Source organism: Planctomycetaceae bacterium (assembly GCA_041398785.1).
Classification (GTDB): domain Bacteria; phylum Planctomycetota; class Planctomycetia; order Planctomycetales; family Planctomycetaceae; genus JAWKUA01.
On record JAWKUA010000019.1, the window covers coordinates 115,344 to 160,658 of the forward strand.

Here is a 45,315-nt window from a genome sequence, read left to right on the forward strand (position 1 = left end):
GCTGGAGGACGAACTCATGCAGGCGCAGAAGCTGAGTTCCGTCGGTGCGCTGGCCAGCAGCATCACTCACGAATTCAACAACATTCTGACAACGGTCATCAACTACGCGAAAATGGGTGTCCGGCATAAGGACGCGAAGACACGAGACAAGTCCTTTGACCGAATCCTTTCCGCCAGCCAGCGAGCCAGCAAGATCACGACCGGCATGCTGGCGTACGCTCGCAACACCGGCGACCGAGTCGAGCCCGTGGAATTGAGCCGTCTGCTGGAAGGCGTGCTGGTCCTGGTGCAGAAGGATCTGCAGATGCATCGCATCGGAGTCGATCAGGATCTGCAGCCGGCGGTCTGGGCGTCGGCTAACGCCAGCCAGATTCAGCAGATCCTGATGAATCTGATCGTCAACGGACGTCAGGCGATGAAGGAAGGTGGTCGCCTGAAGCTGGCGACTCGCGACAACGTCGAAGACGGCTGGGCGGAAATTTCGGTCGGCGACACGGGCTGCGGGATTTCCAATGAAAAGCTGCAAAAGATCTTCGACCCGTTCTACACAACGAAAACCGCGGACGCTCGCGGACAGGGCGGCACCGGTCTGGGGCTGGCACTTTGCCGAAGAATCATTGAGGCTCACAAGGGACGCATCCGTGTGGAGAGCGAAGTCGGCAGGGGCACGACGTTTACGTTGAAACTTCCGCGAGCCGAATCGCCGGCGGGTCTGATCGACACGTCAGCGGCGTAGCACGTCGGAACGCCCTGCACCCGGTCACACGTTTCCGCGGACATCCGGCTTGCTGCCCCGCCGGCCCGTCGAGATGTACCGAGCCGGCTTGTGTCGTCGTGCGACCGCACAGCGGGAACATCGTTTCGGACGGTCGGCGAACCGCATTGGCCTGCGGTTTATGGCGAATGCGATGCCAGTGCCTTTTGATACCAGGCACTGATCCAGGTCTGAGGAATGCCGATGTGTTCCACGACGACCTGACCAGTGAACTCAGCGGCCGACGGAACGCAAAACCCCTGTTTCATCGACACAAACGTCACGGTCATCGTCGCACGAATGCAGACTCCATCGGCCGCGCCGGTATCACAGTCCAGCCCGGAGGGAATATCGATCGCGAAAATCCGTGCGGAGGATTCGTTCGCGGCGGAGATGATTTCCGCGAACGGAGACCGCGGGGCGCCGTGGATCCCCGTACCCAGCAGGCAGTCGATGATCCAGTCTTCGGGCCGCAGATCCGCCAGCAGCGGCGTAAGTTGTTCCGGTTCGCGAATCTCGATGACGGGCAGACCGCTGTTGTGCAGAAACAACATGTTGGCTTCGTTGTCGGCGGTTAGTCGCCGGTCAGCCGGGATGTGTGCAATCCGGGGTTCCCGACCGATGGCCGCCAGTTGCCGGGCCATCGCCAGGCCATCGCCGCCGTTGTTTCCAGGTCCGGCAAGAATCTGGATCCGGCTATCCGGCGAACAGTGCGGCAACAGACGATCGACGGCACCCCGCGCCGCGTTTTCCATCAGCAGCAGACTTGGAATGCCCAGTTCTCCCACGGCATCGGCGTCGATCTGCCGGGACAGCTCACGGTTCATCGTGATTGGTGACATCGGGAGACTTGTCCGGCGAAATAAGACGGCGCGCGGCACCGATGAGACGTTTTGAAACGGGATGTCCGGCGTAGTTCGTCGGCGATGCTTCCGTATGCGGTATCCGAATCGCCTGCCCGTCGGGTCGAGTCACACGCCGGGTTTCATCGTCTGACGTGAGAATTCAGAGACCTTAACGTGCGTTCCGGTTGTCGATCGCGGGAACCAGTCGCGATACTGCGAAAAACGAACGCACGTACAGTGACACCCATTCGGAATCTTCGCAAGCGGCAGTCTATAATGTCCGCTCAGAAATCGAATGGGGCGCGCAGGCGAACGGGTTACCGCGACGGCGCGGAGTAAACCGTTTTGTCACAGAAGGATGATCGTTCTTGCTGGATTCGTTCAACGATCGCTGGGCTCTGGTCACTGGTGCATCTTCGGGCATTGGTGCCGAATTCGCTGCGCGGCTTGCCGGGCGCGGAATGCATCTGATTCTGGCGGCCCGCCGTTCCGATGCGATGAATGCGCTGGCTCAGGAACTGAATACCCGCCATGGAACGAAGTGCCACATCGTCAGCATCGATCTGTCGCTGCCCGATTCCGGAAAGCGACTGGCGGACGAAGTTCAGAAGCTGGGGGTTCAGGTCGAACTGCTTGTCAACAACGCCGGCGTCGGCATGATCGGCGACATTGAAACGACCAGTCCGGAGGAAGTCCGCCGGATGCTGACGCTTAATATTCTGACACTGACGGACCTGACATACAGGCTGCTGCCAGGGATGCTGGATCGCAGGCACGGAGCGATCATCAACCTGTCATCCGTAGCGGCGTTCCAGCCGGTGGCATTCATGGCGGCGTATTCGGCCAGCAAGTCTTATGTCCTGCACTTCTCGGAGGCGCTGTGGGCGGAAGCTCGCAGCCGCGGAGTCACGGTGCTGGCCGTTTGCCCCGGCGCGACGGAAACGGAATTCTTCGATCGCGCGGGAGCCCCCGGGTGGCTGTCGAAACATACCAGCGTGACTCCGCAGCGAGTCGTCCGGAAATCACTGCGAGCACTCGAACGGCGGCGGCAATACATCATTCCCGACTGGAAGAACTACCTGCTGAGCATTCTGGTCAGGCTCGCGACGCGACGAACCGCCGTCAACGAATCCAAACGCTACTTTCGCCCCGGAAAACGCCGGCCGGATGACAATGCGGCACCGCCATCCGAATCGCAGAATCCGGGAAGCGACGGGGCGGCCTGATTTCCGGCGCCGCCGGTACTTTCCGTCTGCGTTCGGATTTCGTGCCGCCGGTTGTCTCGGCGCACATGCGGCCTAAACTCCGGCACTGTTCACTGCCACCGGGAGCAACCTTCGTGAAACGCCACTCTGACAGCAAGACCGTTCCCGCGCCGCGTCCGGACGCTGACGGTGCTGCGATCGACCCGGAACGCTGGGTCGACGACTATGGCGACTATCTATATCGCTATGCAGTCAATCGGCTGCGAGACAGCGGGGCCGCTGAGGAAGTCGTTCAGGAAACCTTCCTTGCCGGAATCCGCTTCCAGGACCGCTTCACCGGCAAGGGCGCGGAGCGTGCGTGGCTGCTGGGAATCCTGAAGCGGAAAATCGTCGACCACATTCGCAAACGCCATCGTTTTGACCGTGAAGCGGCCTACGATGAAAGCAGCGATCCGTCAGAAAAGCTGTTCGATCAAAAGGGAAACTGGAAAGCCGGAGCGTTCCCGACCATGACTCCCGACCAGCAGGTCGAGTCACGGGAAATCTGGGAAGTGGTTCGTCAGTGCCTTGACCAGTTGCCCAAGGGCCAGGCCGACGTGTTCACGCTGAGCGCCATGGAAGGCATGGATACGGATCAGATCTGTAAGGAACTGGACATCACACCGTCCAACCTGTGGGTGCGGCTGCATCGCGCCAGGCTGGCACTGGCCGGATGCGTCGGCTCGAAATGGTTTCAAGAGGAAGGGGTTCCTCAACATGTCAAATGACGGCGATGACAGCGACCAGGCTTTCTCGCGACTGGTTTCCCAGTCGTTTTCCGGCCGGCTGACTCCGTACCAGCAACAGAAGATGCGAGACCAACTGGAACGCAGCAGCGAGACTCGCGCGTTTGCGAAGATCTCCTCGCTGATTCAGGACTCCGTTTCGGACATTGCGGAAAAGTCGCTGGCCGGAGTCGCGGACGTCGGGCCGGGGCTGTCTCAGGAGGCCAAAGCCCGGTTGAGAGATTCCGTCCGCCGCGCGCAGCAAAGCCGCAGCCAGGCGATGGCCGGAACTGCCGTGCCGGAAGATACCGCCGACCATTTGCCGGTTGATCCGCTGGGACGAACGCTGGCCGGAACGCACGACATGTCCGAAGACGCGGGCAGCCGTCGCACGTCATCGCAGTTTACTCTGCAGCGGAAACTGGGAGCCGGCGGCCTGGGAACCGTCTGGCTGGCTCGCGACGAACGCCTGAAGCGCATGGTCGCGCTGAAGGAAATTCATCCGGATGCCGCCGAATCGCCGCGGTCCTGGGAACGATTTCTTCGTGAAGCCGAAATCACCGGCCACCTGGAACACCCCAACATCGTTCCGCTGTACCAGTTCGGCACCGATCAGGACACCGGGCAGCCGTTTTACGCGATGCGGTTCGTAGGGAAACGCACACTGGTCGACGCAATCGAAGAATACCACGACCGGCGCGAATCCGGCCACGACGTGGCCGTGGATCTGCAGAAGCTGCTGATCGCGTTCATCGGTGTCTGCCAGGCAATCGCCTACGCTCATTCACGAGGCATCATTCATCGCGATCTGAAACCTGAAAACGTCGCGCTGGATAACTTCGGTCAGGTCGTTGTGCTCGACTGGGGACTGGCGCGAGTGTCATCGGACTATGACGCCGAAAGCGTTATTTCCGGAAGCCGCGTCGCAGCGGACATCGGGCCGGGGCAGACGATGGCCGGCGAAGTGATCGGTACGCCACTGTATATGGCTCCGGAACAGGCTGCCGGCCATCAGGAAAAAGTTGATCACCGCACCGACGTGTACGGTCTGGGAGCAATCCTGTTCGCGATGCTGACCGGCAGAGCTCCCCACGAAAAGAGCAGCGTCGGCAGCAACGGCGTCCGGCCGGTGGCGGAACTGCTGCAGGTGATTGCCGAGTCCGCGTCGCCGAGACCGCGAGACTACTTTTCCGGCATTCCGCTTGGCCTGGACGCGATCGTCGCGAAGGCCATGGAATTCAAACAGCACTCGCGCTTCCAAAGCGCTATGGAGCTGGCCGAAGCCGTGGAACGCTGGATGGCCGGTCGCAGCGAACGCCGCCGGCAATACGCGAACGCTCGCGGCGAAGGCCGCGAACTGCGCACCAGCATGCAGAACTTTGTCCGCGACCTGGAACGCAACGCCCGCTTCATGGCCAGCCTGCCGCCGATTCAGGGCATCGTGAACAACAAACTCGGCCGCGATGAAGAAGATATCAGCATCTGGCGCGAACGGCTGGCGGTGATCTTTCGAGGTCTGCTGCGAACCAACTGTGACTTCTGCTCCGTGTCACTGTGCGAAGTCAGCGGGGATCAGTTTCAGGAAGTCGTGCGCGTCGACCGGCAGAAAACGGATATGTCAAACGTCCGGACAATTCCCGCAAGCCGGCTGACGTCCGGCCCGATGACGGACTGCTTCCGGTCGGTGATGAACGGCGCGATCGACGAAGTCCGCGTGTTCCTGACGTCACGCTGCTCCACACCGTCATCGACGTCCGCCGGATTTCTGATCGCCGGCATTCCCGTGTTCGATGAGGCAACGGAAGAACCCTTCGGGTTCGTCATCGTCGAAGCCGGGCTGGTGCGGCTGACGGAAAACCTGATCCGCAACCGCCTGCGTTCGACGGAGAAAGTCTTCGTGCTGAACAACAACTGCGGCGTGCTGGTACAGATGGACCGCGACGGAACACGCGTCACCGAAAACGACGGCAAGTCCATGAATTCCGTATGCTCAAGCTGGAGCACCGTCCTGCCCGTTCTGAAGGAACGCGGTGAGTTTCAGGACGAACAGGACTTCTCCGTCTACGCCACTCGAGTCGACATCGTGCCCGGTGAAGAATCACTGGCACTGGTCCTGTGGCTCGGCAAAGAATAGCCGCCGCATAACCGCCGGGTCGTTCAGAGTTCGCCAGGAAACTCTGATCAGCTTCAGCGTCTTCCGGCCGAATGTCGGCATCAGACGTTTCGTCCAATGATTACTTCGTGCTGTTCAAGTCCTTCGTGGTGACACGAATGCGGGACGGCCGGACGGTCAGCTACGGCGGCTACATTTCCAGTGGTACCGGCGTTAGACTGCTGCAAGATCTTTCGGGGACCTGGCGTCGCTGCGAGTCTCCGAAGCCAGCAGACCGACGATTTCCGGGACAGTTCTGACACCTATGGAGACGTTCATTCAACCGATGTTGCTTGCGGCGGGAGAACACTCAGCCGGGGCATCGTCTGCCGCCGGTGATTTGCTGCAGGTCACCATCGCTCTGATCCTGGTGGCAGTCAACGGGTTCTTTGTCGCCGCCGAGTTTGCACTCGTCAAAGTGCGAGGCAGCCAGATTCAGGAAATGGTGCGGCAGGAACGGCCGTTTTCCGGAACGGCTCAGTGGCTGGTGGAACGGCTCGACGGATCGCTTTCCGCCTGCCAGCTCGGCATCACGATGGCCTCACTCGCGCTGGGCTGGGTGGGCGAACCGGCGTTTGCCCGCCTGCTGGCGCCGGTGTTCCGCGCGGTGGGAATCACGTCCGAAACCGCCGTCCACACCATCGCGTTTATCGTCGCGTTCACGGCGATCACCGGGCTGCACCTAGTGATCGGCGAACAGGCGCCGAAGATCTTTGCGATTCGCCGGTCGGAGCAGATGGTGCTGTGGTGCGCAGTGCCGATGAAGCTGTTCTACATCTTTTCGTATCCGCTGCTGGTCAGTCTGAACTGGACAACGTCGCTGATCCTTGCACGCTTCGGTATCCATGGCGCCGGTGGACACAGTACTCCTCACAGCGAAGACGAAATTCGGGCGCTGATCCGGGAAGCTCACATTCACGGCGACGTCACGCGTCATGAACACCACTTGCTGAACGCCGTGTTTGAATTTGACGACATGATCTGCCGGAAGGTCATGGTCCCCCGTGTTGATGTGGAATGGCTGGACGTTTCGCAGTCGCTGGACGACTGCATCGAAAAGGCGCGCCGCAGTCGTCACACTCGGTTCCCGCTGTGTGAAGGATCGCTGGACAAGGTCGTGGGAGTCGTCCACATCAAGGATCTGATTGGTCTGACAGCCGACGACGACATCGATCTGAAATCGCTGCGGCGTCCGCCGAAACACGTTCCGGAAACCATTCCCATCAGCCGGCTGTTGCAACACTTTCAGGCGACTCGCCAGCACCTGGCATTTGTGGTGGACGAATACGGTTCCGTCAGCGGAATCGTCACTCTGGAAAACGTGCTGGAACAGATCGTTGGTTCCGTGGAAGACGAATTCGACATGGAAACTCCGGACATTGTGCCGGATGGCCCGGGGCAGTTCATCGTGCATGGCAGCACCGCCATCGAAAAGCTGCAGACTGTTCTGAATCTGAACCTGGATGACGAAGACGTCGATACGTTTTCCGGCTACCTGATGGCTCGCGCCGGTCAGATTCCGGAAGCCGGAGCGAAGATTGAGTTCCACGGCGCCACCGCGGAGATTCTGGAAGTTCGCCATGCGCGAGCGGAGCGAGTTCGCGTGACATTGCCGGATCAGGCCGCCGGGCATTCGACGGCCGCCGAGGTCGACGATTCCAGGGATGATTCTGAACACCGCTAAGCATGCGACAGTGTGACGAACGGATCGACAACAGGGCACGTGCCGTCTGATTTCCGGCGCAGTGGACTTCTGTCGATCTGTCTTGAGCGGCCCTTGCATTCGCGCAACACCTGCATTCTTCCCTGTTTTACATTTGGGGCCTTGCAGCTGTCCCGCAAAGGAATCTTTCTGAACAGGATGAGCCTGTCGCGGATTGAGTCGACGGACAGTGATGCGGCGTCTTCATTCGAAACCGGTTCTGTTTTTTCCGGCATTCCCTGGAAATCCTGGGCGCGGCGCGCTTTTCGTTTTTCGTTTCGCTGGTCAAATACGCGCTGGTCTTTGAGTTCCAATAATTGATCAAAAATCAATCTGGCCCTGCGGCCCATCGAAAGGTGCATCCCGATCCCTTCACTCGCTGTGGAAACTGTCTCACACCACGTGTCTGAGTCGGTTCTCTGATGTCTTCAGGGAGTCAAACGGCTTTTCGATGAACCGCAATCCGTCCGGCGAATTATGCGACACGAAACGCAGAGGATTTTCGAGGGCCGGTCTGCATAGTTTGACATGGCGCACGGAAGGTCGTTGCGTCCGGGGGTTTGAACAACTTCGATTCACAGAAGGAGAAACAAGTGTTGAACAAATGGAAACTGCCGCTGGCGCTGTTTGCGGTCTGCGGCACTACGGCGATTGCCGGTGAGTGTTACCCCGTTTGCAGTCCGTGCAATACGTCCTGCACAAGTTCTTGTGGCAGCATCTGCGACACCGGATGCGGCACGGCGTCATGTGCGACAGCGTCGTGCGGCACAGCATCATGCGGTGGGAGCGGGTGTGCGTCTGCCGAATGTGGTCAGCAGTTCCAGACTGTCACGCGGACAATTATGGTCCCGCAGCAGTTCACGGAATCGCGAACGATCACAACGACGGAGTACCGCCAGGAACAGCGGACTCGCAACTACACAGTCATGAAGCAGGTTCCCGTCACCGAAGAACGAACACGCACGTTCACCGTGATGGTTCCTCACCAGCGGACCCGGGAAGAGACCTATACGGTGTCGGTTCCGATTCAGAAGAGCCGTGAGGAAACCTACACAATCATGGTGCCGACTCAGGAAGAGCGTCAGGCCACACGCACTGTCACCAAGACCGTTTTCGACGACCAGGAACAGTCGTACACGGTCATGATTTCGTCGCCGGAAGAACGTCAGGGAACTCGCACCGTCTGCAGGACTGTCTTCGACGAACAGCAGCAGACATACACCGTTCAGGTACCGACTCAGGAACAGCGTCAGGGAATCCGCACTGTCTGCAAGACGGTTTATGACGATCAGGAACTGAGCTACACCGTTCAGGTGCCGACTCAGGAACAGCGACAGGGAACGCGCACGATCTTCAAGACAGTCATGGAAGACAAGGAACAGAGCTACACAGTGCAGGTGCCTTATCAGGAAGAACAGACCGGAACTCGCACGCTTTGCAAGACGGTTCCGGTCACTCGAACCCGAACGGTTTGCCAGGATCTCGGTCACTGGGAAGAGCAGCCGATCTCGACATGTTCCGCCGGTTGCGGTGCAATTGAATCGTCGTGTGGCTCGTCCTGTGCTTCCGCCTGCGGTTCCGGCTGCGGCACCTCGTCCTGTGGTTCGTCGTCGTGCGGTTCTTCCTGCGGCGGTTGTTCGACCACGATTGCGTCGTGCGACAGCGGTTGTGGTTCCATCCAGACAGCCTGTGCAACACGGCGCGTCTGGGTTCCCAACGTCGTGCAGTCTCAGGTTGAGTACACAGCCTACGAACAGCAGCAGGTTCAGGAACAGTACACCTACAGCGTCACGAAGTATCGTCCCGAAACCAAGACTCGCACCATCCAGGTCGCTCGCCAGGTGACGGAAGAAGTCCCGTACACCTACACCACGACCGTGATGAAGCCGGAAACCCGCACACGAACAGTGCGGACCGCGCGCCAGGTCAGCGAGCAGGTACCGTACACCTACACCACGACCGTGATGAAGTCGGAAGAACGGACTCGCACGATTCAGGTCGCGCGTCAGGTTTCGGAGCAGGTGCCGTACACGTACACCGTGACGGTCTGCAAGCCGGAAACTCGCACCCGCACGATCCGCGTGGCTCGCCAGGTGACGGAAGAAGTCCCGTACACCTACACCACGACCGTGATGAAGCCGGAAGAACGCACTCGCACCGTCAACTTCACCGTTACGGAACAGCAGCAGAAAACGCGGACGGTCAACTTCACGGAATGCGTCCCCGAAGAACGAACCCAGACCTACACCGTCACAAAGATCAACTGCGTCCCGGAAGAAAAGACCGAGACGTACACGGTCAGCGTGCCGTTTCAGGTGCAGAAGGAAGTTCCTGTGACTGTCTGCCGCATGGTTCCGCAGACAATCACGGAACAGATCCCGGTTCAAAGCTGCGGCACATGCAGCTCGTGCCAGTCGACATGCTGCAACTAACGTAGTTGCAGACTTCGTCACATGAACAGAACCCCGTGACTTCGGTCACGGGGTTTCTTGTTGCGCCGACACCTGTCGCATCCTGTGAACGCAGGTGACACACCGGGAAGAAGCCGGTACGTCCGCGCCCGTCCAGCGCTGACACAACCGGGTGTCGTGCCCGGCGCTGCGCAGACGGATCGATGCTGTTTGGGATTCTCGCGGAATCTGTCGAGTCGACGATTATTCGACCTCGATGTCAGAAGGTTTGCTTCCCGCTGCCGTACGGACGGGAGCTTCCGACGATGTCTGAGATGCCGTGCGTACGCCAGAGATTGTCTGATCGGCCTGCACCAGCTTCACCAGGTCGTGCCGCTGCAGCATTTCATAGATCGCGCCGCGGCCGGCATACAGACCGTGGTCCAGTTTGCGGTTTGCCGCGCTGCATACGCCAATCAGCCGTCCGGCGCTATCGAACAGTCCGCCGCCGGACCTGCCGTGAATTGGCGCAATGGCGCAGATCAGATGGTCCGCTCCCAGGTACAGATTGACGTCCCGCACGGAAATCTGCTGGGACGTCGGCCGTGCTCCGTTGTTGCACCCGATGCTCATCACCGGATCGCCTTTTGCGATTTCGTCCGAAGACAAATCAACCTGCGCGAACGGCAAGACTTTCATGGGACGGATGGTAATCAGGCCGACATCGGAATCGATGTGGTGACCCACGATCTCACCCAGATAAATGCGGCTTTCGTCTTCGCCAAAGACGTCGACTTCAACCAGAGCGTCATCACCGGCGCGGTCCATGATGTGGGCACACGTCAGGACCAGAGCGTATCCGGGGCTGCTCTGGATAATCGTCCCGGAACCGACCTGAGTTCGGTCGGATTCTGTGATCCGAATTCGCACCGTGGCGGCCATCGGATTCCATTGTTCCGGTACTGAGCCGAGGTCATCCGCGGCAAAGAGTCCCGCGGGGACGGCAACGGCGAGCAGCGCAAACACGATTCGGGTCATACCGGCCTCCTTGCCGGAACGAGGGGACTGTCATGCTGTCATAGGTGTCGCAGGCAGGGCCTTCCTTGATCTTGGGGCGATTCAGGCGGAGTGTTTTGCGACACGTGAGAATTTGACGCAACGGCAGAATGTCGCCGATGGGAATGAAATCGCGGCGCTCCGGAATCACAGCTCGGGAATTCGCGGCGAAATCGGCAGAGACTGCGGCACCGGCGGCCGATCACTGTGATCCGGCCAGAGTTTCCCGCGCGGCACACCCGGCGAATATTGCCGACATTCCCGCGGAACGTTCTCGAGAACACGCGACGCAAAACTTCGTCAGCGGGTCGCCGTTATGAGGCGTGCGGCAGATGTGAGTTTACCGGCCAGACGTCGGGCGGTATCCCCGGTTCCCTGCAAACACAACCGCGGCTTGCGCTTTGTCAGGCATGGATCGGTGGGTCGTGTGCCACTGGCTGTGCCAGTGCTTTCCGGAGTGCAGGGCACTGGCACAGCCAGTGGCACACATCGATTCACGATGGACAGGGCGCTAGCGCCGTGCGGCTCGCGTGCAGGTAACGACTCATCTGTCGCTCGTCTTACGAATCGATAACGTCCCGGACGACTCGCCCGTGGACATCGGTCAGGCGGAAGTCGCGGCCCTGAAAGCGGTGCGTGAGTTGTTCGTGATCGAAACCAAGCTGGTGCAGCAGTGTCGCGTGCAGGTCATGGACGTGAATGTGTTCGTCGATGACGGCAAACCCAAGTTCATCGGTCTTGCCGTACAGCAGTCCCGGCCGGAAACCTCCTCCCGCGACCCACAGCGTAAACGCGTCGATGTGATGATCCCGACCGCCGACCTTTTCTTCGCGGACTTCGCCCATGGGAGTCCGACCGAATTCTCCGCCCCAGATCACGATCGTGTCTTCCAGCAGGCCGCGTTCCTTCAGGTCCAGCACCAGTGCGGCAGACGCCTGGTCGGTTTCGCGGCAGACCTGTTCCAGATCGCCGGTCAGCGTCTGTCCCTTGCCGCCGTGGTGGTCCCAGTCCGTGTGGTACAACTGCACAAAGCGGACACCGCGTTCGACAAGCCGCCGTGCCAGCAGACAGTTGTTGGCAAAGGAATTCCTGCCGGGCTCCGCGCCGTAGGCCGTCAGTGTGGATTCTGATTCGGAGCCGATGTCCATCAGTTCCGGAGCACTGCTCTGCATCCGAAATGCCATTTCATAGGCGTTGATGCGAGTGGAAATCTCCGGATCGCCGGTAACGTCGTAGCGTTCGCGGTTCAGCGTGCCGACCAGATCGAAGAATCGCCGCTGGTGTTCGGGGGTAATTCCCTCGGGGCTGGTCAGGTTCAGAATCGGGTCGCCGGTTCCTCGAAACGGAACGCCCTGAAACGTGGAAGGCAGGAATCCCGAAGACCACAGTGCGTTGCCCGCGCGAGGACCTCGGGGACCGGACTGCAGCACGACGAAGCCGGGCAGATCACGCGATTCGCTGCCCAGACCATACGTCACCCATGAACCCATGCTGGGACGGCCGGGCACCTGAAAACCAGTGTTCATGAACAGCTTCGCCGGCCCGTGATTAAACACGTCCGTCGACATGCCTCGCAGCCAGCAGACTTCGTCGACGATCTTCCGGTGATGCGGCAGAAGTTCGCTGAGTTCCATGCCGCAGTCGCCATAACGAGCGAAGCGGCGAATCGATCCCAGCAGCCGGGCTCCCTTCGGCAGAAACGCAAACCGTCGACCCTTTACCAGCGAATCGGGCGGCAACTGTCCGTGGTACTTTTTCAGCGCCGGTTTGTCTTCGAACAGTTCCAGATGGCTTGGTCCGCCGGCCATAAACAGATAGATGACGTTTTTCGCTCGCGGCGCGTGATGACCCAGCCGCGGCGTCATGTCCTGGTGAGTGGCGGCTGCGGCGTCGCCAGCCAGCAGGCTGTGCAGAGCGATCGAACCGACGCTGAGTCCGGACGTCGAAAGGAACTGGCGGCGAGTGTTGTGGTCGGTCAGCATGGCAGGGTTGCCTCGAAAGTTGCCGAAGGAGGCCGTGTGGCAGGAGTGTTCGTGCGGCGGGACCGTTCGTGTAGCTGGAAAATTCGTGTGCGAACACAGTGCGATCGGGACTACTCCCGTGTAATGAATTCGTCGGTATTGATCAGAGCCCGTGCGACGGCAGTCCACGATGCGGCTTCGGCGGCGGAAATCCCTTCCGGCAGTTCCCGGCCGACGATCTGCCTGGCCGCGTCGCTGTCGGCCGAAAAATGTTGAAGCTCGCTTTGGTAGAACTCCACAACGGCGCTTCGTTCCGAATCGGACGGCGAGCGCGAGAAGCAGGTTCTGTAGAGGTGTTCGATCCGTTCCTGAGTTCGTCCGGTGCCGGGAACATCCTGCAGCAGTTTCACGCCGGCACCGGCCGCCATTTCGATCAGGCCCTCATCGTTCGCCAGAGTCAGTGACTGCAGCGGCGTATTCGAACGAACGCGAGCCGTGCAGACGGACTGAAAATCGGGTGAGTCAAACGTTGTCAGCATCGGATGGGGAGCACTGCGATAGAAGCGAGTGTACATCGTGCGACGATAGCGGGCGGGGCCGGCGTCGGCTTTCCAGTTCTTGTTCTGCTGAGTAAACGCGTAGACTCCTTCGGGCTGCGGCGGCCGGACACTGGGACCGCCGATTCGATTGTTTAGCAGGCCGCTGACACACAGGGCCGCGTCGCGCACGATTTCCGCTTCGAAGCGAAGTCGGTTCTGACGCAACAGAAGCTGGTTCAGCGGATCCACCTGGCCGGCGCGATCCGCCGTAGGTGACTCGGCAACGCCAGCTCCGCCGGCAGCGTCCCGGCTGCTCACGCGTGATGACTGTCGGTACGTCGCGCTGGTGACGATCAGCCGGTGAAGCGACTTCCGCGACCAGCCGTCCTTCACGAATCGAAAGGCCAGCCAGTCCAGCAGTTCCGGATGCGTGGGGAATGATCCCTGAGTGCCGAAGTCGTTTTCGGTAACCACCAGGCCGGAGCCGAAAAACTTCAGCCAGGTGCGATTCACGAAGACTCTCGGCGTCAGCGGATTGTCCGCTCGAACAAGCCACTTAGCGAGATCCAGACGAGTGGGCGTCTGACCTTCGGCAACCGACATGGCCGGGAAGATCGCCGGAACGTCGGCCGTCAGCGGCCCACTCTGAACGTCCGGTCGCAGAAAATCTCCGCGAATGAAGCGGTACGTCGTGCGGGGTTCCGCCAGATCCTTCATCACCATGCAGCGCGTTGATGAGCCAAAGCCGGCCGCTTCCCGCGCGGCTTTCAGATCCGCCTGAGCGGCCAGCAATTCCGTGTCCTGCTGCAGGAATGCTTCCGCGATCAAACGGTTCTGGTCATCGATGCGCTGCGAAGATTCCGTTTGCAGCGCCGCCACGACTTCCTGACTGGTCACCTGACCGGGTGTTTGGTCGGAAACATCCATGGCAAAACGCCCGATGTTGTAGAAGCCTTCCAGAGCCTGATGTTCCAGAGTCATAGCCAGCCGCGACCCGGCCTCCACCTGCAGCGGCGGATCGAAGACGTAGTACGCTTCGTGCCCGGCATTCATTTTGACATCGGAACGGCCGGTGACGTTGATGGCCCATCCGCTGCCCGAGTTTCCGTCGATCGAATTCTGCACGGCGTGTCCGGCCTGATGGTGAGACGCCTGAGTCCTGGCGATGTCCACCAACTGCGCCCCGACTTTCACTCGAAAACCGGTCAGCACGAAGTTGCCGTTGTCGGCCAGTCCAGGACCATTCTTCGGCAGCGATTCGTGCGGCAGAACTCGCAGCCGAATCGCGGCCACGGACGTCAATTGCGGCAGCTCGCACGATACTTCGTACGTTTCCTTTTCGGCACCGCGGTCGGCGAGCAGCGACAGATCGTCAAGCAACTTCAGCTTCGCCGATCTCGCGCCGAATTCCACCGGACGCAGCGGCTGCCAGTCGATGGCGACCGGAGTCTGTTCGGATGCTGCCAGGTATTGCGTTTCCCACGATGTGCGGCGCTCCTGCTGAGTCGCCTGTAGTCGTTCAATTCGCTGCTGTGAATCCGTCAGAGCTTCGGCCAGTTTCGGCGGCAGCGGATCCAGCAGCAGTTCGTTCTCGCGAACTTCAACCGTCGGACCGACGTTGTTGACGTCTTCCGTTTGATTGAAGAATGCAAACAGCCGAAAGAATTCCTCCTGAGTAATCGGGTCGAACTTGTGGCTGTGGCATTGAGCACAGCCGACCGTCAGTCCCAGCCACACGGCTCCCGTTGTGTTCACGCGGTCAATCACTTCTTCGTTGCGGAACTGTTCGTCGTCGGTACCGCCTTCTTCGTTGATCAGTGTGTTTCGATGAAATCCGGTGGCCACAAGCTGACCCTTCGTCGGGTGCGGCAACAGGTCTCCGGCAATCTGTTCAATCGTAAACGTGTCGAACGGCATGTCGTCGTTGATGGCTTTGATGACCCAGTCGCGATACGGCCACATCGTGCGGTCGCCGTCGATGGTGTAGCCGTTGGAGTCCGCGTATCGCGCCTGGTCCAGCCAGTGTCGCCCCCAGCGTTCGCCGTAGTGCGGACTGGCCAGAAGATCGTCGACAAGCTGTTCGTAAGCGGCATCGGACGGATCAGCGACAAACGCTTCCACCACTTCGGGCGAAGGCAGCAGCCCAACCAGATCAATATACAGCCGTCGCACAAGAGTCGCCGGATCGGCCTGCCGGGAAGGCTGCAAGCCGCTGGCCCGCAGCTTTTGAACGATGAAGGCATCGACGCCGTTGCGAACGTACCTGGCCGATTCCGGGTCGACGTTCGGCGGTGCGACGTCCGCGACCGGCTGGAAGGCCCAGTGATCGTCGTAGGTGGCTCCCTGTTCGATCCAGCGGTGCAGAAGTTTTCGTTCTTCGTCGGTCAGCCGTTTTCTGGTTGCGGCGGGAGGCATCCGAATCGATTCATCGTCGGCGGAAATGCGTTCGATCAGCAGGCTATTATCGGGAGCACCGGGGACGATCGCCGCGGATCCATCACGATCGGCGACGGCCGTGTTGCGCTGATCCAGCCGCAGGTCTGCTTCACGGGCTCCGGCATCGGGACCATGACACTGAAAGCAGTTGTCCGCCAGAATGCGTCGAATGTCGCGGTTCCACGACACGCGATCACTGTTCGGCGCGGACCTTCCACTGTGGGTGTCATCCGCGTATGTCGCGTTTAACGAAATCGCCGCTGAGTAACCTGCGACGACCAGCACGACGTGAACGATTCTCAGCAATGCCATGACACCACGGTCCGCCAGGATTCAGGAATTCGCGGCCATCGGCGTGATTCGCAGCCGCGTTTGACAGTCGTCAGCAGACGTTCTGCAGGCGTTCAAGGTATCCCCAATTGCGGTGCGTAGCAACTTCCGACCGGCAATCACCGACTACCGTCACGTTGCCTGGGCGGCGGCCCTCGTGCCTGTTGTCAGCCGATCTGTCGCCGGGAATTGGTTCTCTGCTGTGGGCAACGAAATTCTGGCGTATTCCATCGGGTCGGTGGCGCTGTAGACTTCCTGAGTCCGGTTCGCCTGCTCATGTTGAGGCAGGTTTTTCGATCCACCGCCAATTTGCCGCGCTGTCGCCTCGGATCAAACGACGGAACGGGTTGACTCGAACAAAGACGGAAGTCTCCGCGTGTCTGCTACCGACGTATTGGAAATCGACGTCTCCAGCCTTACGGAACGACGGCGGCTGGTCGCTGACTTTCGCGACAGGGCGGCGCAGCGTTCCGGTTCCGGCGACAGCGGGATCGAAATCTGTGAGTGGTACTCCGACCGGCTGGACGAACTGCTGACGGCGATGGTTCGTCACCAGCTTGTCCGGCAGGGCGTTTCGGAAGACGCGCCGTTCGCAGTTGTCTGTGTCGGTGGCAACGGTCGTCGTCGACCGGCGCCGTATTCGGATCTGGATCTGCTGCTGGTTGCCGAATCGAGGTCGCTGGCACGGCTGTCTCCGATGCTGTCGGGCTTCGTGCGCGACTGCTGGGACACCGGTTTTCAGCTTGGTCACAGCATTCGTTCACCGGACGACGTGGTTCGCTTTGCTCTGGAGGACGTGCAGTTTGCGACATCACTCATCGAAATGCGGCTGCTGACCGGTTCGGCAAGTCTGTTCGATGCCGTGTGTCAGAAAGTCCAGCGACGCGTGTTCGGCGGAGACAATCCGGAGCTGTTCGTCGCGCGGTGTGTGGCCGCTCGGCGCGAGGAATGGATGGCTCGCGGAGATTCCGTCAATCAGGTGGAACCGGACGTCAAACGATCGCCGGGCGGACTGCGAGATCTGCACCTGCTGCGCTGGGTGACCTTTGTTCGTCACGGAGATTCCCATCCGGCCACGATGCTGGAACACGGCGAACTGCGCACTCGCGAACTGGCGGCCCTGACGGGCGCCGACGAATTCCTGACGACGCTGCGAGTCCGGCTGCACTGCCAGGCGAAGCTGAAACAGGACGTGCTGACTCGCGAACTGCAGCTTCAGCTTGCCAACGGGAAAATCTCCGGCGACCGGGACTCCCTGCGCGGCGTCGAAATCTTCATGCAGGAATATTTCCGGCAGACGTCGCAGGTGTCGGAAATCACACGCCGCGTAACGGAAGTGCCGCAGTCGCCTTCGATCCTGAAGCGATTCTATAAGGCCATTCTGCCTTCGCGCACGCCCGATGGCTACAAGATTGAAAACGACGTGCTGGACCTGGACGCCGCCGCCGTCGCCGGGCTGCGGAACGATCCGGTCGCCCTGCTGGACGCCTTTCTCTACGCAGCGACGGAAGAGCTGAGCCTGGCACCGTGGCTTCGCAAGTCCATCGGCAAGATCGCTCCCCACCTTCCCCGCAACCTGTCGCGCGAAGCGACTCAGCGGTTTCGCAGAATCCTGCGAACCGCCGACGGACTGCCGCAGACTCTGCGGATGATGAACGAAACCGGTATTCTGCAGTGGCTGATTCCGGAGTTCGCCGAAATCGGCTGCCTGATTCAGTTCAATCAGTATCACAGCTACACGGTCGACGAACACACGCTGAAAACGATTCACGAAGTTGTGGCGCTGGCGCGTGATGAATCTCCCGTCGGTTCGGCGTATGAGGGTGTTCGCCACAAGGCCACGCTGCATCTTTCGCTGCTGATGCACGATATCGGCAAGGGACGTGAAGGCGATCACAGCATCATCGGCGCTGAAATCTGCGAAGGCGTTGCGACGCGCCTGCAGATGGCGGAACACAAGAAACAGATGATGAAGTTTCTCGTCCGGCACCATCTGGTGATGCCGGACCTGGCGTTTCGACGCGACATTACCGACCCGTCACTGCTGACAGACTTCGCTCGGCTGGTGGGATCGCCTGAACAGCTTCGAATGCTGTACGTGCTCAGCGTTGCCGACATCAGAGCCGTCGGGCCGGATGTCTGGACCGACTGGAAGGGTGAACTGCTGGCGGAACTTTACGGCCGAACGATGGAGATCGTCAGCGGCCGGCCGTTTCAGCATATGGAGCAGGAGCGGCTGCACACCATCCGCGAACACGTGCGACAGTCGATTGTTCCGATCCCCGGTCATTCCGGTCCGGAGTGGTCCGCATGGATCGACAAGCAGTTGAACGCGCTGCCGCCCTTTTATCTGATGACGGAGAACCCCGATCGCATCGCCCGCGACCTGGACATCATGCAGCAACTGGGCAATGCAGAAGTCCGCATTGAAGGCCAGCATGATGCGGAAACCGATACGGTGCGATATCGCATCCTGGCATCGTCGGCGTTCGAACCCGGCAGTTTTCACAAGATGGCGGGCATCCTGTCGGGACTGCGAATGGACATCTGCACGGCTCAGTCCTGCACAATGGCCGACGGAACTCTGATCGCCTGTTTTCAGGTCATCGACAACGACTTCAGCGGTCCCGTGCCTGATGCCCGCATCAACAGTGTTTCGCAGGCGATGATTGATGTGCTGACCGGAAAAATTTCGGTGGACAGCATCTTTCGCAAGAGCAGCGTCTTTCGCATGAAACGCCAGGCGAAATCATTCCTGAAAGTGCCGCCACAGGTTTCCATCGATAACGACTGTTCGGAAAAATTCACTGTCGTTGACGTGTTCGCGATGGACAGTCCCGGCCTGCTGTACACGCTGGCCCTCACGCTGCACCAGCACGGCATGTCGGTGGAACTGACTCGCATCGCCACACGGATCGATCAGATCGTCGACGTGTTCTATATTGTCGACGCGTCCGGCCGGAAGGTCACCGATTCCGGCGTGCTGGAATCGCTGCGCTCAGCGCTGATGACCGAACTGCAGGCCCTGCACGACGCGTAGTCCCGCGCGTAGTCCCGAAGGAACAACGATGCCGAAGAAGAACAGCCGTCGCCAAAGTGCGAAAGATGACTGTTTTCCCTGTCAGCTTGTCGAACACGACGACACGTTCAGCGTGATTCTTACGAAATTCAATCTTCTCGAAGACCGTCTTCCGGAACCGGACGCGGGTGGTTATGCGGTGGAAAAGCTCGCCCGCCGGCTTGTTCGCGCAAACAAGCTGAAAGGTATCAGGTTCGACTCGGAAGCCAGCATGTTCTGTGCGTACGCAGACGAGAAGGCTCCGCTGCTGGCACTGTGTTCTCTGCTGCGTGAACAGTCCGGCGGACAGGATCAGCATCAGCCGGCGGCCGTGCAGAAACCAAAGATTTCACACAAAGCGGCCCGCAAACTGCTGCAGAAGGGCTTTCTGGATTCGCTGAACGGCAAGGCTCAGAAGGAATACCTCAGCAAGGTTCCGCCACCACCGCTCAGCCGGCAGCAGGCCGAACTGATGCGTCTGCTGCGCGAAGGCAGCGACGCCGAGAAACTTAAGGCGGCACGGAAAATCAACAGCGAAGCCAGAAACCTGGTCCGCAGCGTCGACCACTATCTGTCCCATCCCGATACCGTGACGCGGATGCTGGCGTGCTGCGATAACGAAAAGAACGACTCCGCCACCTATCGCGAAATCATCTGGGCGCTGGTCTTTATCTGCAACCGCCATCTGCCGGACCGCCGCATTGCTCCGTACTTCGAATCCTGCCTGGAAAGCAGCGACGCTCAGACGCGAATTCTGGGACTTTGGGGCCTGAAGAATATCGGATTGCTCACGGAGAAAATGGTGCAGGCGTTGCTGGAAGACAAGTCAAAGAAAGTCCGCGACGAGGCCGAACGTTACGCCGACTGGGCCGGCTACGCCCGTGACTTCGAGTACTGGGCGGAAGAAGAAGAATAGCGCCTTCGCCGCCGTAATCGCGTTCGGCGTGATTGCGTTCTGACAGTCGCCCGCGGTCCCGCGGCGACGTGACTTCCGTTGACGCAGAACCGGTATGCGCCGAGTCCGGTGAGCCGTTCATTCAGGCCGCGCTGACCGGCGATGGCGCGGAGCCACATGACTCGCCCAGCGCAACCGGCAGACTTCCGAAGTACCGCCCGCCCCGAGCCGCTTTGCATCGCCTGCGAACGTTGTCGCCTGGGTAAGGAAAAGCTCGACATGTCTCGGTCGCCAGTGTGTCCGTGACACGCTTTGAACCACAGCCCTTGCGGCAGTGCCGATCGCTCCGAAATTTCTTTTGAAACTTTGGCGGACCCTGAACGCCCGTTCGGCTCCTCCGATCGGCTGTTCCTGTCTGCGGACGGTCGGCAGATTGAGCCGATCGAACACCGTCGGGAATCCCACCCGTCTGACCGACAGCAGCCGTCGAGCATTCCGCTGCAAACGGATCCGCCCGAGACAGTCTGTGTTCCATGCGTTCGTTCTTTTCACAATCTCGTCTCACAGGAAGCAAGTATGAACATCCAATGGCTGGAATCCATCGCAGCGCGACTGCGGCCTCAGCGTCGTCGACAAGCCCGTCGGCCGCAGCGGCTGTCTACCGAGAATCTGGAAAGTCGGCAGTTGCTGACGATGCTCACACCGGTCAGCGTCGCCGCCGGGACGACGCCGACCGAGGTCGAAGTGCACGACTTCAACTCCGACGGCATCAACGACATCGTGGAATTGAATTCTTCGGCCAGCACCATCAGTGTGTTGCTTGGGAACGGTGATGGAACGTTCCAGCCCGGCATCAATACTCCTTCGGGCGGTACCGGAACGACGATGGCCGTGGCGGACTTTAACCACGACGGTTATCTGGACGTCGTGACAAATCACGGCGGCACGATTGACATGCTGCACGGCCGCGGCGACGGATCCTTTGAACTTCCGCACGTTTACCTGGTGGGAGCCTACGCCAATGACATCGAAGTCGGCGACTTTGATGAAGACGGTTACGAAGACGTCGTCACCGCCAGTTTTTCGTATGGCGGAACAACGGAATACTACCACAACGACGGGACCGGTTATTTCGACCGGCATCACAACAGTTCGATCGGACCGACGGGGCGGTACGTTGAAGTCGGTGACGTCGACGGCGATGACCACGAAGACCTGATTCAGACCGACGGAAACGGCATTGTTGCCGTGTTGTCCGGTTACGGCGATGGCAGCTTCCAGTCGCGGCAATGGGTCAACACGGGTCATCGTGCCACCGACATTGAAGCCTATGACCTTAATCTGGACGGAATGGTCGAACTGATTGCAACCGACGGAAGTCTGGTTTCAATTTACGAAGGCAATACCGGCGGGTTGTATGAATCGCCATCGCAACAGTACTCCGTGGCCGGCGCCACGAAGCTGACCGTCGGTGATGTCAACAATGACGGCGTCGCCGATATCGTCACCAACGTTGGCGTCGTGATTCTGGGACGCGGCGACGGACACTTCTACGCTCCAACCAGCTACGGGGCAGCCAGCGGAACTGACATCACACTGGGCGATATCGACGGCGATGACGTGCTCGACGCTGTTGCTTCATCACCCGGCGGCGCCGGCAGCGGAGTCGGCATCAGCTACAACGCCAATAATGATCGCGAACTGCTGGCCGGCGCGACGCAGCTTGTCGTCAGCAGCGGAGCGTCGACGATCGCCGGTGCACCGTTTGCAGTGACCGTGACGGCTCGGGATGCCAGCGGCAACGTCGTCACGGACTTTCTGGGAACCGTCGGCATCAGCGGCGCACCGGGAACGATTCCCGTGTCGTACACTTTTTCGGCAGCCGATGGAGGAGTCGCCACGATTACCGACGCCGCGGTGTTGTTCCAGGCCGGAGCGGGGTCATATTCGGTAACTTCGCCGTTCCTGCCGGATGCCTCCGGAACGATCACCGTTCAGGCTGGAGCGACCGCAGGATTTGCAATTGAAGCGCAGGCTTCCGTCACAACGGCCGGCCAGTCGTTGATCGTGACGGTTGCGGGAACGGATGCTTATGGCAACGCAACCGGCGAATACGCGGGCACGGTGCGTCTGAGCAGTTCGGATTCGCAGGCCGGCCTGGCCGGCGACTACACATTCAGTGCCGCAGACGGCGGGAGTCATGAATTCGCCGTGACGCTGCGAACCGCCGGAAGCCAGACGATCACAGCAACCGACACTTCCGGAGGCTACTCCTCCAGCACGAATCCGATTCAGGTGAACGCCGCGGAGGCGTCAGCACTGTCGCTCGTCGGCGGCGGAGGGTACATCGGTGCGGCCAACGCCGTGCAAATCGCAGCCGTCGATCCGTTTGGAAACGTTGCCGCCGGGTACAACGGAATTGTCCATCTGTCCTCCTCAGATGCGGCATCGATCACATCCGGCGACGCTGCTTTACAGAACGGCGTCGGGACGTTTACCGTCACACCGATGACGCTGGGAACGCAGACGCTGACAGCGACGTCCGTGGACGATGCTTCCATCAGCGGCAGCGAGGTCATCGAAGTTACTCCGGGCTGGGGTGTCACGATGACCGCAACTCCGCTGGCGGCGGCTACGGCTGGAGAAACGCAGTCACTCACGCTGACGATGTTCGATTCCTTCGGAAACGTGTCGACCGTTTTCACGGGATATGTGACGGTGACGACGTCGGATCCGCGAGTTCCCGCGCGCAGCTACTACTTCAGTGCGGCTGACGCAGGCTCGAAGACCATTCCGGTCACTCTTTACACGGCCGGAACGCACAGCGTCACCGCATCCGTCAACGCGGACAGCAGCGTCACCGTGACTCAAACCGGCATTGCAGTCCGCGCGGGAGCCGCAGCGTACGCAACGGTGACACCGCTGCAGGATGTTGCGGCGGGTGAAACTCAGTCGGTGACTGTCACGGTCCGCGATGCCTACGGAAACGTTGCGGTCGACTATGCAGGCACGATCGGCCTGCGTACGGATAACGCGAATGCCACAGTCTCCGGTGACTACACATTTTCATCCGCCGACGCGGGCGTGCATACGTTTTCGATCGCGATGATGGAATCAGGAAGTTCGACAGTGTCCGTCGTGGATATCGGCACAAGCCGAACACTGTACCTGCAGACTGACATTCACATCGCTGCCGGTGCTGTCGTCGGGTTCAACATGCGAGCCCCGTCAAATGTCGAAGTCGGGACGACGTTCACGATCACTGTCGAAGCGATTGACCAGTACGGAAATGTCGTCCCCAGCTACCGCGGCACGATTTCGTTCAAAGGTCCTTCGGGCAGCGGCGACATTCTTCCCACAACGTACACGTTCACGGCAGCGGATGCGGGAGAGCATGTCTTCACGGTTGTGCTGACGACAACTGGAAAGCAGAAGATCGAAATCCAGGACCTGTTTGACGGCAGCCTGAAGTCGAACACCACGATCGACGTCCGTGACTCCAGCTCCGGTGGTGGCGGTGGCGGTGGCGGCGGTGGTGGCGGCGGTGGCGGTGGCGGTGGCGGCGGTGGTGGCGGTGGCGGTGGTGGAAAGCGAGGCCGCTAGACTCGAACATCAGCTCCGCCACGTTCGACCATACGGGGAACAGGAGTTCGCGTCATTGGACGATTCACCGGCTGTTCCGGACAACGACCAGAGTTCGACATCGCCTGCAGACAACGACACATCCGGGCAATTTGGTTTCGTGATCGGCGCTGCTGCCGGCAAAGAATGGTTCAGACCGGAATCCCGGGTGCCTCACGGCATCCGGGATTTTTATTAACACTGGTTCCCCTCGTGCAGTGTTCCGGGCTATTTCGAATTCGAATCACCATCAACCGCCTTCCCAAGCGCGAATTCCGACAGGCGGTGCATTTTTCGTGTGTAGAAATCGTTGCCGTTGCGTTCGTCGAACTGACGTGTGATGCCGGCTGCCTGTGTCTGAAACCATGTGGCCAGCTCTGCAGGTTCGTACAGGCTGTCATCGCGAACGCATTCCAGTCCCTGCGGCAGGACCAGTTTGCGGCGGCGTCTGGAAACGGCGGCAAGGTGTTCCAGAAATATCCAGGACGCAACCAGAAATTCGCGCCGCATGTCGTCTTCACGGACATCCATTGCGACGGGAAGGTGCTTCTGAAACATGCGGGATGCCTGATCGGTGTCCTTTAGCCGCACGGCGTAAACCAGATGCGCAGCTACGGAGCTCAGAAAGTCCGGGTTGCGCGACACTGCGCGGTAGCCGAGGCGGTGATATCGTTTTGCTTCGTCGTCGCGCCCCAGCAGTGTCAGCGGACGCAGGATGGTTGCGTAAGTCGCACCGGGAACGGAATGACAGCGCTGTCGGCCGGAAAGAATCGGTTCGAGTGCTCGCAATCCGTCTTCCATGCGACCCAGAAACAGCAGAGTCCGGCCTTCCGCGCTGGTCTGACAGGCCGGACAATCCTGCAGCGAATCACCAGGCGCCGTCCGCCATTCACTGTGCCACCGGCGCACATCGTCAACATCGCCCAGGTCAATGGCATTGCGGCATTTCAGTTTGTAGAGCGGTGCCAGGCCGTGACCAAATTGCTTCAGACGTGCTTCAAAATCGTTCTGCACGGCTTCAATGCGGCTGCGCGGCACGGTGACGAAATCCGGCAGGCTTCCCAGAATCCACTTGAACGCCCACAGCAGTTGATGTTCATCACGACGTTCCGGCGAGGAATCGAATTCGTTCAGGCACCAGGTGAACGCCACCAGAGCCCGCTCACCCGCTCCGCCGAAACTTGCTGCGGCGACCAGCAGCATTCGCGTGTCGTACTGAGCATCGCGGTCACCCAGCGTATCCGCCAGTTGGACAGCCTGTTCCAGAACGGCGGTTCGCGCCGGTCCGTAGCCAAGCGTTTCGCATTCCGCGATGAGTCGAAAGTAGTCGCTCCAGTCCGCCATGGCAGCATCGCAGTCTCGCGGGGACGTCTGTGAGTGGAATGACTTGAGTCTCGCAGGCGTGCGATGCCGCCGCAAACGTCGTGCAGCGGAACGCGCGGCACCACCGGAACAATGCCGCCTTGCGGTCCGGTCACAGGTGTTCTGACCGGAACAGTTTCTCAGTGCCCCCTGATTGAGACTGCCGGACCAGGCACGGGCCGGAAAAACCGCCGCCGACGCGAATTTCACTGCAGTGCGGGCGGCAGGTGGTAACGTTGACGGTCCGCTGAAATCCGATGCCTCCGTTGCCGTCGATCATGGGAGAACTGAATATGAAGAAACTGAACCGTCTGCTGACCGTGAGCCTGCTGTGTATGCCCCTGATGACGTCGCCCTCTCTGCGAGCCGACTGGTACGGTTCCGACGACGGCTTTCTCGCTGCCGGATGCGCCATGCCCGCGATGGCCTGCTGCGGGCCGGCGGGTGTGTCGATGGCGTACGCCGGATTCTTCAGTGAAGGCCCGCCGCCGGGGACGATTGGTGAAACCTACACGCGAGTGTCGCATCCGATTCCCGAAGACAAACATCCTCGCATCGCCATGCTGGCCGTGCGAGACATGGGCGCCGAAGAACACATCACCGTGCAGCGAATGGGTGGTTACCGGATGAGCAACGGGATCTGGTTCTTCGAATCATCACGGCCGCTGATCAACTGTTCGGAAAACATTGTGCGTGTCGAAGCTCGACAGAACGCCAACGACATTCAGCCCTACAAGGTGAAGTTCGTGCGACTGATTCCCGGCCGCATTGTGTATCTGGACTTTTGATGCTTCGTCAGTGAAACGCGGAACGCGAGGTCGGCCCTCTCCCGCACATCGCTTCGCTCGTGCGACCTCTCCCGGACGGCTTCGCCTGGGGGTGGTCGATGCGCGGACGCTGCGCCGGACGGCTTCAATGCACCCCTCCCGGCCGAAGGCCAGCAGGGAAGGTCGCACGAGCGAAGCAAGTTCGGGGGGGCCACGACCGCGCGTTCGTCGCTCTGCGTTACCAGAACGCGGAACGCGCGGTCAGCCCTCTCCCGCACATCGCTTCGCTCGTGCGACCTCTCCCGGACGGCTTCGCCTGGGAGAGGTGGATGCGCGGACGCTGCTTCTGAAGGGGGCGGAGACATGAACGTGCGATCCGGCTTTTCAGCGTCGCCGCAACTCGCATTGCAACGTGTCGGCAGGTAGGATGGCAAGCGTGGGCTTCGTGTGATTCAACACCTGAAACCGAGGTGCCTGCGTGACCGGCCTGACTTCAAATTCTTCCCGCCACGCGCTGTCATTCCGCAGGACAGCTTTCGCGGTCGCGATCTGCTGTTTCGCGGTCGTTTCCGTGCCAAGTGCAAGCGCTCAGCAGAACGAAGACGCGTTTCAGTCGAAAGTGCTTCCGTTTCTCGACCGGTACTGCATCGAATGCCATATGGAGGGCGCCGCGGAGGGCGGGATTGCTCTGGATGCGTTTCCGAATCAGGCGGCTGCGCTGAGTGCCGGGAAGACGTGGCTGCGCGTCATGGACGCGATTGAAGCCGGCGTGATGCCTCCCGCCGATTCCGTTCAGCCGGAAATCCAGGAAACGCGGCAGGTGGTCGCCTGGATCGAAACGGATTTTCTGGCCGCTCAATGCAGCGCGAATATCAGTTCACCGGCGGTGGTGATCCGGCGTCTGAACCGACAGGAATACAACAACACCGTTCGCGACCTTGTCGGAATGGATCTGGATCCGGCCCGCGATTTTCCGCCGGATGACGTGGGATTCGGGTACGACAACGTCGGTTCCGCGCTCAACATTTCTCCGGTCCATATCGAGAAGTACTTTGACGCAGCCGAACGCGTGATGGATGCGGCGATCGTGCTGCCCGACGTCGAACCGTATTCGCCCGCCGAACTGATCGGGCTGAGAACCTATCCTCTGCCCGCTGATGCTGCCGTGGAGTTTGAACACCATCTGGCTCCCGGCCGGTATCTGGCGGACTTTAGTCTGGTACGTGTCGGTATTGCGGAGTCCGTTCCGCCGCCGAAGCTGGTGATTGGTTTCGGCACGGATCAGCGAACCGTCGACGCGACTCGCGTGCAGGACGAAACGGTCGTGTACCGCTACTGGCTGACGGTCGCGGAAGGCGACAACCAGGTGTCGGTCGCTCTGGCTCCCGGCCAGGCCGAAAGTGAGAACTTCGTCGTACCGAAGGAAGTTGCGGCCAACGTCAGCGGAGACCAGCGGTACGGAGGCGATCGGGGGCTGCATGTTGATTCGATGGTCGTGCGCGGTCCCGTTCCCACGGAACCCGACGGTCTGCCGGAATCGCATCGGCGGCTCCTGTTCACGATTCCTGATTTCGGTGACGAGGCACGGTTGAACTGCGCGAATCAGGTCATCGCACGGTTCGCGGAACGAGCCTTCCGGCGGCCGATCTCGAAGGATGAACTAACCGGGCTGCTCAGCGTTTTCCGGATGGCTCATGATCGCGGTGAGAGTTTCGAACGCTGCTGCCAGGTAGCTTTGACAGCGGTGCTGGTGTCGGCGCAGTTTCTGTTTCTGGTCGAACCCGATGACGCTGTCGACGATCGACCGCTGACCGACTACGAACTTGCCAGCCGGCTGTCGTACTTTCTTTGGAGCACGATGCCGGACGAAGCTCTGCTGAACGACGCGAAAAACGGAACTCTGCGACAACACCTTCCGGAACAGGTCAACCGAATGCTGGCCGACTCCCGGTCGCAGGCGTTCGTCTCCAATTTCACAGGCCAGTGGCTGCAGCTTCGCCATCTGAACGGTGTGGCTCCCGATCAGGACCTGTTTCCGACATTCAGCGATTCACTTCGCGATTCCATGCGTCAGGAAACAGAACGGTTCTTCGCATACGTGCTCCGTGAAAATCGCAGCGTTCTGGAACTTCTGGATTGCGACTACACGTTTATCAACGGGGAACTGGCGCAGCACTACGACCTGGCCGACACAGCCGGTGCCGATTTTCAGCAGGTATCGCTTCCCGATGACCGGCGCGGCGGCATTGTGACTCAGGCCAGCATCCTGACGCTGACTTCCAACCACAACCGCACGTCACCCGTCAAGCGCGGACAGTGGATTCTGCAGCAGCTTCTGGGAACACCTCCGCCGCCACCGCCTCCGGGAGTAATTCCGCTGGATGAAGGCCAGCAGGCAGCGGAATCGGCTTCGCTTCGTGAACGGCTGGAGCTGCATCGGGCGAATCCGGAATGCGCGTCGTGTCATAGCCAGATGGATCCCATGGGCTTCGCATTGGAAAACTTTGACGCCGTCGGTCGCTGGCGCAACACCGACGGTGACTTTGCGATTGATCCTTCCGGTGAGCTGGCCGGGGGGCGCCGCTTTGACGACGCGGCAGGACTGCGGCAGGTACTCAAAGCAACTGAGACACGGAAATTCACGCGTTGCCTGATCGAGAACCTGCTAACATACGCGCTGGGCCGGGGTCTGGAGCCCGGTGACTACTGCACGGTGGAATCCATCCGCGAACAGTTGGTTCGCGATGAGTTCTGTTTCCAGACAATCCTGTTCGGTATTGTCGCCAGTGACACTTTCCAGAACCGTGGTGTTTCGCAGGAATAGTGCCGCTGACCACTCGGCGCAGTGACCGTTTCACTGCGATGACTACGCCATCGAACGCAATCTTCAACATGGCTTCGCCCTTCTGAGAACGTCTGTTCTGACCAGCGGCACACAACAGCGTTGTGGTGCCACAGTCAGAGTCGCTTCCTGTGGAACTGCAGCACAACACGAGACACAACGATGAACACCCCGCATCCCAATCCGCGTTTCCACCGACGTTCCATCCTGCGAGGCATGGGCGCGGCGCTTGCATTACCATGGCTGGAATGTCTGCAGCCGACGGTTGCCCGGGCGGCATCCGCGACCGCAGCCGGTCAGCCACCGGTGCGAATGTGCTTCTGGTACGTGCCCAACGGCGTCCATTTGCCGACATGGTTCCCCGAACACGCCGGTGTCCTGACGGACCTGCCGGAGACGCTGCGGCCATTGTCCTTCGCGCGGGATTACCTGAACTGCTTTCACGGGCTGACACATAACACCGCGATGACAAACGGCGACGACGAAGGCTGCGGACACGGCCAGGGATCCGCCAGTTTTCTGACAGGAGCTCAGGCGTTCCGCACTCAGGATGACGTGAAGGTCGGAATCTCCGTCGATCAGCTCTACGCTCACCATGTCGGCAGCGCGACGCGATTTCCCAGCCTGGAACTCGGCTGCGAATCACCGCGTTCCGGCAATGCGTTCGGCTACAGCGGTACTTACAAGACTCACATTTCCTGGCGCACGGCAACGTCGCCGGCTCCTTACGAAATGAATCCGAAGCTGGTGTTCGACCGGCTGTTTACCGAAGGCAGCAGCAAGCTCACGCAGTCGACGGTCGCCGAACGCGATTTCTATCGCAAGAGCATTCTGGACTACGTCATCGACGACGCGAATCGGGTCCGAACTCAAGTCAGCCGCCCGGACCAGCGAAAACTGGATCAGTATTTGACGGGAGTCCGCGAAGTTGAACGGCGAATCCAGAATTCCGCCGTCAGCGCCGACATCTCCGGGACGGATTTCGCCCGGCCGGCAGGTATTCCGGAAGACTTCGACGAACACCTGCGACTGATGTGCGACCTGATGGTGCTGGCATTCGAAACGGACAGCACTCGCGCATCGACTTTCATGGTCACCAAGGAAGCCACCGATCGAAACTACCCGTGGCTGGGCTTCACCGACGGACACCACGAGCTTTCTCACCACGGCAACGAAGACGACAAGAACGCCAAGCTGCGCGAAATCGACCGGTACCACATTTCGATTCTGGCGTACATGATCGAAAAGATGATGACTGTCGAAGAGGCGAACGGAACAACGCTGCTGGACAATTCGATGGTCCTTTACGGCAGTGGCATCAGCGACGGTGACCGGCACGATCACATCAATCTGCCGGTCATTACACTCGGTCGGGGAGGCGGCACGTTCCGGACCGGTCAGCATCTGCAGTGCCGCGCGGAGACACCGATGTCGAACCTGCTGCTGGCAATGCTGCAGCAGGCCGGAGTTGCAGTGGATCGCTTCGGTGACAGCACCGAAACACTGCCGGGGCTGCTGACGACGTAAATCGCCCGACGCGACGGTTTTCGTGACTGCCTGGCTGCACGACGTTTCCATTCCGCCGATGTGGGATGTCAACGCACGGTCGCTGCAGCTCAGCCGTTGACTCATCAGTCCAGTCGGCGGGCTTTTCATCGATGACGGCTGCAATCTGTTTCCCGATCACTGCCTGACGGCGGTTTCGCTCATGAACATCTTTGCTTCGCGAACAACTGCGTCAGTGATTTTCGCACGCTGACGATCGCAGCGTTCAGTTGCCTGACAACGTTTCGCGTATCGGCGGAACAGCCACCGGCGACGTCGTCGTTCGGACAGCTCAGCGCCGGACTGCAGGATGACGACCTGGCAGTTCGACGGCAGGCAGCGATCGACAGTCGATCTGCCGACACCGATATTCAGAAACAACTGCTTCCACTGTTGAGCGAACTGCTGGTCAGCGAAAAGGACGGCCAGGTTCGTCTGGCCGTATTCGACACAGTTACCGACATGGGACCGGCGGCCGCAGACGCCGTTCCCGCGCTGGTTCACACGCTTTCCACGGACTACGGGGGCAAGAAGAACGAGGAATTGCACCAGGATTATCGCGCGGCTCTGGCGCTGGCGGCGATCGGTGAACCGGCGGTCAACGGACTTCGGGAGTTACTGACTTCTGAAGCCGACAACGTCCGCGCGGAAGCGGCGATGGCTCTGGGCCGCATCGGTCCTCCGGCGGCCGCGGCGGTTGCGGATCTGATCCGAGCACTCGCCGACAGTGAAGACCGCGTTCGGCAGGAAGCGTCTCAGGCTCTGGGAAAGATCGGTGATGCAGCAGTCGCTGAACTGACGGCGGTGTCGACACACGCAGACTCGGCGGTACGCGCGGCGGCAATGACTTCCATCGGGATCACGGCGACATCGGACAAACATGCGATCGATGCAGTTCTGAAGGCTGCTGACGATTCCGAGCCTGTCGTGCGCAGTGCGGCGATTACGGCTGCCGGACAATTGAAGCTTCCAGACGACGTTCGAAAGCCGCTGTTCCTGGAAAATCTCAGACATCCTGCTGAAACCGTCCGTCTTGCTGTTGTCAACATACTTGTGGATGACCGGTCGCTGCTGGACGAACTGCGGCCGGAACTCACGGAACTTCTGGCCGATGACGACGACGGGGTCACGTGGCATGCCGCGTTTCTGATTCAGCGACTCGGTCCGGAATCCGCTTCGACGCTCATCGAAGCGCTGCGACGGAAGGAATGTCGAATCGACCAGATCGGCCGCGCGCTGGCGATGATCGGTCGGCCGACCGTCGATCCGCTTCTTGCGTCGTTCAACGATGCGGATCCGCGAGTGAAGCAGGGAGCGGCACTGGCACTCGGTCAGGTTCTGCCGCTGGCGCCTGAGACTGTGCAGACGCTGGCCGCAGGACTCAGTGACTCGGATCGTGACGTTCAGGCCGCGTGTCTGACAGCGATCGGGTATCTGGGACCTCGTGCGCGCGAAGCTGTGCCGGCCGTGCGTGAAAAGCTGCGGGACGAATCGCCGTTGATTCGCGAACAGGCCATTGGAATTCTGTTCGAATCGGCCGTTCGCGACGCGTCGCTGATGGACGATCTGAGCGGAATGCTGGACGACGACGATCCGCGCGTGCAGCGTCGAGCCATCGACGCCATACGTTCAGCCGGCCCGCTGGGACGTCGGGCTCTGCCGGCCGTTGTCGAAAAGCTACGAAGTGCGGACGGCAGCGTTCGAATTGCCGCGGCGGAAATGATCGGCAGCCACGGTCGAGCCGCGGAAGAAGCCGTTCCGGCGCTGACGTCGCTGCTGGACAGTCAGGATCCGCAACTTCGAATCGTCGTGACTCAGACGCTAAGCGAACTCGGCCCGGCGGCGCGCCCGGCGTTTGAAAAACTTACCAAACTGATCGACGACAAAGATGTTGAAGTCCGTGCCGCCGTCATCCGGACGATCGGAAACCTGGATCTGGAACCGGCGCAGGTGCGGTCTTACCTGGCGGCCGCCCTGCACGACAGTGAATCCGACGTTCGCCGCCAGGCGTCTCGAGGAATTCAGCGTTTTGGCCGTCGCGGCAACATCTTTCTTCCCGACATCATCCTGCTGGCGGCAGACTCCGAACAAAGCCGCTTCCTGAATCGGGCGCTGGAACGTTATGAGACCTACGACGTGGAACCGCAGACAGTCACTGAGTTGCGGCAGCAGCTCGATCATGAGCACGACGCCGTACGGCTGCTGGCGATCCGATTTCTGGGCATTGCAGGATCTGTCGCCGAAGCTGCTGTGCCGCAACTGGAAACTCTGGCCCACGACGACAACGAAGAAATCCGAATGGAAGTGACGACCGCGCTCGCGAAGATTCACTCACGCTGATCCAGGGCACACCGTTAAACACCCTCCATCGCTTTACCTTAACCCGGATTTTTCTCGCGGGAAGGATTTCCTGACGTAACGCGTCCGGGAGACGGTGGTCGTTTCGAGTCGGCGAAATGCACGCTGTACGGCGGGACTCCGATCCGGCTGCGGCATTTCGACGGGATCGGAGTCCCATCGTACAAACCCGTGAATAATCCGGGTTAACGGCGTGCACGTTCTCCGCGCGCGGCAGGCGAGTTACGCAGCCACGCTCCCCCGCGTCAGCGCGACCAAGCGCCGATTCAACGGCCACCGCTCCGCTATACCGGGAGTCGTCGTCAGACTGTGACCTTGTCGTTCACTTCTTTGCCGACAAACGACAATTTCACATCGCGCACGCGCAGCCAGGCGAATTCGCCGGGGCGGACGGTGACGGTGGCGTCGGAATTCTGCGAAATCTGGATCGCGATTCCCATTCCTGCACCGAAGGAAAAATTTCCGCCGGCCTGAGGATTCACGAATGTCTTCGAAATTTCGATGTCCTGCCACGCGTCGTCCGTTTCCGGAAGCACTGGAACGATTTCGACAGACGCCAAAGTTCTGCGTTCACTGGTGCGTTTGGCGATATCGTTGAATTGGAAGAACGTGATTTCGCAGCGGCAGTGGCGAAGAAACACGGCGTCGAAGAAACCCGGCGACGATGCATCCGGCCGAACAGACACCTGCAGGCGATAGGTTCCGGCAAACGGGCTTCGGACTTCCTGGGCGACAAATGCCTGTCCGGTTCCCGCAAGTTCCAGTGGCGTACCCGTCGAATTTCGATTTGCGATGCCCAGCGCCGCGTGAGTCTCGCCAGAAGACTTGCCGGGCACCAATGTGAATCCAAGCGGTGTACCTTCATCGAGCATCGGACCCGCTCGCCAGCCCTTGGGACGGCTTGCCGCGGTGACGGGCTGCACCGGGTCATCGCCGGTAAAGTCGGTTTGCAGCAAATGGCGTTCGGGGTCGTAATCGGGAACTCTCAGCACGCTGCCGCCGGAAACCGCGCGAGCCGTCGACGCGGGAGCGTCTCCCAGCAGTTTCCACAGAGGTTCGCCGTCGGTCAGCCGGTGTTCGCGCCCAAGCCGGTCCGGAAACGTCGACTGGTAATCCATTCCCAGCAGATGAAACATCGATGCCGTCAGGTCACCGGGCTCAACACGATTCGTTTCCGGATAGGCACCGTCTCGATCGCTGGAACCGTAAACCTGACCGCCGCTGATCCCGGCACCGGCCAGCACGCAACTGAACACCGCTCCCCAGTGATCGCGCCCGCCGTTGGCGTTGATCTTCGGCGTGCGACCGAACTCACCGATCGCCACGACCAGCGTTTCGTCCAGCAGCCCCCGCTGGTCAAGATCGCGAATCAGTGCCGAGAAACCAACGTCAAACATCGGGCACAGGACGTCCTCGACTCGGTCAGCGTTCTGCGCGTGAGTGTCCCACAACGGATTGTCGACGGCGTTGTCACCCGGTTCCCGCGGCCACTGGACATGAACCAGGCGAACTCCCGCTTCCACCAGTCGACGAGCCAGCAGCACACACTGACCCCACCGATTGCGACCGTAGCGATTTCGAACGTCGTCCGGTTCGTCACCGACATTGAAAGCGGATCGGGCACTGCCGGACGTCAGCAGATCAAACGCCTGCTGCTGGTACTGGTCGTAGACCTGAATGGAATGATCAGAGCGATCAAAGCGGGCATTCAACTGGGCGAGAAGATCCTGCCGCAGATGCATTCTTGGCCGCGTGACATCGGTCGTCTTCAGACTTTCGATTTCATACCGCCCGGCCGAAGGATCGCCGATGAACAGTTCCGGATTCCACTGCGATCCCATGAACCCGGCGGTCTGGCCGGCGGGAGTCACATTTTCGTTCAGCCGGCAGACGTCGGGAAGCCAGACGGTACTGAGAGCCGGAATGCGGTCGGCGGGCTTCAGCCGCTTCACGATCGAACCGAAGTACGGCCAGTCCGTTTCGCTGATGACGCGTGCGTTCGGGCCGCGGTACCTGGATCCCGTCAAGACCCACGCACCGCTGGAGGAATGAACGTTGTCGTCCGTGGCCACCGATCGAATCACGGCCAGTTTGTCAGCGATCGCTGCCGTGCGGGGCAGCAATTCGCAGAACTGAATGCCGGGAATGTTTGTGCTGATCGGCTTGAACGGTCCGCGAATGCCCTCCGGGGCCTCCGGCTTGGGGTCAAACGTTTCGTGCTGCGGCGGGCCGCCGGCGAGATACAGAAAGATGATGTTCTTCGCTTTTCCGAACGACGGTCCGGCATCGCGGACTCCCCCTGCCGATTGCGACTGAAGCAGGGAAGCCAGCGTCAGCCCCGGGACCGCCAGTGATCCCGATCGGATCGCCCGGCGTCGGGACATCTGCTGACAAGGAGCCGGATACGGGGATTCAGAGCGAGTCATGGGAACCTCACGCTGGACGAGATGAGCCGGAACGGGAACCGATCCATGGTATCCAAATCCCATGCCCGGCGCTAAGAACCCCTAACAAAACCTGCGAGAGCCGCGACGTTTGTGGTTGGGTTTCAGGCAAGAAGTGAGAAGGAGACGGGACATCCCGTCGACGCCGAGCGCCGCCGCCTGAGACGCAACCACAAACGTCCCGAAGGGTTGCGACGACAGCAGCCGATCTGCGGCGTCATCACTCCTCGACGACATTTGTCGCCTCGTCATTCTTCCTTGCATCTCGACTACTGTCGTCACAACGCGGCCTCGGAGGTTTTGTTACGGGTTCTAAGTATCGATCATGTCACGAAGGCTCGAAGGTTCAGGTTTGCCGCACTGTTCGAACGGGTCTCAGGCTCGCGAACGATGCGGCATTTACCTTACGGCCCTGTGCCGGCGTGACGCTGCGGATTCACTGCGTTGCTACACTCTGACGCCGGACGCCGGGCCGGAGTCTGCGGGCGGTACGGCGGGACTGGCGAATTCCGCGGCAATCCGCTATTCGTCGATCTCATGAAGACAATCATTCGGTTCCGAAATCTGCTGCTGGCGATCGCCGCGCTCGCCGTGCTGGTGGCAATTCCGTTTTCGGAACGGTTGTCATTCGATCAGCGTATCGAGTCGTTCTTCGCCGACGATCATTCCGATGTGCGAATCCTGAAACGCAGCCAGGCAGACTTCGGAAGTGATGAATTCGTGATCGTCGCGTGGAGCGAACCGCAGTTGTTCGCTCTCGAAGGTCAGGCCGCGGAAGCCGGCATGTCGCTCGAACAGATCCTGGACATGCCTGACCTGGTACCGACACTTGAAGAGGCCGCCGCGGAGCGGATTCGTGTGCTGGCCGGTCGTCTGAACGCCATTCCAGGGGTCAGGCCGGAAAAGACGCGGCACCTTGCCGGATTTCTGCAGGACGCGCCCCGAAGCCGGAACACACGTCGAGCGCTGCTGCGTCTGTTTGAAGGTACGCTGGTGGGCGCTGATGGCCACACCACGGGAATCATCCTGGTGCTGGATCCGGCGGTGCAGGGCGGATCGGCACGGGAAGCCATGTTCGACGGGATTCGAAAGACCGCGGCGGACTTCAGTTCGGAAGCCGCCGTCGCCGGCGAACCCGTCCAGGTGTTCGACATGTTTCAAATGGTCGAACAGGATTCGCGGCAGTTGTTCATCGTGTCGCTGGTGATTCTGTCGGCGGTGCTGCTGACGATGTTTCGCAGCCTGCGGTGGATGCTGGCGCCGGTCGGTCTGGTCCTGGGATCCGTGGTGGCGACGCGTGCCTTGCTGTACGCCAGCAACCTGCAACTGAGCATGGTGGGATCGATGCTGAACTCGCTGCTGACGGTGATCGGCATCGCAACCGTGATGCATGTGATCGTCCATTATCGCGATCTGCGGCTCAGTTCCCCCGGCGATGACATAGCGCAGCGAATCATGATCGCTGTTCAGACACTTCGGGAACTCGGCTGGCCGGTTTTCTGGACCTGCGCAACAACGGCGGTGGGATTTGGTTCACTGTTCGTCAGCCGGATTACTCCCGTTCGCAGCTTTGCCATGATGATGTGCCTTGCGACGGCTGTCGTGCTGGTCGCCTGCGCCGCGGTGCTGCCGGCCACTCTGGCATCGGGTCGGCACGTCAGAATTCCGCCGCGAGTTCCGCTGGAAAGCTGGCTGGACCGGATTCTGGCGGTCACGTGTTCAACGCTGAACCGCCATCCGATTTCCACGGCACTTGCCTGTCTGCTGATCATCGGGGCGGCGGTTCCCGGCATCTTCATGCTGACCATCGAAACCGATTTCAGCAGGAACTTCCGCGAATCGTCGTCCATCGTTCAATCGCTGCGATTTGTGGAGTCTCATCTGGGACCGGCGGGAAGCTGGGAAGTCGCCTTTGACGCTCCGGAAGAACTGACCGACGAGTTCCTGGAAGACATCTCAGAACTGACCGAGCGCCTTCGCCTGATCTCGCCGGACCGAAGCCTGCTGCAGGTTCTGTCGCTGACAGACATCACCGACCTGCCGCCGCGGATCTTCGGTCCCGTGCGGACTCTGGAACGCATGAAGCGGCAGTATCCGGAACTGATCCGCAGCTTCTACAACCCCGAAACGCACCGCATGAGAATCGTGCTCCGTTCGCGCGAACAGCAGCCGTCTGAATCCAAGGAACGAATGATTAACGAAGTCAAAACCACCGTCGAAAACTTCTTCTTTGATGTGCCGGAAGGCGAGGCAGGCTACACCGCGTCCGGAATGTTCGTTCTGCTGACGCGAGTGATTGAAAGCCTGAACGCCGACCAGCTCAACAGCTTTCTCTGCGCGAGCACCGGCATTCTGATCAGCATGACGATTGCGTTTCGCAGCCTGAGAATCGGCCTGATTTCGCTGCTGCCCAATATCTTTCCCGTCGCCGTGCTGCTGGGATCGCTCGGCTGGCTGGGAATCCCCACAAATATCGGAACGGCGATGATCGCCAGCGTATCCATGGGACTGACCGTCGATTCCACGATTCACTACATCACGGCGTTTGAACGTGCCCGGCGGGAGAGCAGCATCACTGAGGCTCTGCACATCGCGCACGGAAGCGCCGGCCGAGCCGTCGTGCTGGCGCAACTGGCGCTGGTCGCCGGATTCCTGGTGCTGACTGCGTCGCGGTTCATTCCGCTTGTCTATTTCGGAGCGCTGATGAGCGTTTCTCTGGTGACCGGAGTGTTCGGAACACTGGTGCTGCTGCCCGTGCTGTTGAAGTGGACCACACCGGCGGAAACAACGAATGCGTAGCTGCTGTTCGACAGGACCAGAACTCTCCGGCAACCTGCTATCCTGCGCCCATGCCCGAACAGCCTCCCGCCAGAACGCGAGCTTTCGTTACGCCGAGTCCGACACCGAGCGTTCCGGCCGGGATTCCGTACGCCGAACTTCACTGCAGGACGAATTATTCGTTTCTGGAAGGCGCGTCTCACGCGGACGAACTGATGACTACCGCCGCAGCGCTCGGCAATCGCGCGCTGGCCGTGACGGACCGAAACACGCTGGCGGGAATCGTGCGGGCTCACGTCGCCGCGAAGGCCGTGAAGCTGAAGCTGCTGGTCGGTGCGGAGATCGTTCCGGAAGATTCCGCCGCAATGGTGCTGCTCGCCACCGATCGAGCCGCGTATGGCCGACTGTCCCGATTGATCACCGTTGGTCGGCGCCGGGCACCGAAGGGCGAATGCCGCCTGAAACTCGACGACGTGGCCTTGCACGCCGAAGGACTGCTGTGCTGTGTTCCGCTCAGTTGTGAAACGCGGCTTCGCTACGAACGACGCTTCCAGCCGGATGCCGACTGCGATATTCCGGCGACACAACTCGCAGCGCTGCGGCAAATTTTCGGCGACCGTTGCTATGCCCTGGCAGAACTGCACCACGGTCCGAATGACCACATCCGGCTCGCTCGCTGGCTGGACACCTGCAGGTCACTGAAGCTGCCCGTCGCTGCGGCCAACGACGTTCACTTTCATTCAAAGGAACGCCGACCGCTGCATGACGTCGTCACCGCGATTCGCTGCACTCAGACGCTGCAGTCGCTGGGATATGAACTGCATCCCAACGGCGAACGTCACCTGAAGTCCGCCAATGAACTGCTGACGCTGTTCGGAGGTCGGACCGATCTGCTGGAACGCACGATCGAGATCGCGGACCGCTGCCATTTCTCGCTCGACGAACTGAAGTACGAATATCCCGAGGAACTGGCTCCCGACGGCGTGACTCCGTTCCAGCACCTGTCGAACCTTGCCTGGACGGGAGCCCGCGGCCGATATCCGAACGGCATCCCACAAAAGGTCCGCGACCTGCTGGAACACGAACTGACACTCATCCGGGAACTGCGGTACGAAGCTTACTTCCTGACGGTCTACGATCTGGTGAGGTTTGCTCGCGAACGAGGCATCCTGTGCCAGGGACGCGGCTCAGCAGCGAACTCTGTGGTGTGCTACTGCATCGGAGTCACGTCCGTCGATCCCGATCGCATCGATGTGTTGTTCGAACGCTTCGTCAGCAAAGAACGCGACGAGGCTCCGGACATCGACGTCGACTTCGAACACGAACGCCGCGAAGAAGTGCTGCAGTATCTGTACGATCGCTACGGTCGGGATCGAGCCGGCATGACGGCGGAAGTCATCACGTACCGGCCAAGGTCGGCGATTCGCGACGTCGGCCGGGCTCTGGGACTGTCTCAGGATCGCATCGACAAGCTGGCGGTTCAGATGGAACACGTCGATCGCGTCGAACACATGCCCGACCGGATTCGGGAAGGCGGCATCGATCCCGCGTCGCTGCTTGGCCGCAGAATGGTGCAGCTTGTCAAACACCTGCTGGGTTTTCCCCGTCACCTGTCGCAGCACGTCGGCGGCATGGTGATGTCGCGCGGGCCGCTTAGCGAACTGGTACCGATCGAAAATGCGGCCATGGCCGACCGCACCGTCATCCAGTGGGACAAGAACGATCTGGACGCGCTGGGACTGCTGAAGGTTGACTGTCTGTCGCTGGGAATGCTGACCGCCATTCGCCGCTGCTTTGACATGGTGCGCGAACATCATGGCCGGGAACTGACGCTGGCCGGTGTGCCGTCCGAAGATCCCGCCGTGTACGACATGATCAGCGCCGCCGACACGGTGGGCGTGTTTCAGATCGAAAGCCGGGCTCAGATGAGCATGCTGCCGCGGCTTCGGCCGCATTGCTTCTATGACCTTGTGATCGAAGTCGCGATTGTGCGGCCGGGGCCGATCCAGGGAGACATGGTGCATCCGTACCTGCGACGCCGCGCCGGTGAAGAACCCGTCGACTACCCGAATCGGGCCGTTCGATCCGTGCTGCACAAGACTCTGGGAGTCCCCATCTTTCAGGAACAGGCGATGCGGCTGGCGATTGTCGCTGCCGGCTTTACTCCGGGAGAAGCCGACCGGCTTCGCCGCGCGATGGGAGCCTGGCGGAAGACCGGAGTCATCGAAGCGTTCCGTCAGAAACTGGTCGACGGAATGCTGGCCCGCGGTTACGAAAGCGAATTCGCGGAACGAGTTTTCAAACAGATCAGCGGTTTCGGGGAATACGGTTTTCCCGAATCTCACGCCGCCAGTTTTGCTCTGCTGGTCTACGTGTCCGCGTGGCTGAAGCGATACCACCCGGCCGTTTTTTGTGCGGCGCTGATTAACAGCCAGCCGATGGGATTCTACGCTCCTGCGCAACTGGTGCGCGATGCGCGCGACCACGGCGTCCAGATGAAACCGATCGATGTGAACTTCAGTGACTGGAATTGCACTCTGGAACCGTGCGACGAAGCACAGCATTCCTCAACGAGTCAGACGACGAACCCGCCGTTCGGGCACCATGACGAACAGCTCGACATGCGGCTTGGATTTCGTCTGCTGCGCGGTTTTCGAGAAGAACATGCGCGGCTGATCGAACAGATCCGCGCGGAAAGCGGAGCGTTTTCGTCGTTCGAGGAGTTCGCTCGCCGGACACAGCTTCCTCGCGCGGTACTGCAGCAGTTGGCGAAAGCGGACGCGTTTCAGTCGGTCACGGTTCCGCGCCGCCACGCGCTTTGGAACGCGCTGCCCGCCCGGGAACAAATGCCGCTGTTCGACGAACTCGAAGGCCCGGCGTCCGACGAAGCGAAGCCTGAACTTCCGGAAATGACTCCGCAGGATGACGTCGTGGCCGACTATTCCGCAGCCGGCCTTTCACTGAAGAAGCATCCCGTCGAATTTCTGCGGGAACAATTGACGCAACTGCGAGCGATCAGCGCCGCGGAACTGTTCGCACACGAACCCGATCGCCGCGTCAAAGTTGCCGGGCTGGTGCTGATGAGACAGCGGCCTCAAACGGCTGCCGGAATCACGTTCATGACTCTCGAAGACGAAACCGGTATCGCCAACCTGGTGATTTATCCGAGCGTCTGGAAACGCTTCCGTCAGACGGCTCGCTTTGCCAGCGTGCTATTGGCCACCGGCCGATTGCAGCGGGAAGGCGACATCATTCACGTCGTTTGTGATCGGCTGGATGACGTGTCGGAAATGCTGGCAAGGCTGGAATCGGCGTCGCGGGATTTCCGATAGCCGGCCCGAAAGCGGCGATACGGAACCTCCGGCGCTGCGTTCGTGCGGGTCGGCCAATCAGAACGCCGCTGGTTTCCCGAACGGTTGCTTCGTCGTGCTGGCTGCTTCGGGCTATTGCGGATTATTCACGGGTTTGTACGACGGGACTCCGACCCATTCGAATTGCAGCGACGGGATCGGAATCCCGCCGTACTGTGTACATGTCGCTGATTCCAGCTGACGCCCGTTTCGGAGATGCTTTACGTCAGGAATTGCGGATCGCGGGAGTCATCCGGGTTATTGCGCGGATCGCAGGTTCATGCGGCCGATCAGTGCTCCGGCGCCGCTTCGCAGAATCTGGAACGAAAGCGTGTCCATCTTTCGCAGGCGGGCTTCCTGCAGAATGAAACTCAGGTTCCGGACACCAAGCGTTTCGTAGCCGTCCAGCCCCAGCAGGATATCGCCGCTTTTGATGCCGTGAACCGAGGCCAGTCCGCCGGACTTCACGTAGACAATCTTCATGCCGCCCTTGTAGCGGCTGTCGAGCGACCGCTGTTCACGTTCGCTGAGTTCCTGAAGTCGGATACCGAACAACTTCCAGGTGGATTCCAGAATCGGATCGGTCGCTCTGGCAGGTGCAGATGTCGTTTCCGACGCAGCCACCGTTCGCGCGGGGGTCGATGTCGCAGCCATCGCGGCGACCGGCACGGTGGTTCCCACTCCGACGGTGAATGGCAGCTTGACTTCCGTGCCGTCGCGCAGAACCGCGACGTCCAGGACTTTTCCGGCGGGCATGTCGAGCAGTGCGCGTTCCCAGTCTGCGGAATCCTGAACATCAACATCTCGGGCGGAGCGAATAACGTCGCCTGGTTTCAAACCGCACTTTTCGGCAGCGCTGCCGGAAATGACCTGTTCGACAACCAGCTTGCGGGATTCCGGCGTCTTGACGTCGGATGTGATGACGCCGTGAATCACGCCGTTGAGCCGCTCGGGACTCAACAGCCTGGCAATCGTCACGCGGGCGTCATCGATCGGAATGGCAAATCCGATACGCTGGGCTCCGGCGCGAATTGCGACATTGATTCCGATGACTTCACCGTTCATGTTCAGCAGCGGTCCGCCGCTGTTTCCCGGATTGATGCTGGCGTCAGTCTGGATCAGATTCTTGTACGACTGCGTTTCGTCCACTTCCACGTCACGCGACAGTGCGCTGATGATGCCGGCCGTGACGGTGTGTTCGTAGCCGAACGCGTTGCCGACGGCAAAGACCTGTTCGGCCAGCATCAGGTCGCACGACGTGCCCATGGGCATCACGGTCAGGGGATGCTTCGCGTCGATGTGGATCACAGCCAGGTCATGGCTGCGGTCGAATGAAACGGCCCTGCCGTCGTAGGTTTCTCCGTCGTGCAGCGTAACCGTGATTTGCTCGACTTCGTGAACAACGTGGTAGTTGGTCACGATGTATCCGCGTTCGTCGACGACGATGCCCGTTCCCATGCCAGTGACGCGGCGGGATTTCGAAGCGAAGAATCGGGAGTCCCGGTCTTCGTCGGAGTTCTTTTCCGTGTGGATATTGACGACCGACTTGCGGCACAACTGCACGGCCCGGACCAGCGGCGACATTCTTGCGTCGTTGTCGGGAGCAGCGCGGCAGAAACCGCCCGTCAGGGGAAGCACGACGACCAGCGCAAGGAATCCGGTGCGTATCAACGACATGCAGAACCTGCGCCTTCTTCCCGAGGGGCAATGGTGTTGTCAGCCGGACCACCGGCCAAATCGTCTCCATCGTGCATCGGTCGCAGCGGAAATGCGGCTTGAACACCCCGAAAACCGCTGGCAAACTTTGCCCTCGTTACAATCGCGTTAACCTGGGTAGAATCTGAGTGCGGCGACGGAACGTTCCCGTCGATTTCCAAAACCTCGGCAGCCACGTTCAAGCGGCGCGATGCACTGCGACCGCGAACGGCGGGTTGCATCGCGGGGAAAAACGATCAGGCCGATGGCGTCCGCGAAACATTCACCGGCAGGACGCTGCGTTCTGTCAAAACGGCCGAATGTCGGCGACATTCACTGGGAGCCCGAGGACGATGGTGTCCGATCCGAAAGAAAACGTCACGTTGCGACAGGCTCGTAAGCTGATCCGTGCGAAGCAGTATCCTGAGGCCGTTGCGTTTCTGACGGCGGCTTTGACCGAAACCGTCGGTGACCGGCAATTGCTGGAACTCCTTGGCACAACTCACTTCCTTGCCGGCAGCCACGAAGATGCCCGGGCCGCGTTCGAGAAACTGACCCGAGCCGACCCGATGTACGCCGGAGGCTGGGTCAATCTGGGAGCCGTCTGCAACGTGCTGGGTGACTTCCGCCGTGCGACGGAAGTTCTGAGGAAGGCCATTCAGCGAGACCGCCACTGCGCTTCGGCCTACTACAATCTGGGAATCGCTCAAAAGGGAATGCAGCAGCCGGACATGGCGATTTCGGCCTACCGCGAAGCCGTCAAGCTGGATGCGTCTCTGGCGGAGGCATGGCTGAACCTGGGCAACCTGTACATGGACACCAGCAAGTTCAAGGCGGCCGTTGACGCGTTTTCAAAGGGACTGCAGGCGTCTCCGAATTCCGCGAAGCTGAAACACCGTCTGACCAAAGCCGAAGAATCCATGGCCGGAACGCGCCGTGTCGATCCGCCGTTCGGTCGCCTGGTCAACGAGGAGGAGCTCGCGAAACGACAGGCACGATCGCGTCGCCGCGACCTCGACGCCGCCACACGAAACCACGAACGCGAAGAAATTCGAGCGATCGTTAAGGAACTGCGCCACAACGTTCGCCCGATCGTGCCGCTGCTGGACGAAACCCTGCATCGCGAACTGCACCTGCTGCATCTGGCGGTGGTCGAAAAAGACACCCGCGGCGAATCTCCGGCGGCCTATGACGCGATGCAGCAGACGATCCAGGACCTCGATGCGTACCGGGCAAAGATGGTGGAAGTCACCGGCGAGATCCGCGCGCACCTGAAACGCACCGATCCCGGCCTGTAGCGATCTGTTACTCGGCGATCGATGGATGCAGAAGTGCGACCGACGCGCGGTGAGGGCGAGACTCCCGCCGAAGCGCCTTCCCGCCGGCTCAAGTTTGGCAAGAACGCTTTCCCGCCGAACAACGACCGCGTTAATCATCTGCGAAAATCGCGAGCGAAACTCGACGCCGTCCGGATCGGGCGATATACCTCTTCGGCGTGTTGAACAGCCCGCCCGTGACTTCCGAAACTGAGCCGTCCCATGAAACTGTCCGCTTTTCGCCGCTGCCCGTTACCGTCACTGTGCAGACAACGAAAGACAGGCCATCGGCAATTCCGCGGCAATGCGTTCTCGAAACGCCCGGCGCGACTGCTTTGCGGTTCGATCATCCTGTTCCTCGTGACATGCGGAACAGTGACCGAACACAACACCGCGGTCGCCGGCGATGTCGTGCGTGACCTGCAGAAACAGGCCATCGAACAGGGCACCGCGGCATTCGGCCACTGGGGCACCGATCCGGCGAAGTACACACAGTGGAAGACACATTCCAACCGGCTGATTCCCGTGTACACGTTTGGCACAAGAGGCGCCGGCAAGGGAATCGACCTGGATTCCTATCGCGGAGCCAACAGTCCGTATCGCGATGAAGTGAAGGTCATGCGCATGTATGGCCGCGTTCCGGAACGGACGGTCGATCCTTCGGCCGACTGGATGGATCAGACCAACATCACCGACATTCAGCGCGCGGCTGCGGCAGCCGGGCGCAAGTACATCTTTCTTGTCGTTTTCGACGGCATGGACTGGCAGACGACTCGCGCGGCAGCCATCGTCAATGAAGGCGCTGTCAGCTATTCCGAAGGCAGGGGCCGGGGAACACACTTCCAGACCTATGAAGCCGACGGGACGGCACAGTTCCACTACATGGTCACCAGCCCTCACAATGAAGGCACTGACGTCGACGTCGATACGCAGACTGTTCGCAATCCGGGAGGAACGATCTTCGGTGGCTACGACGCTTCCGCCGGTGGAACCACGCCGTGGGCGGATCCCGCCGACGTCGGATATCTGATCGGACAGCCATCGGAGCGAAACGCGAAGCACGCCTACACCGATTCCTCATCGTCCGCCACCAGCATGACCGCAGGCATCAAGACCTATAACAATAGCGTGAACGTCGGTCCCGGCGGAG

The 45,315-nt window shown here is 60.4% G+C and carries 26 protein-coding genes (1 of these 26 cut by a window edge); 18 read left to right on the top strand and 8 right to left on the bottom strand.

The features are described from left to right. A protein-coding gene (locus tag R3C19_20375; protein MEZ6062707.1) for an ATP-binding protein crosses the window boundary here: on the top strand, window positions 1-736 show its 3' portion. It extends 71 nt beyond the left edge of the window; only the last 736 of its 807 coding nucleotides appear in the window; its start codon lies off the left edge, out of view; it ends in the stop codon at window positions 734-736. A gap of 158 nt (window positions 737-894) precedes the next feature. On the opposite strand, the gene R3C19_20380 is transcribed toward R3C19_20375, so the two are convergent. After that, window positions 895-1,596: an NAD(P)H-hydrate epimerase gene (locus R3C19_20380; protein ID MEZ6062708.1), complete on the bottom strand. Its 702-nt coding sequence runs from the start codon at window positions 1,594-1,596 to the stop codon at window positions 895-897. Between the two features lie 371 nt (window positions 1,597-1,967). Here R3C19_20380 and R3C19_20385 point away from each other — a divergent pair, with 371 nt between their 5' ends. From R3C19_20385 to R3C19_20400, 4 genes are all read left to right on the top strand, one after another. After that, window positions 1,968-2,825: an SDR family oxidoreductase gene (locus R3C19_20385; protein MEZ6062709.1), complete on the top strand. Its 858-nt coding sequence runs from the start codon at window positions 1,968-1,970 to the stop codon at window positions 2,823-2,825. A gap of 113 nt (window positions 2,826-2,938) precedes the next feature. Continuing rightward, window positions 2,939-3,571, top strand: a complete 633-nt coding sequence (locus R3C19_20390; GenBank protein ID MEZ6062710.1) for a sigma-70 family RNA polymerase sigma factor — start codon at window positions 2,939-2,941, stop codon at window positions 3,569-3,571. Then, window positions 3,561-5,702: a serine/threonine-protein kinase gene (locus R3C19_20395; protein ID MEZ6062711.1), complete on the top strand. Its 2,142-nt coding sequence runs from the start codon at window positions 3,561-3,563 to the stop codon at window positions 5,700-5,702. The genes R3C19_20390 and R3C19_20395 overlap by 11 nt, the downstream gene beginning before the upstream one ends. Window positions 5,703-5,985: 283 nt before the next feature. Continuing rightward, on the top strand, window positions 5,986-7,404 hold the full coding sequence (locus R3C19_20400; GenBank protein MEZ6062712.1) for a hemolysin family protein: 1,419 nt from the start codon (window positions 5,986-5,988) through the stop codon (window positions 7,402-7,404). Here the strand turns inward: R3C19_20400 and R3C19_20405 are convergent. Next, on the bottom strand, window positions 7,401-7,784 hold the full coding sequence (locus R3C19_20405; protein ID MEZ6062713.1) for a hypothetical protein: 384 nt from the start codon (window positions 7,782-7,784) through the stop codon (window positions 7,401-7,403). The two genes, R3C19_20400 and R3C19_20405, sit on opposite strands and share 4 nt — an antisense overlap. Window positions 7,785-8,264: 480 nt before the next feature. Between R3C19_20405 and R3C19_20410 the strand changes: the two genes are divergently transcribed. Further along, window positions 8,265-9,854 carry a hypothetical protein gene (locus R3C19_20410; GenBank protein MEZ6062714.1) on the top strand — a complete coding sequence of 530 codons (1,590 nt, stop codon included), beginning with the start codon at window positions 8,265-8,267 and terminating at the stop codon, window positions 9,852-9,854. 222 nt (window positions 9,855-10,076) lie between these two features. Here R3C19_20410 and R3C19_20415 read toward each other — a convergent pair whose 3' ends face one another. The 3 genes from R3C19_20415 to R3C19_20425 form a co-directional block, all read right to left on the bottom strand. Next, complete coding sequence (locus R3C19_20415; protein ID MEZ6062715.1) at window positions 10,077-10,850, bottom strand: serine protease; 774 nt, start codon at window positions 10,848-10,850, stop codon at window positions 10,077-10,079. A gap of 578 nt (window positions 10,851-11,428) precedes the next feature. Beyond that, entirely contained in the window at window positions 11,429-12,850 is a 1,422-nt protein-coding gene (locus R3C19_20420; protein ID MEZ6062716.1) for a DUF1501 domain-containing protein, read from the bottom strand. Between the two features lie 110 nt (window positions 12,851-12,960). Then, a complete protein-coding gene (locus R3C19_20425) occupies window positions 12,961-16,116 on the bottom strand; it encodes a PSD1 and planctomycete cytochrome C domain-containing protein (protein MEZ6062717.1) in 3,156 nt (1,051 codons plus the stop codon). A 394-nt stretch (window positions 16,117-16,510) separates the two neighbouring features. Between R3C19_20425 and glnD the strand changes: the two genes are divergently transcribed. From glnD to R3C19_20440, 3 genes are all read left to right on the top strand, one after another. Further along, on the top strand, window positions 16,511-19,174 hold the full coding sequence (gene glnD / locus R3C19_20430; GenBank protein ID MEZ6062718.1) for a [protein-PII] uridylyltransferase: 2,664 nt from the start codon (window positions 16,511-16,513) through the stop codon (window positions 19,172-19,174). Window positions 19,175-19,202: 28 nt separating this feature from the next. Next, on the top strand, window positions 19,203-20,108 hold the full coding sequence (locus R3C19_20435; protein MEZ6062719.1) for a hypothetical protein: 906 nt from the start codon (window positions 19,203-19,205) through the stop codon (window positions 20,106-20,108). Window positions 20,109-20,663: 555 nt separating this feature from the next. Then, window positions 20,664-23,690, top strand: coding sequence for a VCBS repeat-containing protein (locus R3C19_20440; GenBank protein MEZ6062720.1), 3,027 nt, complete (start codon window positions 20,664-20,666; stop codon window positions 23,688-23,690). A 246-nt stretch (window positions 23,691-23,936) separates the two neighbouring features. Here R3C19_20440 and R3C19_20445 read toward each other — a convergent pair whose 3' ends face one another. Further along, window positions 23,937-25,052, bottom strand: coding sequence for a hypothetical protein (locus tag R3C19_20445; GenBank protein MEZ6062721.1), 1,116 nt, complete (start codon window positions 25,050-25,052; stop codon window positions 23,937-23,939). Between the two features lie 311 nt (window positions 25,053-25,363). Between R3C19_20445 and R3C19_20450 the strand changes: the two genes are divergently transcribed. From R3C19_20450 to R3C19_20465, 4 genes are all read left to right on the top strand, one after another. Then, complete coding sequence (locus R3C19_20450; protein ID MEZ6062722.1) at window positions 25,364-25,858, top strand: hypothetical protein; 495 nt, start codon at window positions 25,364-25,366, stop codon at window positions 25,856-25,858. Window positions 25,859-26,408: 550 nt separating this feature from the next. Beyond that, window positions 26,409-28,661 carry a DUF1592 domain-containing protein gene (locus R3C19_20455; protein MEZ6062723.1) on the top strand — a complete coding sequence of 751 codons (2,253 nt, stop codon included), beginning with the start codon at window positions 26,409-26,411 and terminating at the stop codon, window positions 28,659-28,661. Window positions 28,662-28,841: 180 nt separating this feature from the next. Next, a complete protein-coding gene (locus tag R3C19_20460; GenBank protein ID MEZ6062724.1) occupies window positions 28,842-30,206 on the top strand; it encodes a DUF1552 domain-containing protein in 1,365 nt (454 codons plus the stop codon). A gap of 411 nt (window positions 30,207-30,617) precedes the next feature. After that, complete coding sequence (locus tag R3C19_20465; GenBank protein MEZ6062725.1) at window positions 30,618-32,564, top strand: HEAT repeat domain-containing protein; 1,947 nt, start codon at window positions 30,618-30,620, stop codon at window positions 32,562-32,564. Window positions 32,565-32,884: 320 nt separating this feature from the next. Here R3C19_20465 and R3C19_20470 read toward each other — a convergent pair whose 3' ends face one another. Further along, on the bottom strand, window positions 32,885-35,008 hold the full coding sequence (locus tag R3C19_20470; protein MEZ6062726.1) for a DUF1501 domain-containing protein: 2,124 nt from the start codon (window positions 35,006-35,008) through the stop codon (window positions 32,885-32,887). A 343-nt stretch (window positions 35,009-35,351) separates the two neighbouring features. On the opposite strand from R3C19_20470, the gene R3C19_20475 reads away from it, so the two are divergent. From R3C19_20475 to R3C19_20485, 3 genes are read left to right on the top strand one after another with little or no spacing between them, the layout of a single operon-like run. Further along, window positions 35,352-35,567 carry a hypothetical protein gene (locus R3C19_20475; protein MEZ6062727.1) on the top strand — a complete coding sequence of 72 codons (216 nt, stop codon included), beginning with the start codon at window positions 35,352-35,354 and terminating at the stop codon, window positions 35,565-35,567. After that, window positions 35,564-37,825, top strand: a complete 2,262-nt coding sequence (locus R3C19_20480; GenBank protein ID MEZ6062728.1) for an MMPL family transporter — start codon at window positions 35,564-35,566, stop codon at window positions 37,823-37,825. The genes R3C19_20475 and R3C19_20480 overlap by 4 nt, the downstream gene beginning before the upstream one ends. A gap of 50 nt (window positions 37,826-37,875) precedes the next feature. After that, window positions 37,876-41,136 (top strand): error-prone DNA polymerase, encoded by a 3,261-nt coding sequence (locus R3C19_20485; GenBank protein MEZ6062729.1) that lies wholly within the window; start codon window positions 37,876-37,878, stop codon window positions 41,134-41,136. A gap of 276 nt (window positions 41,137-41,412) precedes the next feature. Here R3C19_20485 and R3C19_20490 read toward each other — a convergent pair whose 3' ends face one another. After that, entirely contained in the window at window positions 41,413-42,831 is a 1,419-nt protein-coding gene (locus tag R3C19_20490; protein ID MEZ6062730.1) for a trypsin-like peptidase domain-containing protein, read from the bottom strand. A 371-nt stretch (window positions 42,832-43,202) separates the two neighbouring features. Between R3C19_20490 and R3C19_20495 the strand changes: the two genes are divergently transcribed. After that, window positions 43,203-44,147 carry a tetratricopeptide repeat protein gene (locus tag R3C19_20495; protein ID MEZ6062731.1) on the top strand — a complete coding sequence of 315 codons (945 nt, stop codon included), beginning with the start codon at window positions 43,203-43,205 and terminating at the stop codon, window positions 44,145-44,147. A 378-nt stretch (window positions 44,148-44,525) separates the two neighbouring features. Further along, window positions 44,526-45,315 (top strand): alkaline phosphatase (locus R3C19_20500; GenBank protein ID MEZ6062732.1); only part of this gene is annotated, 790 nt, incomplete at its 3' end.

What these genes read in the sequence shown, in the direction of transcription:
- R3C19_20405 (MEZ6062713.1), bottom strand. Translation starts at nt 7,784, where the DNA reads ATGCACCTTTCGATGGGCCGCAGGGCCAGATTGATTTTTGATCAATTA.
- R3C19_20480 (MEZ6062728.1), top strand. Translation starts at nt 35,564, where the DNA reads ATGAAGACAATCATTCGGTTCCGAAATCTGCTGCTGGCGATCGCCGCG.
- R3C19_20450 (MEZ6062722.1), top strand. Translation starts at nt 25,364, where the DNA reads ATGAAGAAACTGAACCGTCTGCTGACCGTGAGCCTGCTGTGTATGCCC.
- R3C19_20490 (MEZ6062730.1), bottom strand. Translation starts at nt 42,831, where the DNA reads ATGTCGTTGATACGCACCGGATTCCTTGCGCTGGTCGTCGTGCTTCCC.
- R3C19_20445 (MEZ6062721.1), bottom strand. Translation starts at nt 25,052, where the DNA reads ATGGCGGACTGGAGCGACTACTTTCGACTCATCGCGGAATGCGAAACG.
- R3C19_20435 (MEZ6062719.1), top strand. Translation starts at nt 19,203, where the DNA reads ATGCCGAAGAAGAACAGCCGTCGCCAAAGTGCGAAAGATGACTGTTTT.
- R3C19_20485 (MEZ6062729.1), top strand. Translation starts at nt 37,876, where the DNA reads ATGCCCGAACAGCCTCCCGCCAGAACGCGAGCTTTCGTTACGCCGAGT.
- R3C19_20395 (MEZ6062711.1), top strand. Translation starts at nt 3,561, where the DNA reads ATGTCAAATGACGGCGATGACAGCGACCAGGCTTTCTCGCGACTGGTT.
- R3C19_20425 (MEZ6062717.1), bottom strand. Translation starts at nt 16,116, where the DNA reads ATGGCATTGCTGAGAATCGTTCACGTCGTGCTGGTCGTCGCAGGTTAC.
- R3C19_20495 (MEZ6062731.1), top strand. Translation starts at nt 43,203, where the DNA reads ATGGTGTCCGATCCGAAAGAAAACGTCACGTTGCGACAGGCTCGTAAG.
- R3C19_20380 (MEZ6062708.1), bottom strand. Translation starts at nt 1,596, where the DNA reads ATGTCACCAATCACGATGAACCGTGAGCTGTCCCGGCAGATCGACGCC.
- R3C19_20410 (MEZ6062714.1), top strand. Translation starts at nt 8,265, where the DNA reads ATGGTCCCGCAGCAGTTCACGGAATCGCGAACGATCACAACGACGGAG.
- R3C19_20415 (MEZ6062715.1), bottom strand. Translation starts at nt 10,850, where the DNA reads ATGACCCGAATCGTGTTTGCGCTGCTCGCCGTTGCCGTCCCCGCGGGA.
- R3C19_20400 (MEZ6062712.1), top strand. Translation starts at nt 5,986, where the DNA reads ATGGAGACGTTCATTCAACCGATGTTGCTTGCGGCGGGAGAACACTCA.
- R3C19_20440 (MEZ6062720.1), top strand. Translation starts at nt 20,664, where the DNA reads ATGAACATCCAATGGCTGGAATCCATCGCAGCGCGACTGCGGCCTCAG.
- R3C19_20470 (MEZ6062726.1), bottom strand. Translation starts at nt 35,008, where the DNA reads ATGACTCGCTCTGAATCCCCGTATCCGGCTCCTTGTCAGCAGATGTCC.
- R3C19_20460 (MEZ6062724.1), top strand. Translation starts at nt 28,842, where the DNA reads ATGAACACCCCGCATCCCAATCCGCGTTTCCACCGACGTTCCATCCTG.
- R3C19_20475 (MEZ6062727.1), top strand. Translation starts at nt 35,352, where the DNA reads ATGTCACGAAGGCTCGAAGGTTCAGGTTTGCCGCACTGTTCGAACGGG.
- R3C19_20420 (MEZ6062716.1), bottom strand. Translation starts at nt 12,850, where the DNA reads ATGCTGACCGACCACAACACTCGCCGCCAGTTCCTTTCGACGTCCGGA.